The sequence below is a fragment of the Corynebacterium sp. c8Ua_99 genome (genome assembly GCF_039907185.1).
Classification (GTDB): Bacteria; Actinomycetota; Actinomycetes; order Mycobacteriales; family Mycobacteriaceae; genus Corynebacterium; species Corynebacterium jeikeium_D.
On record NZ_JASBOG010000006.1, the window covers coordinates 1 to 57671 of the forward strand.

The 57671-nt window shown below is 59.5% G+C and carries 49 protein-coding genes and 1 pseudogene (1 of these 50 running past the window's edge); 17 read left to right on the top strand and 33 right to left on the bottom strand.

Features of this window, described 5'->3' with window-relative positions:
- Window positions 1–63 precede the first annotated feature (63 nt).
- On the bottom strand, window positions 64–1473 hold the full coding sequence (locus QKE19_RS04760; RefSeq protein WP_038627803.1) for an NAD(P)H-quinone dehydrogenase: 1410 nt from the start codon (window positions 1471–1473) through the stop codon (window positions 64–66).
- A gap of 75 nt (window positions 1474–1548) precedes the next feature.
- Complete coding sequence (locus QKE19_RS04765) at window positions 1549–2775, bottom strand: M20 family metallopeptidase (protein ID WP_016422154.1); 1227 nt, start codon at window positions 2773–2775, stop codon at window positions 1549–1551.
- A gap of 196 nt (window positions 2776–2971) precedes the next feature.
- On the opposite strand from QKE19_RS04765, the gene QKE19_RS04770 reads away from it, so the two are divergent.
- Window positions 2972–3655 carry a hypothetical protein gene (locus tag QKE19_RS04770; protein ID WP_347890492.1) on the top strand — a complete coding sequence of 228 codons (684 nt, stop codon included), beginning with the start codon at window positions 2972–2974 and terminating at the stop codon, window positions 3653–3655.
- Window positions 3656–3664: 9 nt separating this feature from the next.
- On the opposite strand, the gene upp is transcribed toward QKE19_RS04770, so the two are convergent.
- Window positions 3665–4300: a uracil phosphoribosyltransferase gene (upp, locus tag QKE19_RS04775; protein WP_016422152.1), complete on the bottom strand. Its 636-nt coding sequence runs from the start codon at window positions 4298–4300 to the stop codon at window positions 3665–3667.
- Between the two features lie 347 nt (window positions 4301–4647).
- Between upp and QKE19_RS04780 the strand changes: the two genes are divergently transcribed.
- The 3 genes from QKE19_RS04780 (at window position 4648) to QKE19_RS04790 (ending at window position 7385) form a co-directional block, all read left to right on the top strand.
- On the top strand, window positions 4648–4968 hold the full coding sequence (locus QKE19_RS04780; RefSeq protein WP_016422151.1) for a hypothetical protein: 321 nt from the start codon (window positions 4648–4650) through the stop codon (window positions 4966–4968).
- A 128-nt stretch (window positions 4969–5096) separates the two neighbouring features.
- Window positions 5097–6011 carry a C40 family peptidase gene (locus tag QKE19_RS04785; protein WP_224783752.1) on the top strand — a complete coding sequence of 305 codons (915 nt, stop codon included), beginning with the start codon at window positions 5097–5099 and terminating at the stop codon, window positions 6009–6011.
- A 132-nt stretch (window positions 6012–6143) separates the two neighbouring features.
- Entirely contained in the window at window positions 6144–7385 is a 1242-nt protein-coding gene (locus tag QKE19_RS04790; protein WP_038627792.1) for a hypothetical protein, read from the top strand.
- A 30-nt stretch (window positions 7386–7415) separates the two neighbouring features.
- Here the strand turns inward: QKE19_RS04790 and QKE19_RS04795 are convergent, their stop codons facing one another.
- Entirely contained in the window at window positions 7416–8645 is a 1230-nt protein-coding gene (locus QKE19_RS04795; RefSeq protein ID WP_038627790.1) for an adenosine deaminase, read from the bottom strand.
- Window positions 8646–8801: 156 nt separating this feature from the next.
- Between QKE19_RS04795 and QKE19_RS04800 the strand changes: the two genes are divergently transcribed.
- Window positions 8802–10052, top strand: a complete 1251-nt coding sequence (locus tag QKE19_RS04800) for a D-alanyl-D-alanine carboxypeptidase family protein (RefSeq protein ID WP_347890493.1) — start codon at window positions 8802–8804, stop codon at window positions 10050–10052.
- On the opposite strand, the gene QKE19_RS04805 is transcribed toward QKE19_RS04800, so the two are convergent.
- The 3 genes from QKE19_RS04805 to QKE19_RS04815 form a co-directional block, all read right to left on the bottom strand.
- Window positions 10053–11078 (bottom strand): YhjD/YihY/BrkB family envelope integrity protein, encoded by a 1026-nt coding sequence (locus QKE19_RS04805; RefSeq protein WP_016422146.1) that lies wholly within the window; start codon window positions 11076–11078, stop codon window positions 10053–10055.
- Window positions 11079–11140: 62 nt separating this feature from the next.
- Window positions 11141–12196, bottom strand: a complete 1056-nt coding sequence (gene trpS / locus QKE19_RS04810; protein ID WP_049171954.1) for a tryptophan--tRNA ligase — start codon at window positions 12194–12196, stop codon at window positions 11141–11143.
- A gap of 96 nt (window positions 12197–12292) precedes the next feature.
- A complete protein-coding gene (locus QKE19_RS04815) occupies window positions 12293–12724 on the bottom strand; it encodes a hypothetical protein (RefSeq protein WP_016422144.1) in 432 nt (143 codons plus the stop codon).
- Between the two features lie 190 nt (window positions 12725–12914).
- On the opposite strand from QKE19_RS04815, the gene QKE19_RS04820 reads away from it, so the two are divergent.
- On the top strand, window positions 12915–15602 hold the full coding sequence (locus QKE19_RS04820) for a DUF6541 family protein (RefSeq protein WP_347890495.1): 2688 nt from the start codon (window positions 12915–12917) through the stop codon (window positions 15600–15602).
- A 28-nt stretch (window positions 15603–15630) separates the two neighbouring features.
- Here QKE19_RS04820 and QKE19_RS04825 read toward each other — a convergent pair whose 3' ends face one another.
- Both QKE19_RS04825 and QKE19_RS04830 read right to left on the bottom strand, forming a co-directional pair.
- A complete protein-coding gene (locus QKE19_RS04825) occupies window positions 15631–16587 on the bottom strand; it encodes an exodeoxyribonuclease III (RefSeq protein ID WP_049171950.1) in 957 nt (318 codons plus the stop codon).
- A gap of 43 nt (window positions 16588–16630) precedes the next feature.
- Window positions 16631–17941, bottom strand: a complete 1311-nt coding sequence (locus QKE19_RS04830) for an MFS transporter (RefSeq protein WP_016422141.1) — start codon at window positions 17939–17941, stop codon at window positions 16631–16633.
- Window positions 17942–18338: 397 nt separating this feature from the next.
- Between QKE19_RS04830 and QKE19_RS04835 the strand changes: the two genes are divergently transcribed.
- From QKE19_RS04835 to QKE19_RS04850, 4 genes are all read left to right on the top strand, one after another.
- The gene (locus QKE19_RS04835) at window positions 18339–19328 is read left to right on the top strand and encodes a molecular chaperone DnaJ (protein ID WP_347890496.1); all 990 of its coding nucleotides are present in this window, start codon (window positions 18339–18341) and stop codon (window positions 19326–19328) included.
- A 265-nt stretch (window positions 19329–19593) separates the two neighbouring features.
- On the top strand, window positions 19594–21816 hold the full coding sequence (locus tag QKE19_RS04840) for an NADP-dependent isocitrate dehydrogenase (protein WP_048731557.1): 2223 nt from the start codon (window positions 19594–19596) through the stop codon (window positions 21814–21816).
- Window positions 21817–22437: 621 nt separating this feature from the next.
- Window positions 22438–23760, top strand: coding sequence for an O-acetylhomoserine/O-acetylserine sulfhydrylase (locus QKE19_RS04845; protein WP_016422138.1), 1323 nt, complete (start codon window positions 22438–22440; stop codon window positions 23758–23760).
- A 45-nt stretch (window positions 23761–23805) separates the two neighbouring features.
- Window positions 23806–24942 (top strand): homoserine O-acetyltransferase, encoded by a 1137-nt coding sequence (locus QKE19_RS04850; protein WP_101687765.1) that lies wholly within the window; start codon window positions 23806–23808, stop codon window positions 24940–24942.
- Between the two features lie 6 nt (window positions 24943–24948).
- Here the strand turns inward: QKE19_RS04850 and QKE19_RS04855 are convergent, their stop codons facing one another.
- From QKE19_RS04855 to QKE19_RS04875, 5 genes are all read right to left on the bottom strand, one after another.
- Window positions 24949–25317, bottom strand: coding sequence for a DUF3017 domain-containing protein (locus QKE19_RS04855; RefSeq protein ID WP_005510063.1), 369 nt, complete (start codon window positions 25315–25317; stop codon window positions 24949–24951).
- A 20-nt stretch (window positions 25318–25337) separates the two neighbouring features.
- The gene (locus QKE19_RS04860; protein WP_005510041.1) at window positions 25338–26195 is read right to left on the bottom strand and encodes a bifunctional methylenetetrahydrofolate dehydrogenase/methenyltetrahydrofolate cyclohydrolase; all 858 of its coding nucleotides are present in this window, start codon (window positions 26193–26195) and stop codon (window positions 25338–25340) included.
- Window positions 26196–26262: 67 nt separating this feature from the next.
- Window positions 26263–26802: a tRNA (cytidine(34)-2'-O)-methyltransferase gene (locus QKE19_RS04865; protein WP_049190330.1), complete on the bottom strand. Its 540-nt coding sequence runs from the start codon at window positions 26800–26802 to the stop codon at window positions 26263–26265.
- A gap of 31 nt (window positions 26803–26833) precedes the next feature.
- Window positions 26834–28798, bottom strand: coding sequence for an alpha/beta fold hydrolase (locus tag QKE19_RS04870; protein WP_048731546.1), 1965 nt, complete (start codon window positions 28796–28798; stop codon window positions 26834–26836).
- 18 nt (window positions 28799–28816) lie between these two features.
- Window positions 28817–32056, bottom strand: a complete 3240-nt coding sequence (locus QKE19_RS04875; RefSeq protein WP_070606907.1) for an error-prone DNA polymerase — start codon at window positions 32054–32056, stop codon at window positions 28817–28819.
- Window positions 32057–32303: 247 nt separating this feature from the next.
- Between QKE19_RS04875 and QKE19_RS04880 the strand changes: the two genes are divergently transcribed.
- From QKE19_RS04880 to QKE19_RS04890, 3 genes are all read left to right on the top strand, one after another.
- Window positions 32304–33170 carry a MetQ/NlpA family ABC transporter substrate-binding protein gene (locus tag QKE19_RS04880; protein ID WP_070855853.1) on the top strand — a complete coding sequence of 289 codons (867 nt, stop codon included), beginning with the start codon at window positions 32304–32306 and terminating at the stop codon, window positions 33168–33170.
- Window positions 33171–33234: 64 nt separating this feature from the next.
- Complete coding sequence (locus tag QKE19_RS04885; RefSeq protein WP_049169931.1) at window positions 33235–34284, top strand: methionine ABC transporter ATP-binding protein; 1050 nt, start codon at window positions 33235–33237, stop codon at window positions 34282–34284.
- Between the two features lie 65 nt (window positions 34285–34349).
- Window positions 34350–34982: a methionine ABC transporter permease gene (locus QKE19_RS04890; RefSeq protein WP_224433327.1), complete on the top strand. Its 633-nt coding sequence runs from the start codon at window positions 34350–34352 to the stop codon at window positions 34980–34982.
- A 24-nt stretch (window positions 34983–35006) separates the two neighbouring features.
- Here QKE19_RS04890 and QKE19_RS04895 read toward each other — a convergent pair whose 3' ends face one another.
- The gene (locus QKE19_RS04895) at window positions 35007–35918 is read right to left on the bottom strand and encodes a sucrase ferredoxin (RefSeq protein WP_016422128.1); all 912 of its coding nucleotides are present in this window, start codon (window positions 35916–35918) and stop codon (window positions 35007–35009) included.
- A 164-nt stretch (window positions 35919–36082) separates the two neighbouring features.
- On the opposite strand from QKE19_RS04895, the gene QKE19_RS04900 reads away from it, so the two are divergent.
- Complete coding sequence (locus QKE19_RS04900; protein WP_016422127.1) at window positions 36083–36763, top strand: hypothetical protein; 681 nt, start codon at window positions 36083–36085, stop codon at window positions 36761–36763.
- A gap of 23 nt (window positions 36764–36786) precedes the next feature.
- Here the strand turns inward: QKE19_RS04900 and QKE19_RS04905 are convergent, their stop codons facing one another.
- The 4 genes and pseudogenes from QKE19_RS04905 to QKE19_RS04920 form a co-directional block, all read right to left on the bottom strand.
- Complete coding sequence (locus QKE19_RS04905) at window positions 36787–37518, bottom strand: hypothetical protein (RefSeq protein ID WP_246821095.1); 732 nt, start codon at window positions 37516–37518, stop codon at window positions 36787–36789.
- 477 nt (window positions 37519–37995) lie between these two features.
- Window positions 37996–38523 (bottom strand): annotated as a pseudogene (locus tag QKE19_RS04910) (hypothetical protein); the annotation flags it as partial.
- A complete protein-coding gene (locus tag QKE19_RS04915) occupies window positions 38451–39146 on the bottom strand; it encodes a hypothetical protein (protein ID WP_070429889.1) in 696 nt (231 codons plus the stop codon). The pseudogene QKE19_RS04910 and the gene QKE19_RS04915, both read right to left, overlap by 73 nt.
- Before the next feature lie 204 nt (window positions 39147–39350).
- Window positions 39351–39656 carry an antibiotic biosynthesis monooxygenase gene (locus QKE19_RS04920; protein ID WP_070549744.1) on the bottom strand — a complete coding sequence of 102 codons (306 nt, stop codon included), beginning with the start codon at window positions 39654–39656 and terminating at the stop codon, window positions 39351–39353.
- Between the two features lie 65 nt (window positions 39657–39721).
- Here QKE19_RS04920 and QKE19_RS04925 point away from each other — a divergent pair, with 65 nt between their 5' ends.
- Window positions 39722–40483 (top strand): hypothetical protein, encoded by a 762-nt coding sequence (locus QKE19_RS04925; RefSeq protein ID WP_016422123.1) that lies wholly within the window; start codon window positions 39722–39724, stop codon window positions 40481–40483.
- A 4-nt stretch (window positions 40484–40487) separates the two neighbouring features.
- Here the strand turns inward: QKE19_RS04925 and guaA are convergent, their stop codons facing one another.
- The 4 genes from guaA to guaB all read right to left on the bottom strand — a co-directional run bounded on the left by guaA (window position 40488) and on the right by guaB (window position 46672).
- Window positions 40488–42062: a glutamine-hydrolyzing GMP synthase gene (gene guaA, locus QKE19_RS04930; RefSeq protein ID WP_347890500.1), complete on the bottom strand. Its 1575-nt coding sequence runs from the start codon at window positions 42060–42062 to the stop codon at window positions 40488–40490.
- Between the two features lie 13 nt (window positions 42063–42075).
- Window positions 42076–43824: a GMC family oxidoreductase gene (locus QKE19_RS04935; protein WP_347890501.1), complete on the bottom strand. Its 1749-nt coding sequence runs from the start codon at window positions 43822–43824 to the stop codon at window positions 42076–42078.
- Window positions 43825–43943: 119 nt separating this feature from the next.
- Window positions 43944–45092 (bottom strand): GuaB3 family IMP dehydrogenase-related protein, encoded by a 1149-nt coding sequence (locus QKE19_RS04940; protein ID WP_016422120.1) that lies wholly within the window; start codon window positions 45090–45092, stop codon window positions 43944–43946.
- A gap of 50 nt (window positions 45093–45142) precedes the next feature.
- Window positions 45143–46672, bottom strand: coding sequence for an IMP dehydrogenase (guaB, locus tag QKE19_RS04945; protein ID WP_016422119.1), 1530 nt, complete (start codon window positions 46670–46672; stop codon window positions 45143–45145).
- A 263-nt stretch (window positions 46673–46935) separates the two neighbouring features.
- Here guaB and QKE19_RS04950 point away from each other — a divergent pair, with 263 nt between their 5' ends.
- Together QKE19_RS04950 and QKE19_RS04955 are read left to right on the top strand one after the other, a co-directional pair.
- Window positions 46936–47304: a DUF5319 domain-containing protein gene (locus tag QKE19_RS04950; RefSeq protein WP_038629374.1), complete on the top strand. Its 369-nt coding sequence runs from the start codon at window positions 46936–46938 to the stop codon at window positions 47302–47304.
- Between the two features lie 137 nt (window positions 47305–47441).
- Window positions 47442–47765, top strand: coding sequence for a WhiB family transcriptional regulator (locus QKE19_RS04955; protein WP_016422117.1), 324 nt, complete (start codon window positions 47442–47444; stop codon window positions 47763–47765).
- Window positions 47766–47884: 119 nt separating this feature from the next.
- Here QKE19_RS04955 and groL read toward each other — a convergent pair whose 3' ends face one another.
- From groL to QKE19_RS05005, 10 genes are all read right to left on the bottom strand, one after another.
- Window positions 47885–49489 (bottom strand): chaperonin GroEL, encoded by a 1605-nt coding sequence (gene groL / locus QKE19_RS04960; protein WP_070595940.1) that lies wholly within the window; start codon window positions 49487–49489, stop codon window positions 47885–47887.
- A 19-nt stretch (window positions 49490–49508) separates the two neighbouring features.
- Window positions 49509–49808 (bottom strand): co-chaperone GroES, encoded by a 300-nt coding sequence (groES, locus tag QKE19_RS04965; protein ID WP_005510054.1) that lies wholly within the window; start codon window positions 49806–49808, stop codon window positions 49509–49511.
- Between the two features lie 156 nt (window positions 49809–49964).
- Window positions 49965–50609 carry a hypothetical protein gene (locus tag QKE19_RS04970; RefSeq protein WP_070595939.1) on the bottom strand — a complete coding sequence of 215 codons (645 nt, stop codon included), beginning with the start codon at window positions 50607–50609 and terminating at the stop codon, window positions 49965–49967.
- A 103-nt stretch (window positions 50610–50712) separates the two neighbouring features.
- Complete coding sequence (tsaD, locus tag QKE19_RS04975; protein WP_070438201.1) at window positions 50713–51792, bottom strand: tRNA (adenosine(37)-N6)-threonylcarbamoyltransferase complex transferase subunit TsaD; 1080 nt, start codon at window positions 51790–51792, stop codon at window positions 50713–50715.
- 58 nt (window positions 51793–51850) lie between these two features.
- Complete coding sequence (locus tag QKE19_RS04980) at window positions 51851–52279, bottom strand: hypothetical protein (RefSeq protein ID WP_042388422.1); 429 nt, start codon at window positions 52277–52279, stop codon at window positions 51851–51853.
- A gap of 55 nt (window positions 52280–52334) precedes the next feature.
- Complete coding sequence (locus QKE19_RS04985; RefSeq protein ID WP_347890503.1) at window positions 52335–54071, bottom strand: pyruvate dehydrogenase; 1737 nt, start codon at window positions 54069–54071, stop codon at window positions 52335–52337.
- Between the two features lie 38 nt (window positions 54072–54109).
- A complete protein-coding gene (gene rimI / locus QKE19_RS04990; protein ID WP_150960779.1) occupies window positions 54110–54589 on the bottom strand; it encodes a ribosomal protein S18-alanine N-acetyltransferase in 480 nt (159 codons plus the stop codon).
- Entirely contained in the window at window positions 54586–55236 is a 651-nt protein-coding gene (gene tsaB, locus QKE19_RS04995) for a tRNA (adenosine(37)-N6)-threonylcarbamoyltransferase complex dimerization subunit type 1 TsaB (protein WP_049169958.1), read from the bottom strand. Before tsaB ends, rimI begins: the two co-directional genes overlap by 4 nt.
- 30 nt (window positions 55237–55266) lie before the next feature.
- Complete coding sequence (locus QKE19_RS05000) at window positions 55267–56880, bottom strand: bifunctional alanine racemase/tRNA (adenosine(37)-N6)-threonylcarbamoyltransferase complex ATPase subunit type 1 TsaE (protein ID WP_016422109.1); 1614 nt, start codon at window positions 56878–56880, stop codon at window positions 55267–55269.
- A protein-coding gene (locus tag QKE19_RS05005) for a bifunctional ADP-dependent NAD(P)H-hydrate dehydratase/NAD(P)H-hydrate epimerase (RefSeq protein WP_016422108.1) crosses the window boundary here: on the bottom strand, window positions 56877–57671 show its 3' portion. 876 nt of this gene lie beyond the right edge of the window; the window shows 795 of its 1671 coding nt (coding positions 877–1671); its start codon lies off the right edge, out of view — the gene reads right to left on this strand; the stop codon is at window positions 56877–56879. Before QKE19_RS05005 ends, QKE19_RS05000 begins: the two co-directional genes overlap by 4 nt.

Here is a 57671-nt window from a genome sequence, read left to right on the forward strand (position 1 = left end):
TCGGGGCTCGGCTTGTTTTAATTACGAGTGCGGCCGGTCATGTTGCCAGTCGCGATACCAGCATTAGTCCAGATCGTCGTGTGCCATCAGCTGACGAGCAGCCTCAGTAATCGAGCCAGACAGCGACGGGTAGACAGAGAAGGAGCTTGCCAGGTCATCGACGGTGAGCTGGTTGGAGACACACACAGCAATTGGCAGAATCAGCTCCGAGGCGGTCGGAGCGACCACCACACCACCGATAATCATGCCGGAATTCTTACGGCAGAACAGCTTGACGAAGCCGTGGCGCAGCGAGCGCATCTTCGCACGCGGGTTACCTGCCAGCGGGAAAACCTCAACACGAGCGGAGACCTCACCGGACTCAATCTGAGCCTGGGAGACACCAACAGTCGCAATCTCCGGGCGGGTGAACACTGCCGAGGAAACGGTGCGCAGGCGAATTGGCGAAACACCTTCACCGAGGGCGTGGTACATCGCAATACGACCTTGCATAGCTGCAACGGAAGCCAGCGGGAACAAGTCGGTGCAGTCACCGGCAGCGTAGATACCCGGCACGTTGGTGCGGGAAACACGGTCAACGTGAATGTGGCCAGACGGGGTCATTTTCACACCACTTGCGTCCAGACCCATATCCGCAGTGTTCGGAATCGATCCGACGGTCATCAACGCGTGGGAGCCGAAGACCTCACGGCCGTCGGAAGTGACGACGCGAACGCCGCCGTCCTCAGTGCGTTCGACAAGATCACAGCGGGCGTTCTTCACAACGTCCACACCGCGCTCCAGCAGGACCTCCTCCAGGGCATCTGCAGCGTCAGCATCCTCGTGCGGCAGGATACGGTCACGCGAAGCGACCATGGTGACCTTCACACCCAACTCGGTGAACGAGGATACGAACTCAGCACCGGTAACACCAGAACCGACCACAATGAGGTGCTCCGGCAGCTCCTCCAGTTCGTAAACCTGACGCCAGGTCAAAATACGGTCACCATCAGGAATTGCACCCGGCAGAATACGTGGGGACGCACCGGTGCAGACCAGCACCAGGTCGGCTTCAAGAGTGACCTCGCCGCCCTCGAGCAAGTCAACGGTGACGTAGTGAGTTACACGGCCCGGGTCGTGGTCATCGAGACGACCACGGCCCTGCAGCATCTTGATGCCCTCACGCTCCATCTGCGCGCGAACATCGTCGGACTGCTGCTGTGCCAGGCGCTTAACGCGCTCGTTGACCGCAGTGAAGTCGATTTTGCGCTGGGAGAAGTCCGGACGCAGACCCATCTCGTCCGCACGGCGCATATCGGTACGAACGCCCGTCGCCGCGATGAAGGCCTTAGAGGGAACGCAATCCCACAGGACGGAAGAACCGCCCATCCCGGCATCCTCAACCACAGTGACTTCAGCACCGTACTTGGCACCAACCAGCGCTGCTTCGTAGCCGGCTGGGCCGCCGCCAATGATTACGATCCTCTGTGCCACAAATCCTCCAAAGTTGCCGTGGATATCACAATGTAATTACCGCGGGAGGCATTTTCCCCGCTTTGCCCCCATAGTCTAACGGACAGTCATGGTTGACTGCGCGCCGTCCTCGTAGCGAGCAACAATGCCAGCGAAGAGTTTCACACCAACGCCCAGGCAACGCTCGTCCACGATTAGGTCATCTCGGTGCAAATCGTGCTTGTCTCCGCGACCGGACCAGCAGCCCAAGCGGGCCATCGCGCCCGGGACGTGCTCGAGATACCAACCGAAATCCTCGCCACCGGACGACTGTGGGGCCTGAATGACAGCATTCTCGTCCACTCGTCGCACTGCTTCCGCAATCAGGGCGGTGCAGTATTCGTCGTTAAGCACAGGCGGCACGCCACGCTCGTAATTGATGGTGCACTCGGCGCCGGTCGGAGCGAGGACTTGTTCAATGAGTTCGCGGACCAGTGGATCGATGTCGCGCCAGGTCTTGATGTCCGCGGTGCGCAGGGTGCCGCTGACGCTGCCTTCCGACGGAATCGCGTTGTGCGCATACCCGGAGTGCACGGAACCGAACGTGAGCACGGTGCCGGTGCGCGGGTCGACGCGTCGCGACAGTAATCCGGGCAAATCGACAATCAATTTGCCCAGTGCATAGACAACATCGGCTGTCATCTGCGGACGGGAGGTATGCCCGCCCGGGCCATGCACCTGAATCTCCAGCGTGTCGGCCGCAGAGGTGATGGCACCTGTTCGAACGCCGACGTGACCTACGCGCAGCTTCGGCTCACAATGGACGGCAAAAATACGCTCAACGCCATTGAGCGCACCGGCAGCGATAACCTCGGGTGCACCGCCAACCATGACCTCCTCGGCGGGTTGGAAAATGAAACGCAGCGGCGTCGGCAACGTGTGCTTTTCGTGGTACTCAGCCATAGCCAGTGCCGTCGCGAGCGTGATCGCGGTGTGGAAATCATGCCCGCAGGCATGCATGACGCCGTCATTGGTGCTGGCAAACTCCAGCCCCGTGCTCTCTGTAATTGGAAGCGCGTCGATATCACCGCGGAAAGCGAGACGTCCCGGGAGTTCACCTCCGGCTTCGCTACCGGCGAGTTCGTCTTCACCAATGTCGACCATCAGGCCGGTGTTGGGAAACAGCACTGGTTTCAGCCCTGCAGCACGCAGCTTCTCCTCCACAAAAGCCGTGGTGGCGTGCTCCATGTGAGATAGCTCTGGGTGCGCATGAAGATGCCGCCGCCACTCGAGAATCTCGTTCGCGTGCTCGGCCCACCAGTGCTTAATAAACTCCTCAATCACAACTCTCCAGTGTAAGCGCTCCATCGACAGGCCGTAACAAGAGGCCTACCGACGACTGCGCCAGCGACAGCAGTGGCCGGCAAGCGCTTGAATGTCAGCGCCAGACGTACGCATGACCAGGAGTCACTTCTTTAACTTTGGCCTCTTCAATTATCAGATGTTTCACATTTTGAGGAAGTCTGCGATGATAATAGGCATGTCCGGCAATGGCACACCTAAGTCTCTCAGCATCCCCATCATCATCGTGGCCACCGCACTCGTGGTCGTCATCGGCATCGCCATCGGCCTGTCGCTGAACAATAGTGATGAGCCCCAGCGTCCGGAGGTCCCCTCCTCCTCGCAGCCGACGTCGCCCAGTTCGACACCGCCGTCCTCGACGAGTTCGACTTCTACGAGCAAGACGACCACCACGACCACAACTACGTCGAAGTCCTCCGAGACGTCGTCAAGCACGCCGAGCACTTCGACATCGTCCTCGTCGTCGACGCCGAGCACCACGTCTTCGCCATCCACGACGACGAGCTCAGAGCCGACATCAGCTCCGGAGGGGCAGGACTTCGGCACTGGCCGCTCCGACCTAGACGGCCTGGGCTTCGTGGGCAGCTCCGCACGCTGCGACAACGGTGACCGCGCCTTTGCTGTTATCGCCACTGAACAGGGAATTAAGGCTGCTGCTTGTGAGACGCGCTCCGGCGAGAAGTACTACCGCTCGGATACACCACAGGGTTCCGGATCGATGGACATCATCGTCGATGAGGGCGACCGCGTTGTTGCACAAAACGGCTCGTACAAGTACCAGATGTCCCCCGACGGAGTTCTTGTGACCAAGGACAACGAGGTCGTCAAGAAGTACGCGGCAGAAGCCTGGGGAACTGCCTAAGAGATCAATTTAAAGATCAATGTTGCGGGGACCGTAGAGGCGGTCGCCCGCATCTCCCAACCCCGGCACGATGTAGGCATCCTCGTTAAGATCCGGGTCCACCACTGTGGTGACAAGACGCACCGGGAAACCGGATTCCTTCAAGGCGTCGACACCCTGCTGTGCGGAAATGATGCACACGGCCGTGATGTTGTCCGCGCCGCGATCCACCAACAGCTTCAGGGCATGCAGCAGTGAACCGCCGGTTGCCAGCATTGGGTCGACCAGGAAGACAGTGCGCCCGGACAGATCCTCCGGTAGCGCCTCGAGGTACGGCACCGGCTCATGGGTTTCCTCATTACGAGCCAAGCCAATAAAGCCCACCTGCGCATCCGGAATCATCGACAGCGACGGATCAATCATGCCAAGACCCGCACGAATGACGGGAACAATAATCGGCGGATCCTGCAGACGGTAACCCGGCGCGGTAGTGATTGGGGTCTGAACATCGAAGTTATCGACGGGCAGCTCCCGGCTTGCCTCGTAAATCAGCATTGCGCCCAGATCGGCGAGTGCCGCACGGAAGCCCGCGTTATCAGTGCGCGCGTCGCGCAGAATGGTCAAACGTGACTGTGCCAAGGGATGGTTGACAACGGTAATCTCCATGCCTTCCAAAATACATTGCTTTGCTTTTGCTGCTCTGGTGCCGGCAAAAGCAAATTTCTGAAAACGCGTTCCCCAAAAAATATGGAACCGAATCGGCCTTTTTCGCGCCTAACAATACGAGGGCTATTTACTGCGCCCTATTTGCACAAGTCCGCCTACTACCAAACCACTTGCCACTCAGTCGCCGTCCGAACCCCGCTAGCCGTTCTGCCACAGCACTGAGTGTTGAACCACACGCGAATTTCCTAGAGAGGCCGTCAACATTGTCCCGTCCATCACCACACAGTTCCCACAGCCAATCTTTTCTCTCTCCGACCACTAGCGGGAATGACTCAGTCTTTACGCTGGTGCCAGAGCTGATTTCTGCCGATGCCACGCGCCTTGACGCGTTGTCGCAGCAGGTCAGCGGCGCTGACTTGGGCATCAGCGCACTGCTCTCGCTTGGCGACGTCCCGTTTGCTGGGCCCTTCTGTCACGCTGCAGCCACTGCTCTACAGCACCAACACGAGCATGTAGCTGAGCTGAATGAGTACGGCACCAGCGCTGCTCGTGCACTGAACGCTCTTGTCTCTGCGGTGTCCACTGCTGAAGATGCCGGCGCATATGCGCTGCAGTCCATCTCACCGAAAATGGGAGCCGTTGCAACTCGCGGAATGGGCGGTGCGTGATGCTTCCCACCAATCTACTTACGGAGGTCCCCACCGCGATTGCACAACAGCTAAGTCCTGCCATCGCACCCGCACTGGCAGGACTTGCTGGGGCCGCAATACCCGCCGCGAGTACCGCCTGGCGCTCAGTGGCAGATTCCGTTGACCGCAACTGGGGCGATGGTGCTGGTTCCGGAGCAGGGGCCGCGGGAACAAGTCTCAAACGGGCTGCAAATGCGGCAGCCGACTTGGAAACTCGCGCCGGAACCATTGACAGTGACATTGCCAAGGGGCTGGCCGCAGTAATGTCAGCGGCCACTGATTTGGCCCGGATTGCCATGGATTTTGTCACTTCCGCCATGGGCTCGTTGACTGCGACGGCTGCGGGGCCCGCTGGTCTCGCCGCGACCGGCGCCAGCCTAGCCTCAGCGGCCAGTTCCGCGATCTCCCAGGCCATTGCGCGGCTCATGAAACTCGAGCAAGAACTGCGACCTCTGGTGCAGTCGCTGATACAGCAAGCGAGTACCGCGGTGGACACCCCTACCCCACCTCACTCGGCACAGTTGGAGGCCCCAGGTATCACTCAAGCCGCCCTCGCTTCTACGTCTACGAACACCCCAGGTTCGGCTAGCGCTACCGACGCTGCAGATGGTTCGGAGGCGTCGTCCGATTCGGGCAGCGCGCCGGTACCTGCGGATGCTGGAGCTGGCGCGCCCACACCAGAGGCCCAAGCTGCGGTGAAGGCTGCACTCAGTGCCGTCGGAACGCCCTATGGTTGGGGCGGAAATACTCCGGGGCAGGCGCTCGATTGTTCAGGCTTAACGCACTGGGCCTACGGGCAAGCTGGTGTTGATATTCCCCGCACGGCAGAAGCACAGGCCGTCGGCAGACAGGTGAGCCAGGATGAACTGCTACCTGGCGATCTTGCAGTGTGGGACGGCCATGTCGCCATGGTTATCGGTGACGGAAAGATGGTCGAAGCGGGCGATCCGGTGCAGGTAAACCCCGTGCGTACGACCAACATCGGCATGCCGTTTAAGGGGTTCTACCGTCCGACCGGATAGTGCGGTGGGTATCTGCGTCGTAAAACTTCTAAGATAGGAATACGCAAACTTGCCACCCGTGGGGGCGCTGCAGGTATGACAATTTTTGAGTTTTAATAATCACCGACAAGCAGAAGGGCTGCGACGAAAACTATGGCCAGGAAAGGCATCGTTCCTATCGAACTCGAGCTGACCTCGGGCACCTTTTACACGTTGTGGGCTCCAAGCTGGCGTGAGGGTGGCTCCGAGTGGCAGGCTCTGCTCGGCCGCGGTGATGACATCTATTTGTTCTCATCGGCGGCAAAGCTCCTGGCTTTCCTACAGTCGGATGCTCCTCACGACTTCACGCAGCACCCCAGCTGGCGCAACTTCAACCAGCAGCTACCGGGAGCTGCCATCGCGGCGCCACGCCACCGCTATGACCTGATTGGGCTGCCAGAAATTTTGGCTGGCCGGGCCGACTACGACCATGTTTCGCGCGCAGACCGCATTCTTGCCATCACTCGCTCGATTGGTGCGATCGCGGATCTCAATCCGATCAACCAGATGTTCGCCTCTCACTCTGTCCTGGCTGCCACACAAAATGGTGCTGATCACTTCCAGGGCGGTGGCGCCGCTCAGTGGTCAGCTATCGGCAGTGTCATCTTGACCAACTGGGACAATTGCATTGACGCTATCGACGCCATCGGCGCAAATACTCCGAACATCGATGAAGAGTCTGAAACCACTGCTGCAGTCGCACTAAAGGAAGCAGAGGCCGCGGAGCGTGAGCGTCGTGAAGCAGCGGAGAAGAAGCGCGAAGAGGAAAAGAAGGCCGCAGAGGAGACCGCCGGCGATCCGTACGATCAGACGGTGTGGGCCAACGCTGGCATCGACCCGATCAAGATCTCCATCGCTGGCCGCACGCTCTACACCTTGCGTTGTTACATGGGGCGTCGCCCGCTATTCCTGGGCAGCGCCGGTGAGATTCACACGTTCTCGCAGCCACGCACGATGGTACGTTGGCTGCTGGAGAACAAGCATCACGACATGTCGGCGCTGACGACGTGGGATGAAATCATCACTGCAGCCAACGCAGGTGAGCTAGAGGCCGTGGTGCACGAGGACAATGAGTACTCGTTTACCGGTCTGGCCGAGGATATTGAAAAGGGCCCGAACGCCGTGGACACCGCCCAGCTCGCCCGCGCGTACGAGCTACTCGCAGATGCCGCTGACTGGGCTGGTGACGATGCCGTGAACGAGGTACTGGCGGGCAATCAGCAGCTGCAGTGGCTGCTGAACTTCCTGCTGGACACCGGAGAGCTGTCCGAGCCAGTTCCGCCTTACGACGATGAGGCCAAGGGCTGGAGGCAGCTGGAGAAGGACTTGGCCGCTCGGTTTACGACCAAGATCTAGCTCCCACCCAGCAAAGCTGGCCGGCGCTGGCTAGTCCAGCGTCAGGTTCAGCTCGTCTTCGGCACCGAAACCCGCACCGTTGACATCAGTTTCGATGTCCTCGTCGCTGTTGTCGATAAGCTGCAGGTAAGCGGGGTAAATAATGGTGTCCATGATGTGTTCGCGGGTCGGCAGATCCACGAATGCATTGTTTAGCGCATTCGAGGTCAGTTCGAACAGCTCGCTGTAGCCGTAGCCGAAGTTCTCCACCAGCTCCATGCACTCCCTGGTCATGGAAGTCGCACCAATCAGACGGTTATCCGTGTTGACGGTGCAGGCGAAACTCATATCGTCGAGAAGCGAGAACGGGTGATCCGCAACGCTGTCACAGACACCCGTCTGAACGTTGGAGGTCGGGCAGATTTCCAGCGGAATCTGGCGGTCACGAATAGCGGAGGCAACCTCCTGACATTCGATGCCCTCGAGGGAAGCACCGAAGTCCTCGTAGATGCGCACACCGTGCCCCAGGCGGCGAGCACCTTGCACGACAGCGTCCTGCAACGAATCCACACCGGCGTCTTCACCTGCGTGAATGGTGACCGGAATGAGGTTCTCCCGCAGCATAGTGAATGCTTCGGCGTGGTTAGCCGGCGGGAAGCCGTTTTCCGGTCCAGCGATGTCAAAACCGACAACGTACCCGTCGGAGTTCTTCCCGTAGTTGTCGATGACCAGCTGTGCGACTTCCTTGGAATTGTTATTCTGGCGCATCGCACAGACCAACAGACGTGCGGTGATGTGCTTTCCCTCAGCGGCGGCATGGGCTTCACCCTGCGCCAGGCCTTCGACCAGAGCGTCGATAACAGCCTGCATATCCAGGCCCTTTTCCAGATGGTTTTCCGGAGCGAGGCGCAGCTCAGCGTAGACAACGTTGTCGGCAGCCAAATCCTCGACGGCCTCACGCGCCACGCGCGTCAGCGACTCAGCGGTCTGCATGACGGCGCAGGTGTGCGCGAAGGCAGTCAGGTAGCTCGGCAACGAGCCAGAGTTGCCGGTGTCAATGAACCACTTCTCCAGTTCATCCACGTCGGTGGTGGGCAGCTGATCGGTGTAACCGCAGTCCGCGGCCAGGTCGATAACGGTCTGCGGGCGCAGGCCGCCATCAAGGTGATCGTGAAGCAGTACCTTGGGCAGGCTGGCGACAACCTTGCGCATCTCATCGAGATTCGATGCCGAAGACTGTGTGTCCAGAGACTGAGCATCACTGTGCAAAGAATTAGTCATAATGGCCAGACTATCGGTACTGCGCCCTCCGCTTCTACTTCACTGCCGCGGAATCGTATTTCTGCTTTGCACAAAGGCTTTCCCTCCCCCGTTTTCCCCCATCCACACACGAGAAATACGTCATTCCGAGTGACGTTTTACTACCCTTATTTCATCATGTTTCCCTCTCGCCGCTACTCGTCTGCCGTTACGCTGCTAGCCACCAGCGCTTTGCTTCTGCCGAGCACTGCCCCCGCAGCCATGGCGCAGAGCACCTCGCTTACCGACGACACTCCGATTGTCGGCCCCGCACCTGACATCCGTGACACGGAGGGCTGCCCCTACAAGACCCTCCCACCAGCACCAGTGGACTCCTCGGAGGTTCCGGCTCCCGGCGAAACATCTCCCCCTCCACTTCCGGTTCCCCAAAAACCGACTGGAGGTAGCAAAATGTCCGCCTGCGGCATTGTCAGCGGTGAGGGGTTTGACGTCCCGAAAGACCTCTCCGCCTCTGCATGGACGGTGTTCGATTTGAAATCCGGCGATGTCCTTGCGGCGAAGGACCCGCACGGCCGCTACCGTCCGGCATCGATTATTAAGGTGTTGCTGGCGATGGAGGCGCTCGAGGATTTGAAACTCGACACCTCGGTTAAAGCGACATTCGAGGACGCGAACATGGAGGGCTCTCGTGTCGGCATCGTCGAGGACGTGAACTACTCGGTAGAAACGCTCCTGACTGGCCTGTTGCTCAACTCCGGCAACGACACCGGCCACGCGTTGGCCCGCGAACTTGGTGGCATGGATAAGACCACCGAAAAGGTCAACGCCCTGGCAAAGAAATTGGGGGCGACGGATACGCGAGTGGTCAACCCGACTGGTCTCGATGCCCCGGGCCAGATGACGTCGGCATACGACATGTCACTGTTCTTCCAGCACGCATTCAACAATGAGACCTATCGCAAACTCTCGGCCACCCGCCTGGCCACCATCCCCGGAGACAAAGCTCTCGAGGTCGATGACTTCGAAATCGCCAACGACAATCAGCTGATTGCCCAGGACTATCCCGGCGCGCTTGGAGGCAAAACCGGTTTTACCGACGATGCCCGTCACACCTTCGCTGGGGTGGCTGAGCGCGACGGCCGTCGTCTCGGCGTCATCATCCTCGACGCCACTGTGGAGGATTCACCGCGCCCCTGGGAGCAGGCAGCATCGCTTCTCGACGCCGGCTTCGCGGCCCCGCAGGACAGCTCTGTCGGTGTCCTCGAAGCGGAAGCGACTGAGAATACGTTGGTAGAAAAATTGCCCGATATCCTGGACAACGAGTCAACAGGAACCGGGCTAAAAATTACTGTCAGCGCTGCCATCGTAGGTGTCATCGCATTGATTGCGATGGTCACCTACCGCTTCGGCAGACGCGATCGCGGCTAATTATTTCGAACCGAGCAGGCGGTTCAATCCGGACGGGTTGGCCGCTTCCGCACGGACGTTAATGACAGCAGGAGCAGGTGCATCCAGCTCCTCGTCGGCAAGCGCTTCTTCGGTCGTCGCCGTCCAGGCGGTGGCGTACATAGTGATGCGCCAGATGAGGTAGAAAACGACCATCAAACCGATGACCGGACCGAAAACTGCACCGGCCGGGTTCGACAGGGCGTTGGAGAAGAAAACGCTACCGAGCTGCTTGACAACCTCAAGGCCAATCGCACCGATAATCGCACCCTTTGCCGCAGAGCGGAACGGGGCGCCCCCGCGCGGCAGGAAAGCGAGCATCCAGAAGAACAGCAGCCAGTTGGCAACGAGACCAATGGCGATGGCAATCAATCCCGCAATAATTGTGATTCCCGGGACATGAGCCAGACCAATCTTGTCCAGCAGGGACTGGGTCAGTCCGGAAGAGCCGGCTGCGGTGACAGCGAAGGTCAGCAGGATCATAACCAGCATGCCCAGCAGACGCAGCAGGTCGCGAACCTTTCCCACCACGAAGTTGCTAGCGCCCAGCGGGCGCTTCCACAGCTGTGTCACTGCGTTGGAGAGGTTGCCCATCCAACCAAGACCCGACCACAGGGTGGCAATGAAACCGACGGTGAAGACGCCACCTGCCTGATCGATCGCGCCTTCGATAATTGCGTTGATGGTGTCGCCCATCGACCCATCGATGGAGTCGGTGATAGCGGACTGGATTTGCTCAAGCAGCTGCTCATTGCCACGCAGCACAAGCGCGAGGATGGCAAATGCCGTCATGATTAGGGGGAAAATCGACAGCACGGAGAAGTACGTGACAGCGGCGGCAAAAAAGTTACCGCCCTGCTCGGAGTAGCGCTCCTGCATCCGCATAACGTGATCGAACCACGCCCACTTTTCGCGGAGGCGGTCGATTGCGCTCGGTTCATCGGCGTGTACACGCTCGATGCCATAGCGGTCCGTTCTCTTCGGATCTTTTTGAGTAGAGGTTGCCATGTCCCCTACCTTAACGTGCCAGCTTTCGGTACGGAGACTGAAGCGCAGAGTCTACAGCTGAATTAACGGTTGGCGGCCTTCAGGAACCCGACTCGCTCGTACACATCTGCAAGTGTCTTGGCGGCAACTTCACGGGCACGGTCAGCGCCTTCGGCCAGGATCCGTTCCAACTCACCACGATCGGCCATGAGCTCCTCATAGCGTGCACGCAGTGGCGTGGTGAATGCCTCCAGCGCATCTGCGGTATCAGCCTTCAGCTGGCCGTAGCCAGCGCCTTCGTAGCCGGCAACGAGCTCGTCGACAGGCTTGTCGGTCAACGCCGACTGAATGACCAGCAGGTTGGAAACGCCCGGCTTGTTCTCACGGTCGAAGCGGATCTCTCCGTCATTGTCGGTAACGGCCGAGCGAATGCGCTTGGCGGAGACCTTCGGGTCGTCCAAGAGGTTAATAATGCCCTTCGGATTTGCACCCGACTTGCTCATCTTCGAGGTCGGATCCTGCAAGTCGTAAATTTTCGCGGAGCCTTCCATGATGTGTGGATCCGGCACCACGAAGGTCTTCTTGTAGCGGGAGTTGAAGCGCTGCGCCAGGTTACGCGTCAGTTCGAGGTGCTGGCGCTGATCCTCCCCCACCGGCACCAGCTGTGGGCGGTAGAGCAAGATGTCGGCAGCCATCAACATGGGGTACGCGAACAAACCAGCGGAGGTATGTTCCGCGCCCTGACGAGAGGACTTGTCCTTGAACTGCGTCATACGGCTGGCTTCACCAAAGCCAGTCAAGCAGGTCAACACCCATCCGAGCTCCGCGTGCTCGGGCACATGCGACTGCACGAAGAGCACCGACTTCTCCGGATCAATACCGAGTGCAATCAGCTGTGCGGCACCTGCGATAGTGCGCTGACGCAGCTCCTTCGGATTCTGCTCGACAGTGATGGCGTGCAGGTCTGGAATGAAGTAGTAAGCGTCGAAGTCATCCTGCAGATTAATCCAGTTCTTCAATGCACCCAGGTAGTTGCCCAGGTGGTAGGAATCTGCGGTCGGCTGAATGCCGGACAGAACGCGCTGCTTACGAGCACTCGGTGCAGGATTAGTTGCCTCAGGACCCTTGCTTTCACTCATAGCCAATAAGTCTAGCGCGAGGCCCGCAGTTGAGAGTCGACGACGTACCCGTTTCGACAACACCACGGGCTTTTGCAGGAAACCGACTGCCAAAAGCTAGCCCCGACGCCCCTCGTCCCCCTGCTCCACAAGCATTCGATCGGATAGCAATTTGACGGTGCGCGCCGCAGCGGCTGGCGATTCCTCGGGGTACAGTGCGCGCACCAACGTGATCGCTGGGCGAATGCCGTGTTCAGAGAGAACACGGCGAACACGCTCACGCTCCCCCTGGGTCAACTCGAGCGGGGCTACGGGTGGCCTACGGGTGTAGGACACGACCATCACGGCTCCCAGCAGAACAATGAGTCCGAGGGAAATCCACAGTGGCCACGCGTAGGCAAAAGACAGCACGATAAACGCAACAATGACACCGGAAGTCACGACCACTGGGACATTGACAGCAGTGCCAGGGTCGTTCTGCAGACTCCGTGCGATGGCTTCCAAATCGGCCATCTGGTGCCGCTTGTTATCGCTCTCGCCGTTTTTCACTGGGGATGTCCTCTCCTTTCCTGGTCCGCACCGAGCTCGCTTCAAGTCCCGCGCAGATTCGCGCTTGGGTTTTACAGCGGCTGAAGTCCCATCAGTCCTTCTTCAAATCTTAGGCGCTCGCGTCCCAAGTGCCGAACTAACCCACAGGTATTATTGGACTAATTCAATTCTCTTATCCGTCAGGAGTCCCATGCTCGCTGCCATTGCGGTTGCCGTCTTCATCCTGCTGGTCCCAGGCGCAGTTCTCGGTTGGGCCAGTGGGCTACGTCCCACGCTCGCGTTGGCATCTGCCGGCCCATTAATGCTGGGTGTGACCGGTTTTTCCGCATGGTTGTCTCACGCGCTCGGGCTGGATTACACCTGGCTCTTCGTGGCCGGCATGTGGGCATGGTTCTGTGCTATTGGCTATCTGGTGCGCAGATTCGTCCCCCGAGCAACGCCCGAAGACGGCTTCGATTCCGGCGTTGTCACCGCGATGATTGTCGTCGGAGTTACGGTAGTCGGCTCGATGCGCGCCATGCTCGTGCTTAACGACGTCCCTGGCGGCCCCGGCGCTATCCGCGAAGCCTGGGACATGCTCTGGCATACCAACTTCCTCCGGTTCATTGACGAGCATGCAATAGCCTCGCCCACCGCGGCCGGTGACCTGATGAATCAGGAGACCGGGGCCGAAATGTTCTACCCCACCGGCTGGCATGCCATGGCGGGGCTGCTGCCCGGCTCGGTCTTCCTCGATTCCAACGTGTTTGCGTTCTTGGCCCCGGCGCTGCTTGTTCCCGCAGCAACTGCGGTGCTAGCCCGCACCGCAGTTGGTCCTAAGTGGGCGGCCTATGCCGGTCCCGCAGCTGCCGTCGCGACGCTGATGCTTCCGGAGATTTGGGTGGCCCTTTGGCGCACCTCCTCCATGCCGTATCTGCTCGCGGTGGCCGCTTTGCCGATTGCTGCGGCTTTGACCATGCGGGGCTATATTGTCCCCGCTGCGCTTGCCCTGGTCAGCACGTTTATCACCCACCCGGCCGGCGCAATTGCTGCCGTGCTCTTTGTTGGCTTGTGGTTGATTACCCAACCGAGCGTCAGTGGCCTAGTTCGCACGCTAATTATCGGCGCGCTCGCCCTGGTGATGACTCTCCCGGCAGCTTTGTCCGCGAGGGGGCAAGGCGAATCCGTTGCGGGCTTTACCGGCCAAATTGAGATTTCCCGCTCCGAATCACTGTGGCGAACTCTGATTGGGTTTTCCCGCTATGCTGACGAGCCCATCTTTTCCCGGACTGTTCTGGTTCTTGTGCTCATCGGCCTGGTGGTGGCGCTTGTCTCTCGCCTGCCAGACAGCCCATGGGCTCCGTGGCCGGCACTGGTTTTCGGGCTGCTCTTTGTGGTGTCCGATAGTGCGCAGTCCCGTTGGTCTGAGCCGTTCGGCACCTATCTGAAGTTTATTGGCACTTTCTTCTACGACATGCCGTACCGCATGCAGGCGGTTATGGGAATTCTGCGCGCAGTGCTGGTCGGCTACGCAGTCGCGGCTGCCGTTGTCGGGATTGTGGCTGCGGCGCAGTGGATCGTCGCAAAGCGAGATCAGCCGACCAAGTCGTGGAATCCTGCGCTGGCGATGGGGCTCGTAGCGGCACTGGCGATTGTGCCTGCGACCTGGGCGAGTGGGCCTGCTCAGCGCGAGGCAATTCGCCAGAGTTTCGGAAGCACGTTTGTGACCGCTGCGGACATGGAAGCTATTGATTGGCTGTCCGCACAGCCGCATGCGTTTGAGGGGCATATTCTCAATGACCGTCGTGACGGTTCTGCGTGGATGTATGCCATCGCCGGACTGCCGACCCTGTTCCGCCATTTCTCCTTCTCCGACAAAACTGCCGAGGCGAGCAACAAGCTGCCGATAAACGTTGACCTGCTGGGCTCACATCCAGAGTTCGATGCCATGGCGAAGAAATTGGGAGTGCACTACATCATTAGTTCCCCGCCGGGTGTGAACACGGATGGCACGGAGGCGCTGTCGATGCGTTCCTGGGCATGGCACGCGCCGGGGCTCACGCCTGTGTATCACGACAGTTCGGTGATGATTTTCGCGGTCAACAAGATGTTTTCACCTGAAGAGTTGCACGCTGTTGTCAACAGTTCCCCACACCGCCCGGCGCGCCCCAATCCGCTGTGGATGCCTCCGCGCCAGCCAATCGTCCCCTCCCCCGACGAGGCTGTCGATCCGCTCGCCGGCGCGCGCATCACCGTCGACTCTCGCCGCGAGGCCATCGAGGCTATCAACGCCGACCTGCCTCGCGCGCTGCGTTTGAGTGGGGATACTTCCGCTCACATCGACAGCATCGTGCAACGCGCCAGCGACAAGCTCCGTCAGCGCGGCGCAATCGTTGGCGCGCATTCGCTTGCCGACGACACGGCGAGCGCAGCCACCGTAATCGTCGGTCGCTCATCAGAGGGCCAGGCTCTTTCTGGGGATAACATCGGCGATCGTGGCTTTTCGGTATCCGCTGTGGTGAAGTCTCTCGAACCTGAGGACGATGCTCCTGCCGATTGGCAGTTGGCGGCGGGTGTGCGCGACGGAATGGTTTACCGAGGTTTCAATCCGCACAGCAGTTACAGCACAAACGGGGTGCCAACCGAGTTTCGCACCGGCCTGGCGCCGGCAGTGGCGGTGAACCAGAGTTCGCGGCCGCATGCGCCGACAATTGCGCTATCGCTGGGAGCGGTGGGCGCTGAAAAACTCACCCGCGATTTGGCCGACCCCGCTATGCAGGACAAATGGGCCGACGCCATCGTTGACGGCATCGCCTCCATGTTGCGGCAGAACCGGCATCTCGTAACCGCTCCCGAGCCGGAGTTGATCCCAGAGTTCGCTGACCTCAGAGCACACTAGTCCGCTCGGGGTTAGGCGTATGCCGGGTTTAGGCGTACTCCACGATCACCGGCGCGTGGTCCGTCCAGCGAAGGTCGTAGGCGGCAGGCTTATCCACTACCGAGCTGACAGCACGCTTGAGCATTGGTTCGGTTACCGCCTGGTAGTCGATCCGCCAGCCGGCATCGGTATCGAACGCCTTACCGCGGTAGGTCCACCAGGACCAAGGACCGTCGGCCTCTGGGTGCAGACGGCGAGTGACATCAAACCACACCGGATCTGCATTGAGCTTCGGGGCCTCCCACACAGAACCATCGGAGAAGGCACCGGATTCCAGCTCCTTTTCGCTGGCCTGAACCTGCGAATCCTGGGGAACCTCATCGGGCCAGCAGCCGAAGACCGAGTCCATCCAGGCACGCTCCTGCGGTAGGAAACCGCTCTTGCGGCGGTTGGTCTTCCAGTTCTTCAAATCCTGTTCGCGGTGGCAGATGTTCCAGTCGCCGCCGATGACTGCGTGGTGACCGTCGCGCCCCTTGGCACCCAGTTCCGCCAGGTAGTCGGAGAAGGCATCGAGGAAGCGGTACTTCTCATCCTGCTTCTCGCTCAGGGCAGCACCAGAGGGCAGGTAGAGGCTGGCAATCTGGACATCCACATCCAGGCCGGTGTCCGCTGCCGGGGCAATACCACTGATAAACCGACCGGATTCTTCGAACTCCTCGGAGCCGATGCCCACCTGGACGTCGTTAAGCGGAAAGCGCGAGAGAATGCCCACGCCGGCGCGCCCCTTGGCACCCAGGTTTTCAGCGCCGACCCAATGCCATCCGGCATCGAAAGCGGGCGCGAGGGCCTTGCGTGCCTGGTCGTCGGTGGCGCGGACTTCCTGCAGCAAAACGACATCGGAACTGGTGTGCTTCAGCCACTCCAGCAATCCCAGATTGGTTTCGCTGCGCTCCTTGACGGCGGCGCGGATGCCGTTGACATTGATTGTCGCGATTGTAAGGCTCATGCCCTCATACGTTACCTATGCGTGCACTACGCCTTGAAGACCCCTAGCGCAGTTCGATGCGCTCGGCCTTCTTCGCCTGTGAGCGGCGGTAAAGAACAATGGTCGGCAGAGCGATGAAGATAGCCAACATCGCCAACGTCGCGCCGCCCAAAGCCGGTGCGCGGTAGCCATAACCGGACGCAATGACCCAACCACCGAGCGCCGCTCCAAAGGCGTTGGCCATGTTCAATGCGGCCTGGTTGAGAGCTGCCGCCAGCGTCTGTGCGCGACCGGCGACATCCATCAGACGGGTCTGCAGATTTGGCACCAATACCGATCCCAGCAGACCGATAAGGAGGAAGTTGATCGTGCCCAGCACAGCATTCTGTGAGGTGAAGTAGAAGACGCTGAGCATGATTACCATCAGCACCAGCGCAACCATGATGCCCCACTCCCCGATGCGGTCGGAGAGCCAGCCACCGATGTAAGTACCGACAACCATGCCGATGCCGTAGGCCATCAGCACAATCCAGATGTGGTTTTCGCTCATGCCCGCTTCGCGAGTCATAGTCCAGGTGATGTAGGTGTAAACCGCGAACATGCCGCCGAAACCAACGGTGCCGATTGCGACGGTCAGCAGCACCTGCGGTGTCACCAGAGCCGAGAGCTCATCCATCGGACGTGTCTTCGGCATGCGGTTCATATGCGGCACGGCGAACCACAGCGAAACAAATGCAATCAGCCCGATGACCGCGACAAACGCGAAGGCGCTGCGCCAACCGTAAATCTGTCCCAGCACCTGCGCGGCCGGCACACCAATCACAGTCGCCACCGACAACCCCACGCCCGACAGAGCCACCATCTTGCCGCGCTGTCCCGGCTTAGCCAGGGAGGCAGCCACCAGCGCCGCCACCGAGAAATACGCGCCGTGCGGCAGACCGGCGATGAAGCGCGAGACCATGACCGCTTCGAAAGAGCCCAGTGTGCCTGCCCAAACCGTGGCACCATTGCCGATGGTAAATGCCGCCATCAGCAGCAGGAGCATGCGCCTGCGCGGAATCGAGCCGGTCAGCACGGTAATTAGGGGTGCGCCCACGACAACACCGAGTGCGTACATCGAAATCATGCGCCCTGCGGCATCCTCATCACGTCCGAAGGCATCAGCGATGTAAGGCAGCAGGCCCATGGCCACAAACTCGGTAACGCCGATGCCGAATGCACCGACCGACAGAGCCACAATCACCAAGATTCGGCGTAGATCAGAGATGTCGTCCTGCACCGGAACAGGACGGCGATGCGAGCTAAACGCTCCCGCACGACGCGCACGCGGTTTGTGGTCGTCGTTGTGGGTTGTTACTTCGCTTGACGACGTCATTGCGACCGTCTCCTTTTCTCTTCTTACGCCAGTTGGTGGACTCTCAGTTCCCCTCGACTTTCGACCCAAGACGGGCTCGCAAAACCGTGAGGGGAGCCGCAAGGGAAAAATGAGACTCTACTCCGCAACACAAAAATTTCGCTATTTAATCCGCCTGTTCCCCGGGTATTTGTGCGCGGAATAACATCTGCGGCCATTAGTGGAAGTCGCTCACTCAAGTTCTTCCCAATGCATTTTGTAATCGGCATTGTTTGCCGAGGACTACGAATTCCCTTCGAGCGCCACGGACTTCCTACCCATCGAGCGCTCCGGGTCTTCGATGCTGCCGTAATAGCTACCAGGTAAATTGTTTTAAAAGATATTTCGAACTGCAATACCGATAGGATCTTGATCCACTATGGGCGACCGCTATAACCTCTACGAGTCTCTGACGCTGGATAGCGCAGCCAGCACCGAAGAGCTCCATGCAAATCTTTCTAATCAACTCTCCGAACTGCGAGATGCTGGCGTCTCGGAGTACTCCGGCGAGTTCCAGGAGAAGCTCACTGCGCTGCAAGTGCTTGGCGATGAGGGACGTCGTCGCGAATACGACGCTTTGCTGGCCGATGAGAACGCCACCATCACCATTGCGACGCTGCGCGGGCTGGCAAATCGCCCGGTACCCACTGCGCAGGAATCCTCGTTCCAGACGCAAACCCAGCAAGCACAGTGGTCCGCCCCCACTCAAACCAGTCCTGCGACAGTAACCACCACGGTGACCACGGATGTACCACCGCTGCCTGCAAACGCCACACTGCCGAACATGTGGCAGCGCATGCCACTCATCCCCCGAATCACTACCGGCTTGGTCGGTTTTTCAACTCTGATTGGCATCATCGCAGTTCTGTACGCAATCACGCTCGGCATCCAGGGCGCCAACGATCTCGGCAGCCTAGAGTCATCGTTGGGTGATTCTTGGGATGACATCGGCTACATTATGGGCGCTGCAGCCGCCCTCGTTCTTGTTCCAGTCCTCTTACTGATGGGAATGATGCCTGTCACCTTGACCGCATACTGGATTCACTCCATCCTCCGCGGTGAAGACTCGACGGCACCAATCTTTTTCTGCGTCACCGTGGCACCACTGGCGTTGGCTATGACCATCATCCCCCTCCTGTTCTTGAGCTCCTGGGTGGATGTAGTCCTCTTCCTCGCAGGTGCCATGCTGATCGCGGCTTGCGTTCTTATGTTCCTCAAGGACATGCGCGCATGGTTCCGCGGCCAGAAACTGGTCAGGACTACCCAGTCGGCCCCGGGGCAGGGCTATGCTCCGCAGTACCCACAGTCTCAGAACACTCAGGGCTACCAGTTCGGCCAGAACAATCCTCCGAACAATACACAGAACTAAATAGGCTGCCCTGAACAACCGCGCCGGCGTGCACGACACCCCAGCGCGGTTTTTCGTATTTGAAGGGTTTGAGCGCGGGGGCCGTCGTAAAGCGAAAAATGGAATGAAAAGCGGCGAATAAGCGACAAATAATTGCGCATTTCGTGACTTACCTCACATAATTGCGTTATTCATATCACTATCACTGTTTTTGCGCTATGCCCCGACACAACCCAAGATTCAAAACTGGGTTATCGTGGAACAAAACAGATAGGAGACATGAATTATGGCGACAATTATTTGGACCCGTACTGACGAAGCCCCTCTGCTGGCGAGCTACTCGCTGAAGCCAATCGTGGAGGCATTTGCAAGCCAGGCTGGTGTCAATGTTGAAACCCGCGACATCTCCCTCGCAGGCCGCATTCTGGCTCAGTTCCCGGAGCGTCTTTCGGACGAACAGAAGGTAGAGGATGCGCTGGCAGCCCTGGGCAAGCTGGTCAAGGAGCCGGACGCCAACATCATCAAGCTGCCGAATATCTCTGCATCCGTCCCGCAGATTAAGCGCGCTGTCGCAGAGCTGCAGGAAAAGGGCTATGACATTCCGAAGTACAAGTCGCAGCCGGAAGGCGACGAGGAGACCGCCGACCGCGCCAAGTTCGACAAGGTCAAGGGCTCTGCCGTTAACCCGGTACTGCGTGAGGGCAACTCCGACCGCCGCGCTCCGGAGCCGGTGAAGAACTACGCCCGCAAGCACCCGCACCGCATGGGCGCTTGGTCTGCAGACTCCAAGACCAACGTCGCCACCATGGCCTCCAACGACTTCCGCCACAACGAGAAGTCCGTTGTCATGCCGGAAGATGACAAGCTGACCTACCAGCTCGAGGCTAACGACGGCCAGATCATCACCCTGAAGAAGGACATGCCGGTCCTCAAGGGCGAGATTATTGACGGCACGGGCATGAACGTCCACATCCTGGATAACTTCCTGCGCGCTCAGATTCGTCGCGCACAGCGCGAGAACATCCTGTTCTCCGTCCACTTGAAGGCCACCATGATGAAGGTCTCCGACCCGCTGATCTTCGGCGAGGTTGTCAAGGCCTTCCTGCCATCTGTTTTCCCGAAGTTCGAGTCCAAGCTGGCTGCCGCCAACCTGACTCCGGACAACGGCCTGGGCGCCATGCTCGATGGTCTACACAAGCTTGACGACGCTACTGCGGCGGCCGTCAAGTCCGCTATCGAGAAGGACCTGAAGGAAGGTCCGGCCCTTTACATGGTCAACTCCGATAAGGGCATCACCAACCTCCACGTTCCGTCTGACGTCATCGTTGACGCTTCCATGCCGGCCCTGATCCGCAACGGCGGCAAGGGCTGGGGTCCGGATGGTGAGGAGCGCGACACCCTCGCAGTCATCCCGGACTCCTCCTACGCAGGCGTCTACCAGGCTGTTATCGAGGACTGCCGCGCCAATGGCGCTTTCGACCCGGCCACCATGGGCTCTGTCCCGAACGTCGGCCTGATGGCTCAGAAGGCTGAGGAGTACGGCTCCCACGACAAGACTTTCCAGATTCCGGTTGACGGTGTCCTGCAGGTCATCAACTCCGCTGGCGAGGTTCTGATTGAGCACCACGTCGCCGAGGGTGACATCTGGCGCTCCTGCCAGACCAAGGACGCCCCAATCCGCGACTGGGTGAAGCTGGCCGTTAACCGCGCTCGTATCACTGGCGACCCTGCAGTGTTCTGGCTGGACCCGCAGCGTGCGCACGACAACAACCTGATCAGCAAGGTCAACGAGTACCTGGCAGACCACGACACCGAGGGTCTGGATATCCGCATCATGGATCCGGTGTCCGCTACCAAATTCTCCCTCGAGCGCATCCGCCGCGGCGAGAACACCATTTCCGTAACCGGTAACGTTCTGCGTGACTACCTCACCGACCTGTTCCCGATCATGGAGCTGGGCACCTCCGCCAAGATGCTGTCGGTCGTGCCGCTGATGGCCGGGGGCGGCCTGTTCGAGACCGGCGCAGGCGGTTCCGCACCGAAGCACGTCCAGCAGGTTCAGGAAGAAAACCACCTGCGCTGGGACTCCCTGGGTGAGTTCCTGGCACTGGCCGAGTCCCTGCGCTACGCCGCTGAGCATGACGACGACCCACGTCCGCGCGTCCTGGCTGAGGCCCTGGATAAGGCAACCGCTACCCTGCTCGACGAGGGCAAGTCGCCGTCCCGCAAGGCTGGCGAAATCGACAACCGCGGCTCCCACTTCTACCTGGCTCTCTACTGGGCACAGGAGCTGGCCAAGCAGGACGAGAACTCCGAGCTGAAGGAAGCTTTCGCCCCGGTTGCTAAGGCTCTCACGGAGAAGGAAGAGTCCATCGCCAAGACCCTGATTGATGCTCAGGGTTCCCCAGCTGATCTGGGTGGCTACTTCCTGCCGGACGATGAGAAGACCTCCGCAGTTATGCGTCCGTCCGCTGAGTTCAACGAGATCATCGACGGCCTGAAGAAGTAGGACTAGCTGCTTGCTCCTGGCTGGCCTAGTTGGCCCAGGCTGGCCTAGGCCGACCGCCGGTTTCGGGCGATAGCCCCTCGCTCATGTTGCATTTGATGCACATGGCGCGAGGGGCTTTTTCTATGCCCTGACTTCCTTAACGGTCTTGACAGTATCCAGTGCTTTTCGGCGCTTTACGGTACCCTTCACCCATACTCAGTCCCCTGTTTGGCTCACCTCGACACTCGGCACCGCAGTGCCTCACCCCATGAGTTACTGACTACCTTTATGACACTTTTGTCCAAAAAATTGCCTTCAAACTGTCATAAAGGTAGTCACTAACTCCTTCGGCAAACCGCCACCCGTCGAACACCACTCGCCACGCACCACCCACGCCCCCCATACACAGCAGCCTCCACACACACCTAGCCACAGCTCCCTACACACCCCACCCCCCACAACTGGCCACGCCCCAGAGCCAATCAAACCAATCCGTACTAAGCGGGCTATAGCACTCTCGACACAGATACACACACCCTCTTACCTTGGGTTTTTCCAAAACTTTGCAATAGACAGCTTGGTTCACTATTGTTTGTAAGCAACGTTTTGAACAATCTCAAAAACCGCAAGGAAGTATCTGAAATGACCACCAAGTACGACAACAGCAACGCCGCCAACTGGGGCCTGTCCACTCGCGCTATTCACGCCGGCTTCGCTCCCGACGCACAGACCTCCGCGCGCAACCTGCCGATTTACAACACCTCCTCCTACGTCTTCGATTCCGCTGAGCACGCTGCCAACCGCTTCAACCTCTCGGATGCAGGCCCGATTTACTCCCGCCTGACCAACCCGACTGTGGATGCCGTCGAGCAGCGCATCGCCAGCCTCGAAGGCGGCGTCGCTGCCGTACTGTTCTCCTCCGGCCAGGCAGCTGAGACCGCTGCTGTCCTCACCCTGGCTCGTGCAGGCGACCACTTCGTCGTTTCGCCACGCCTCTACGGCGGTACTGAGACCCTGTTCAAGGTCACCCTGCCGCGCCTTGGCATCGACTGCACTTTCGTCGAGAACCCGGATGACCCGGAGTCCTGGCAGGCAGCAGTTCAGGACAACACCGTCGGTTTCTACGGTGAGTCCATTGCCAACCCGCAGATCGATGTCCTCGATATCCCGGCCATCGCCGAGGTTGCACACCGCAACAACGTTCCGCTGATCGTCGACAACACGGTTCCGACCCCGGCCCTGCTGCGCCCACTCGAGCACGGTGCTGACGTCGTGGTTTCCTCCACCACCAAGTTCCTCACCGGTAACGGCTCCTCCCTCGGCGGTGTCATCGTCGACGGCGGCAAGTTCGACTGGACTCAGACCCGCAACGGCCGCTCCATCTTCCCGAACTTCACCGAGGCCGACGAGGCTTACCACGGCCTGAAGTTCGCTGACCTGGGCGCCCCGGCCTTCGCTCTGCGCGCTCGCGCTGGCATTCTCCGCGACACCGGTGCTGCCCCGGCTCCGTTCAATGCGTGGGTTCTGGCTCAGGGCCTCGACACCCTGGCTCTGCGCATCGAGCGCCACAATGAAAATGCCAAGGCAGTCGCTGAGTTCCTCGAGAACCACCCGCTGGTCGCCAAGGTCAACTACGCTGGCCTGCCGAGCTCCCCGTGGTACGAGACCCTGAACAAGCTGGGCCTTTCCGGTGCCAGCGGCGTGCTTTCCTTCGACCTGAAGGATGCCGACACCGCCAAGGCTTGGAAGTTCATTGACGCTCTGAAGCTGCACTCCAACGTCGCCAACATCGGTGATGTCCGCTCGCTGGTTGTCCACCCGGCCACCACCACTCACTCCCAGTCCGATGAGGAGGGTCTGACCCGCGCCGGCATTTCCCAGGCCACCGTGCGTCTCTCCGTCGGTATCGAGAACATCGATGACATCATCGCCGATCTCGAGAGCGGCTTCGCAGCACTCGCGTAGACCGTTTGTACACAGACACAGAACGGACTAAGTAGTCTATAAGGCATGAGCTTTTCCCCATCTACCCCGGCCGCCCTCCCACCCGAGGGCGAGCCGGGGCGTGTCTTTATCGGCGATGTCACAACCGAGGCTGGCGCGGTCATCCCCGACGTCACTGTCGAGTTCGAACGCTGGGGTCGGCTTAACGACGACTGCTCGAATGTCATCCTTCTCGAGCACGCTCTAACCGGCGACGCACACGCTTCCGGCCCCTCGGATGAGTACCACCCGACTGCGGGTTGGTGGAACGGGATGATTGGCTCTGCCCGCGCACTGGATACCGATGAGTACTGCATTATCTGCACCAACGTCATAGGTGGCTGTCGCGGTACAACCGGCCCCTCCAGCCCACATCCGGACGACGGCAAACCCTGGGGCTCTCGCTTTCCCGCAATCTCCGTGCGCGACACGGTGACGGTGGAGCACCTGGCGCTGCAAGAACTGGGAATTTCCCGCCTCCAAGCTGTCATTGGCGGCTCGTTGGGTGGGGCCCGCGCGCTTGAGTGGTCACTGATGCACCCGGATTTCGTCGGCAAGGCATTGGTGATGTGTGTCGGCGCACGTGCGTCTGCTTGGCAGATTGGTATTCAGTCTGCGCAGATTCAATTCATTGAGTCCGATCCCGATTGGCATGGCGGCGACTACTACGACCGCGGTGTGACTCCGGCCCGAGGTTTGGGGTTTGCACGCAGGGTCGCGCATTTGACGTACCGTGGCGAGCTGGAGATGGATGATCGCTTTGGCGCGGCAGCGCAGCCCGGTGAGGATCCGCTGGGCGCGATGCGCACGGAAGATCGCTTCCAGGTAGAAAGCTACTTGGATCACCAAGCGGAGAAGCTTGCCCAGCGTTTCGATGCAGGCTCGTATGTTGTGCTCACCGATACCTTGAATCGGCACAATATTGGCCGTGATCGCGGTGGCCTCAATGAAGCGCTGCACTCGTCAACCGTGCCGACCATGGTTGCCGGTGTGGACACGGACATTCTCTACCCCTTCCACCAGCAGGAGCACCTCGCCCGCAATCTGGGCAACTGCTTGGGGCTAGAAAAGATTGAATCCGCCGTGGGGCACGACGGATTCTTGACGGAGTTCGAACGAGTGGATTCGATTGTGCGTAATTTCCTCACTCGCGATGTCAGTTAGTGTCAGCTAGCTTCCCAGCGCATCCACGCTGACTGCAAGGAATACGATTCCCATCCCGATTATGGAGCAAAACCAAAGGTCAAAGGCCCGGGATCGCACAGAGAACACACCTAGAATGCTGTCCGGCAGGTACTGCCTAGCCACACCGAGCAGCATCATTGTGCTTCCCAGCATGAATGTGGCGCGTCGCCACCGCTCCAGCCCCAGAAACACAACGAAGGCGGACATGCCGAAAAAGAGCGCGCCGTAAATCGTATACTGCACCCACATTGGCCACGATGCCCCCGGAGGCGGGGTCTTCGGGCTGTGCGGGTTCAGCATTGGATCCGGCAGATCTTCCCGCCGGGCACGCTGCGCAATTTCCCTTTTCGACACGAGTTGTTCCTCCTGGCTGACTAGGCCAGGCCAGCGAGCTTTTCAGCGCGCTCGACGACATTGCGTACGAGGAAAGCGCGAGTCAGTGGGCCGACACCACCTGGGTTCGGGGATACGTAACCGGCAATGTCCCAGACGTCATCAGCAACGTCACCGGCCAGCTTGCCGTCGACACGCGAAACTCCCACGTCGAGTACAGCAGCTCCAGGCTTGACCATGTCTGCAGTAAGCATATGAGCGACACCAGCAGCGGCGATAATGACATCAGCCTGACGGGTTTCAGCGGCCAAGTCCTTGGTGCCGGTGTGACATAGCGTCACGGTGGAGTTCTCGCTGCGGCGAGTGAGCATCAAGCCGATTGGGCGACCAACGGTGACACCGCGGCCGATAACAACAACCTTGGCACCGTTGAGCTCGACGCCGAAGCGTCGCAGCAGGTGGATACAGCCGTTTGGGGTACACGGCAGTGGTGCTGGCTCGTTGAGGACCAGCTTGCCCAGGTTTACCGGGTGGAGGCCATCGGCGTCTTTCTCCGGATCGATGAGCCCCAGAATACGGTTTTCATCCAGGTGCTTCGGCAGTGGCAACTGAACAATGTAGCCTGTGCACTCCGGGCTTTCATTCAGCTCGGTGATTACTGCCTCAAGTTCTTCCTGCGTGGTGTCAGCCGGAAGGTCACGGCGGATAGAGGCGATACCAATCTGCTCACAGTCGCGATGCTTCATCTTGACGTAAGAGTGGCTGCCCGGATCATCACCAACCAACACGGTGGCCAGCCCCGGGGTGTAGCCGGCTTCCTTCAAACGCTCAACGCGCTTTTCCAGGTCTTCAAAGATTTCGTCTCGGTAGAGTTTGCCATCAAGCTTTGTCGCTGCCATGGCATTTATCTTAGGCACAGGAGCGAATAATGCCCAGAAATGCCCCGTAACAGCCCTCGCCTTGACCCTATTTACCGCCCATAAAGCCCTGCTGACGCCAGACTTCATAAGCAGCCACTGCTGCGGCGTTGGAAAGATTCATGCTGCGACGAGCTGGCAGCATCGGAATTCGGATTAATTGTGTAATTCGCGGATCATCGAGCACTGACTGTTCCAACCCGGTTGGCTCCGGGCCAAAGAGCAGTACATCGGTATTCGTGTACTCAATATCGGTGTGCCACGTGTCAGCGTGAGCGGTGAAAGCAAAGATGCGGCACCCTTGGCTGGCAAAGGTCTCCAATGCTTGATCGATGGAGTCATGAATACGCACATCGGCCAGGTCATGGTAATCCAGCCCGGCGCGACGCAGATTTTTGTCATCGAAGTTGAACCCCAGTGGCTTGGCCAGATGCAGCATAGCTCCAGAGCCCGCACACATGCGGATAGCGTTTCCGGTGTTCGGCGGGATGACAGGCCGGTCAAAAAGCACGTGGCAGGTGTGGCTCGTAATCCAGTCTGTGGAGTTCGTTGGCTCGGCGTTCGTTGGCTCGGTCGTGGCGCTATTCATTTCTTCCGTCAGTTCTTTTCCGCTGCTTCTTTTACTGCTCGTTGTTGGTTTCTGCTGCCGCTGTCGTGGCAGGCGCCGCATCGCACACACCGTGCTCGGTGAAAAACGCGATGATGGTCTCACCGATTAGCGCTCGGCTCCTCGGCTTCGAGAACTTATGGCCCTCTCCCTCGACCACTAGAAAATCGGTGGGCACGCCGTATGCGTCCATGGCGTTGCGCATCTGACCGGACTCTCGCGGAGGCACGTTGGTATCCCACTCGCCGTGGATAAAGAGAGTTGGAACCTTCATTTCCTCCGCACGGTGCAGCGGCGAGATATCGCGCAGAAGCTCAGCATCCTGGTACGGGTAGCCGTATCGGGGGAACGCGGCCTGCGCCAACCAGGGCTCGGTGGATTGGTAGTAGGTTTCAAAACTTGTCATTCCGCAGGCATCGACGATGGCCGCAAACTGATCCGGATACCATGCCGAGGCCAACAACGACATGAAGCCACCGTAGGATCGCCCGCCCAGAGCAATGCGTTCTGGGTCCGCCAACCCGGCATCAACGAGGAAGGCACGCGCCGCTGCGATATCCGCAATAGCGGCAAAGCGTCCATAGCGGTCACCTGCGTGCTCGAATGACCTACCGGACCCCGAGGAACCGCGCACGTTAGGAGTGAACACCACGAAGCCCGCCTCCACAATGCTGGCTAGAACATCGTGGTGGATGGGTTTCGCCTGCAGCTCTGGTCCGCCGTGGATGTGGATAAAAGCCGGCGGTAGTGCGTTTCCGGAAACGTCATTAGAACTATTGCGCACCGACTCCGGAAGGTAGAGCCAACCAGACAGTTCCAACCCATCGCGGGAGACAAAGTAGACCAGCTCTGGGGCCGGCATAGTCTCCAGATTCTTCTCTTCCAGAGCCAAAATCCGTTCGGTGCGATCCATGTCCAATGGCTCAATGACACCACCGATATTGCGCAGAATCTCCACCGTTGGCGCAAGGCCTGGCCCTTCTACTGTCAGGGAGATCAGCTCACCGTCACCGGAGATTGACAGCTCACGCGCAACCATGCCCGGCAATTCCACATTGCGGCGCACCATCACCCGCATGTCGTCAGTCTGCGGGTGAAGGCCAAGGGTAAGCACCTCAAGCGTGCTGACCCCACCGCTGTTCCACAGCACAGCCGCAGTGGAGGAATCCTCACTGATGACAAATTCTTCGACGTCTTGATCCGGATTGCCAATGAACTCCTCGACATCAACTTCGATGCCGATCTTCATATCCAAAATCTCCGCTGCGGTCGATTCCGCTGTGCGCGGCTCAGTAGTGCTGATACCGCTATCGGGAGTAATACCCAGGCGCAGGATGCGACGCTGTTCCGCGCCATGATCTGAGAGTACGAATGCGGTCAGCTTCTCCTGCCCCGGATGCGCCAATAAGACACCGGCATCTGTGGTGGAGCCGGGATCGGACGGCAACAGCGGCTGCCACTGCTGCCCCGGCCCGACCAGCAGTAGCTCACGGTGGCCTCGCGGCCCCACCCGCACGAGGCCAAACCCGCCTTCAGCCGCTACCAGCTGGCTGTCAGTGCGTTTATCAATGACCTCATACTTTGAGTTCGTCGGGTTGACCAAACGCGCATAGTTAATGCCCTGGGCATCGACCGCGTTCATCGCTAGGAGATCGTTATCCCATTCCACCAGTGTGGCGCGCATATCCGCATCCATACGCAGGGGGCGGGCACCGTCGACCTCCGGATCGGTGGATACCAGCCAGGTCTGCAGTCGCTCCGTACCGTACGGAGAGACCTCGCAGGCGATCCACTTTCCATCCGGGGAGTGCAGCACCCTGGTAACCGGGCCTTCCACCGGCAGTTTCACGGGGCGCTCCGCCCCTAGCCCCTCCGGAGTAATCTCCTGCTGTACCGCACGCGGGTAGCCGCTATCGCGGACAATAAAGGCGATTGCACTCCCATCCGGTGCTAACGAGGATTCATAGGTCTGGCGCATGACAATCCATTCTAGTAGTCAGCGAAAATCTCTACTTCGACCTGCCACCACTGGCTGCCCCAGAGCCTCGGACATATCCACCAAACGATCGGCCACGATTGTCACCGCACCAGAGGCTGTCTGCGCGATACCGCGCACCACCATCGCCCGCGAATTCACCGCTACCGGCCGAAATCGATTCCACAGCCCCGGCGTACACAGCACATTCACCAGCCCAGTTTCGTCCTCCATTCCCAAAAATGTCACTCCGCCAGCGGTCCCCGGACGTTGCCTATGCGTCACGACTCCCGCCACTTCTACTCGTGTTCCATCGGGCACTGTTTTCAGTTCCGCCGCAGGCACCACTCCACGTTCCTGCAGGTCTGCCCGCAACGCGGCCACCGGGTACTGCCCCGGGGTCACTCCCGTTGCCGTCAAATCGGCAGCTGCCAGCTCAAACTCCGTCATGCCGGGCAACGCAGGTGCGTCGGCAAGCGTGAGCCCCGGCAGCATGCCCTCACTTTCCGTCGCCGCCACGCCCGCCGCCCACAGTGCTTGACGACGGTCAATCCCCAGCGACCCAAGTGCTCCTGCGCGCGCCAGTGCTTCCATGTGCCCAACACCCAGCCGAGCTCTGCGGGCGACATCTGCTGCGTTGACAAATGGCCGCGCTGCGACGATACGTTCCGCCACGTCATTGCCCACACCGGCAATGGCGCCGAGCCCCAACCGAATACGCCCATCGATGACGCTGGCTTCCACGCCTGAAACCGAGATATCCGGACCATCGCAGCCGATACCGTGCCGGCGAGCATCGGCAATCAACGACTGCGGAGAGTAAAACCCCATGGGCTGGGCACGGAGCAATGCGACACAGAACTCCGCCGGATAGTGGTACTTAAACCAAGCCGAGAAATACACCAAGGAGGCAAACGACTGCGCGTGTGATTCCGGGAAACCGTAGGCGGCAAAGGCCACTATCTTGTTCCACAGTTGTTCCCCAATATCCGCATCAATGCCACTGGTGCGCTCCAGCCCAGCCAGAAAACGGGCATGGAGCGCTTCCATTTTGGCCACTGAGCGCTTCGACCCCATAGCGCGGCGCAGCGAGTCCGCTTCCGCCCCGCTGAAATCCGCCGCATCGACGGCCATTTGCATCAGCTGCTCTTGAAATAGCGGAATGCCCAGTGTCTTCCCGAGAGACTTCTCCAACACCGGATGCTCATAGGTCACCGGTTCGAGTCCATTTCGGCGGCGAATGTAGGGGTGCACGCTACCGCCTTGAATGGGGCCTGGGCGAATGAGTGCCACCTCCACCACCAGATCAAAGAACTCCCTCGGCTTCAGTCGGGGCAAGGTGGCCAGCTGCGCGCGCGATTCCACCTGAAACACGCCCACCGCGTCCGCGCGTGCCAACATCTCGTAAACCTCCGGTTCAGCGACATCTATTTCCCACAGGTTCACTCGGCGCCCATGCTGTTCATAGACCAAGTCAATGCAATGGTGGATGGCCTCCAGCATTCCGAGGCCAAGCAGGTCGAACTTCACCAGTCCCGCTGCCGCACAGTCATCCTTATCCCACTGCACTACTGAGCGCCCCTCCATGCGTGCCCATTCCACTGGCACGACATCCGCAATCGGCCGATCACAAATCACCATTCCGCCAGAGTGAATGCCTAAATGACGAGGCTGCCCACGAAGCTGCTCCGCCAGTTTTCGCACCGGCTCCGGCGGACACGCTTCCCGGTCTCTGACCCACGCATCGATAACGCCCGGCGAGTATCCCAACACCCGCGCCGCATCGCGCAATGCGCCGCGCCGCCGGTAGGTAATGACATTGGCTACCTGCGCGGCATTGTCACGACCATACTTTTCATAGACGTATTGGATAACCTCTTCCCTACGACCAGACTCGATGTCTACATCAATATCCGGCGGACCATCCCGTTCTGGCGACAAAAACCTCTCGAACAACAGCCCGGCACTAATGGGGTCAACATTGGTGATCCCCAGCGCAAAACACACCACCGAGTTAGCGGCCGAACCGCGCCCCTGCGCCAGAATTCCCGCCCGGCGACAGAACTCACAGATGTCGTGCACGATGAGGAAGTAGCCCGGAAAGCCCAACTCTCGAATCACAGTCAGCTCATGTTCTAACTGCGCCCACGCCCGCGCTTGCACGGAGCCGTCCCCAGCTCCATCGACCGGACCATACCGCCGCCGTGCCCCCGCACGGGCAATTTCCCGCAGCCAGGAGTCCTCATCGTGGCCCTCTGGCACTTCCCAGCGAGGCAACTCAGGCGCAATGAGGTCAAGCGTAAAAGCACACTCACCTGCAATGTCCTGTGTTGACCGCAGCACCTGCACCCCCAGATACCGTGTTGCCGCCGCTAGCTCCTCCCACGAACGCAACCAAGCTCCGCCTGCCGGCTCCAGTCGTGACTCGAACCCGCCTAAGTCCTCTCTCACAGCAAGAGCCTGTTTAGCCCCAGCCAACCGGCTTGTCGCAGGCGAAGCTGACGTCGCAGCAGAGGAAACCACCTCCCGCAGGCCATACTTCACAGCTGCGGCTGAAATAGCTTCCGCGTCATCGGCCGCCTGCGCGGTGGGGCTCACGCGGTGTTCGAGTGCCACATTCTCCGCACCGAAGGCCGCAATAAGTTCTTCCAGGTCGCCGAGCCAGTTAACGTCGGCAAGCACCTGCCAGAAACCACCTGCAGCCTCCCCCAACTTTGGCAGTGGAGGATAGCGGACGACGGACTTCTCCCCTGCCGACATATGCGCATCACACAGCGCGTGGCTCAGGCGCCGATAGCCCTCGGGCCCCCGCCCCAGCACCGTGAGGGGCCGCTGCGGAAGCCCCAGCTCCGCGCCGATGATTGTGGCAATACCAGCCTCCGCTGCAGCCTCGGCAAAACGAGCGATTCCATAGAAACCATCGCGATCTGTCAGCCCCAACACGTTTAACCCCAAACGCACAGCCTCGGACACCAATTCTTCCGGATCCGATGCGCCATGCAGGAACGAATAACTCGAACGACAGTGCAATTCCGCCTTAATATCCGCAGGCGTAAATGACATGCCACCTCTGCCACCAGCGCCGCTTTCCGGAGCTTCAAAAGCCCCAACGATGGAATCTGACAGCTGTCCCCGCCAGCCGTTGAAGCTACCATTAGGCTGTAGTTTTCCTGAAAATTTACCCGATAGAATACGCTCAATCCGCGACCAGCTCAGTGGCCGACCGGACTGCTCCGACTGTCCGTCCGAGATGTTTTCCATGCCACGAACATTAACCCACACCGCGGACTGCATTCAAACGTACTTTCGACTGGCATCTGCATTAAACGTCACCCCCGGGACGCATCCGTAAGTCACATCTCAGCCACGCTCGACTGTTTAGGCTGAAGTTGAATTTTCAGCACTACCTGGGCAAGTGCTAGCCTTAACCCCAGAATTAAAGACAGCTTGGTCTAGTTCTGCCTTAAAACTTCAGCTAACAAATCCCATTAAATAAGGAGACCCCTCGATGAACCTCAAGCGTTTTTCCGCCGGTGTACTCACTGTCGCATTCGCCGCAACCGGCCTTACTGCCTGCGGCAGCTCGGATGATGCCATTCGCATCGGCACCACGGATGCCAGCAAGAAGGCCTGGACCGTTTTCGAGCAGAAGGCTTCTGAACAGGGCATTGACCTGGATGTTCAGAACTTCTCCGACTACCAGACCCCGAACCGCGCACTCGATGAGGGCCAGCTCGACGTCAACCTCTTCCAGCACATCAAGTTCCTGGCTGAGTACAACGTCGGCGCTAAGTCGGACCTGACTCCGATTGGTTCGAGCGAGATTGTCCCGCTGGCTCTGTTCTGGAAGGACCACAAGTCGGTTGATGAGCTGAAGAAGGGCACCGAGGTCGTTATCCCGAACGACCCTTCCAACCAGGGGCGCGCTATTAACGTGCTGGCTCAGGCTGGCCTGCTAAAGCTGAAGCAGGATGACCTGCTGACTCCGTCCCCGGCCGACATCGATAAGGAAGCTTCCACAGTCACGGTCCTGCCAGTGGATGCCGCTCAGACCCCGGCCGCTTACGGCGAGGGCAAGCCTGCCATTATTAATAACTCCTTCCTGGACCGCGCCGGCATCGACCCGAATACCGCCATCTTCCAGGATGACCCGAACTCCACGGAGGCAGAGCCGTACATCAACGTCTTTGTCACCAAGGCTGAAAATGCTGACGACCCGAAGTACGCGGAGCTCTCCAAGATCTGGCACTCCAAGGAGGTCCAGGACGCAGTCGCAGAGGACTCCAAGGGCACCTCGGTTCCGGTTGACCGTTCGGCTAAGGAGCTGCAGGACATTTTGGACCGCGTCGAAGAGCAGCAGCGCGAGCAGAACTAACGCCACTGCCACTTAAGTACCGCCCAACACCAGGGAACACAGACCAAGGGGCACTGATTCATTCGTGACCAACAGGGGAACGAAGCTCGAATTCCGCGAGCTGAACAAGCAATTCGGCGACGTCACCGCGCTCGCCGACATCAACCTAACCGTTGAACCCGGCGAAATCCTCGGCGTCATCGGTTATTCCGGCGCCGGTAAATCAACGCTCATCCGTATGATTAACGGCCTGGAAAAGCCAACCTCCGGGCAGGTTTTGCTAGATGACACCGACATCGTCGGCATCTCCGAGCGCCAGCTACGGGGCTTGCGCCGCAATATCGGCATGATTTTCCAGCACTTCAACCTCTTCCATTCGCGCAACGCGATTCGCAACGTTGAATACCCGCTGGAACTGGCCGGCATGCCGAAGGCCAAGCGCCGCGCTCGCGCCCAGGAGCTGCTGGAGTTCGTCGGTCTCGGCGACAAGGCGGAGTCCTTCCCCGAGCAGCTCTCGGGTGGGCAGAAGCAGCGTGTCGGCATCGCCCGTGCGCTCGCCACCGAACCGACGCTCTTGCTTGCCGACGAAGCCACCTCGGCACTCGACCCGGAAACTACTTCCGGCGTCCTGGATCTGCTGCGTCGCATCAATCGCGAAATGGGTGTCACTATCGTGCTGATCACCCATGATATGTCGGTTGTACGCGGTATCGCTGACCGCATGGCCATCATGGAAAATGGTCACATCGTCGAAACCGGTACGGTCCACGAGGTTTTTGCCAACCCCAAGACTGAGGTTGGCCGCCGCTTCGCCACCACCGCACTGCGCGATGTTCCAATTGGCCGTGAACGCGATTCGGTGAATCAGTCTGCCGAGAGCGCAGCAGCTCGCCTGGTCACCATCACTATCAATGACGGTGTTGACCTCGGTGCCCTAGCACAGGCCACTAGTGCCCACGGTGTCGCCGCCTCGGTGGCACACGGCGCGGTCGCCAATGTGCAGGCGAAGTCCTACGGCCGCCTTACTTTGCGATTGACTCCGCTGACAGGCAATTCCGCCTCGGATTCCTCTGATTTCGATGCCGCCATTGCTGCTATTTCCGAACTGACACAGGTAGAGGAGCTTGCATCATGATCGGTCTCTTAAACTCTCTGCCATCGGTGAGTGGCAAGGACACCAACTGGGATAGCCTCGGCCCGATGCTGGGCGAGGCATTCGGCCAGACGCTCTACATGGTCTGTGTCGCCATGCTGATTGGCGGTGTCGCAGGTCTGGCAATCGGCGTGCTGCTCTACACCACCCGCGATGGTGGCGTACTGCGCAACAAGTTTGTCTACCAGGTCCTCAATGTCCTGATTAACTTTGTCCGCCCAATCCCGTTCATCATCCTGGTTACGGCCATCGGCCCACTGACAAAGAACGTGGTCGGCACCACGATCGGCACCGAAGCCGCAGTGTTCGTCATGTCGATTGCCGCCACCTTCGCCATCGCGCGCCTGGTGGAGCAAAACTTGATGTCCATCGACCCCGGCGTGATTGAGGCCGCCCGTGCGATGGGCGCAAGTCCGTGGCGCATCATCCGGACGGTCGTCGTGCCGGAGGCACTGGGCCCGCTGGTACTGGGCTACACCTTCGCCTTCATCGCCGTGGTCGACATGTCAGCTATGGCCGGCTACATCGGCGGTGGCGGACTGGGCAACTTCGCAATCACCTACGGTTACCAGGCATTCGACTGGAACGTCACCCTGGTGACAACCCTGGTCATCATCTTCATCGTCCAGTTGGCGCAGATCTTCGGCAACTGGCTCTCCAAGAAGATTATGCGCAGGTAGCCGCGCACATTAGCTAGCCACTAGCTAGCGGCGGGTTACCTCGACCGCAGCCCAGCCCTTCTTTGGCCCTGGAGCATCACCGCAGGAAGACACAACGCCTTCCGTGGTGATTTTCTCCAGGGCCACTTCATATTCCACGACCTTGTCGCGGTCGCTGGGGCCGTCGTAAAGCGCGACGACTGCAGTCGTGCCGTCGACGTCAACGCGTGCGACATCGTCTACGCCCCACGCATCTGCTTGACGACGCACAGCCAACTCGGCCGCCTGCCCCTGCGGGGTGTAGATACCACGGCCGCGGCAGCCCTCTGCATGCACGATGCCCTGCTGAGCGTCTTCGATGACCCCCTTGGCATCCATCGCACTCAGACGTCCAAAGCTGTAATTCCATGGCAACAGCACGCTGGCCGGCGCAAAGCGGTGCCCCTTAGAGTGCGAGGTTTCCCAAACAACCTCTGGGTAGAGATTGTGCATCGCAGCAGCGAGCGGGCGACCTTTAATCGCACAGCAACGATCGCGCTTACCGTGCGTACAGATGAGAAACAGTGGATGGTCCAGACGAGTGGCCCCCTCGGTGGGCTGGCCAAGGCGGATATCCAGAGTCATCAGGTCTTCAACATCGGCAACCATGCGATGTTCGAGAAAAACCTCAGAGCCATCCACTGATTCACAATGCGCGATATAGACGTTAACGCCATCACACGGCTGCTGGCCGATTCGGCCTGGCTTTCGAATCAGCTGCAACGCGCCGCCGCGTTCAGACAACCAGGCCTCTACCTGACCGGTGATCTCTGCTCCCCATACCCCGCCGTCAAAAATATCGTGCGACCAACCGAGTTGGTGCTCCAACGCAATAAAGAGCTTTCCGGTCTTCGCAGTACCGGGAAGCGGCTCAGTCATCCGAGCGGAACAGGTGGTATCAAATTTGGCCTGGCTCATACGCCTAAGCGTAATTGAGTGCCCCCTGCGATTGGGTCTTAGGTCGCAGCGTTCACCCCTGTTTTATTACTATTGTGCAACACTTTGACAACAAATACTTCTGACCTCGACTTTTGTAGTTCAGCTTGTTGAAATTCCGTAACTGCGCACATACCGTCAGACGTATGAATACGAAATCGCTGGATGTTTCGCGCACCCGTACCCGTATCGCGGCATCCCTGTGCCTCGCATTGGGCCTGGCTCTCGGCGCTTGCTCCTCTGACTCATCCTCAGACTCGGCTGCTGCAGTGTCTATGAAGACTGACTCAACCGCTGGCACCTCCGATTTGTCAAGCAGCTCTAGCAGCTCCACTAGCTCATCTGCGGCGGCGCAAACCACCATGGATGACGATGCTGCTCCGGAGGGCGATTTCAATAGTTCCTCCTCAGAAGCTGCCCCTTCCGATGGCGCTTACTTGGGTATTGAAGATGTCCGTGTCGGTTCCCACGACGGTTACGACCGCATTGTCTTTGAACTCATGGGCGAGGGCACTCCGGGATATTTCGTCCGTTACGAGGATGTGCCGACCCAACAGGGCTCCGGCAAACCGATTTCGGTCGACGGCACAGCCAAGCTGGTAATCGACTTGCGGGGCATGGGTTACCCCTTTGATTTCCAGATGGAGGACTTCCCCTCTGACCCGGTCAAGCCGACATCGACGTCCGTCATTAAGGAAGTCGTTGGCGGCGGAACCTTCGAGGGACAGACTCAGTATGTCGTCGGGCTCAAGGGCGATAAGACCCCATTCAAGGTTTTCTCGTTGAGCAATCCGAACCGCCTGGTTATTGACTTCCAATCGAAGTAATCGGGTTGCCCCGAGCTACGCCTCTACGCGTAAGCCCCCTCGATTCTCCATGCGCCGGCATGCCCTATGAGCAACCAGGCGGCGATGGTACCGTCATTCGCCATCGCACGGATTTGTATTCTTGCCGCTCGACGAGCCTCATCGGGCACCCACCAGCGCTCATCAATCGGCCAGGGCCCAGCCCACGATGACACGCGGTACGTTGTCACTCCATGCCGCACCAGAGATGGTTCCGCCGTCATGGTCGCTCGCCCAGTTACACCCACGATCTGCCCATTGGCATCGAGCACTTCCACCTCAGCATTAGCAGTCGCGGGAATAGTTGCCGGATTGGGAGCAAGAACGGCTCCCGGCCACGGCTGATTATTTTCCGCGGTTTTTGTGCTTTTGGGTTTTTCTCCGAAAGCGACAAATCCCACTCTTTCCCCTGGGCCACGCCCGCCCTGCATGATTGGTTGCTGTACTGCCTCTGACCCCAGTAACCCCTGCACACGCTCGGCAGCCCGGCGCGCTTTGGCTCGCGCATCATCGCTGCCGTGCCACAGATCCTGTTTTACAGTACCGGCGGCGACCACATCCAGTGGCTCTAACTGCAGCTCTACAATTCCGCGGCTGTCATCTCCATCATTTTCCTCAGCGCCGTCAACAGTTCCAGCAACAGTGCCGCTGCCTCCTCGTGGCTGCTGCCGATTCCTGTTATTCAGCCAGCCATCCAGCTGCCACCGAACCCTGTCAGCCGTAGTCTGTTCTGCCAATGGCTCAGTGCAGCGCCATACTCTGCGCACCTCTGAGCCGTCACTAAATTGCGCCACCACCGCTAAGCGGTAACACGAATACCCATGGTTAAAAAGTTTTTCATGCAGTTGCCCAGCTAGAAAGCGCGCGACGAATGAGGCCTCATCCACTCTCCGGAGTGGACTTTCCCAAGACTGGTAACTCACAGCCAGTCCGGGCGGCAAAGATCGCGGCGCCACCAACCGCACTTCCCCACGGCAGGCCAAATCGTGCCATCTAGCCCCCTGCGCCCCAAACCTGTTGGCTATATCCCGCTTCGGTAACGCAGCGACATCCCCCAATGTGCGCAGGCCGAGTTCCTGCCACGACTTCGCAAGCTCTGCGGGCATCTCCAGTGCACTTTCCGCCCTCAGCTCCACCAGAGAGATTCCCTGCCGAAATCTTTTGCCTTCATCCTCCCCGGGAGCTACCAGCACTCCCCTGCGCGCTGCCAAAATAGCTGTCACAATATCGTCCGCGAGCCCCAAGTTGCAGTCCACGCCCGGTACCGCAGCGGCATCAAGCAGCTTTTCCAAGGCCACATCCTGTCCGCCGTAATAACGCATTACCCCTCGCGCTGCCACAACCGCCAAGCCTGGCCGTAGAGCTTCAACCCCAGCTGCCACCGCCTCCAACCGTTGCAGCACGGACTCGAATTCCGCAGCGTCGCGCACCGCACTTTCCTCGACAACATCCAGCTCCGGGCACAACGCTTCCGCATGCCGACGACTTTGCCCGCGCCGTACCCCTGCACGGCGCGCACTCGGAGAACAAACAGCTACTCCGCTATCACCCACAATCGCAACTGGACTGAGCGGATTAGCCTGTGACGTCACAGATGCTAGATGCGCTGCCTGCACTGGCCAATCAGGAAGCCAGAGCGCCACCACACGGTTCGATTGCGCCGCTACCACTAGGACCTCCTCTGTGCGGGAAAGGCGACCACATTGTTCTGTTCCACCTGTTCCCCCACCCGCCAACGGCACTGCCTCCGCGGAAACCGCGTCCCCGACACACTGACTTGGTAATCCACTGCTCGAATCCGGCCATAACCAGTACCAAGCCCGGAAACACCAGCAACAGAGCTGGAAATTTCCGACTCAGCGCCCGGCCACTGCTGCCCGACAAAAACCAGAGCACAACCACTCGTGCGCAGTCGTGCCTGCAGCGGACGTGCCTTCGACGGCGGCGGAGTGCGCGCCAACGAAGCCACCACCAAGTCAACGCCGTCCGCCAACAGCCCAATTACTTCAAGTGGCTGCATTCCAGGATCTGGTACACAGACAATGTTCGATAGCTTCCCGCCCAACTCCACTACGGAGAGCAACCCCTGTTCAGCGAGTCCAACTAGCGCAACATGACCTGTCTTCGTAACTTCCGCGATTAGGCCTGCCAATACCGCACCGGGCTGTTCAATGACACTGACAGCCCCTTTTCGCACTGCTCCCGCCAACGTATTTTCCAACGCCTCCGGCACCGGCAGAGCCTCACCGAGCCCAAAGGTTGCACCAGTTGCAGTCCCACCAGACTGGGCTGCCATCGCCTGCCGCAATGCCGCAATAGTCTGTTCCCTAGACTGCCCCGCAGCAATATTGACCGCCGTTGTCACTTCTTATTCCACCTCATCCCACTGCTATCCCACTGCCATCTCACTGCCCTGCCCACCACGAACACTGCTCGAATATTCTTTCCCAACAAGCGGATTAAACACTACCCTAAATAGCACGTACGTTCGATATTAATGTGCGAAGAAAAGCGCCGCACACCACCGCGCGACGCTCTAACCTCAGCCGAGTACTACATTTCGTACTACTTAGGCCTTCACATCGAGAACTACATCGAATTCGAGCAAATCAGCCGACGACGACACCGGCTTGCGCTTTTCGCCCTCATGCGAAGCCTTGAAGGCACGGCCCTCACGCCACCCCTGGTAGGCCTCCTCGCTCTCCCACTCGGTAAAGACAAAGTAGCGGCTCTCTCCTGCAGTTGGACGCAGCAGCTGGAAACCAATGAAGCCCGGCACATCGCTCATCTTTGAAGAGTTTGCGGAAAAGCGACGTTCGAGCTCTTCTCCCGAACCCTCAGGAACGGTAATAGCGTTAATTTTTACAATGCTCATGGTCATAACACTAGCCACACAACTCTCAACAATCTATAGTTCCATCGCTACTAAAATTAAGAAGTATGACAGATTCCAGCCGGCACCAACACTCTTCAGGCTCTTACCAAGACGGGGCCGAACGCACGACAAAATTTATCAATAGTCCCGTGCGCCTGGGGACGGCAATTGGCGTCACCACCGCAGTGATCGCACTGCTCGCATTGCTTAAAGCCCACATCATCGGCTCCATTGGCTGGTGGATCATGATAGCGCTTTTACTGGTACTCATCGGCACCACACTTTTCGTGCGCCAGGCAAAAACACCCACCAAAGAAACTCGGCCCTCCTACTTCGCAGAGCCGATGCGTGAGTCACCAAACGACATCTCGTGGAATAGCAGTATAAGCGTGCTGCTCATCTTCCCCGGAGCATGGATCATTGCCGCCGTCGCCGAACGAATTTCCTCTACACCGGTCGCCTGCATAATGACCCTAGTTCTGTCCGCCATCACCGCTACCTGCGCAATCCTGCCGCGGCAATTCGGATTCCTCCCTCTCGCCGCGCATCTTCCTGACAATTTCGCCCAGCGCTGCCCCTACCCCGCCGACTCACCAGAGGCCCGCATCCTCACAGTCCTCTTCATCGCACGTCTACGCGACGGCTACGTCTTCTTCACCGACCAGCTCCCCTATTTCGCCATGCTTGACGACGATACCGTGAGCGCAGCTCTCCACACCCTAGCCGCCGATAAGCGCATCACCATCGCCAAGAACAATTCGGCCCTGACGGAAAAGGGCCGTGCCCGCGAGTTTGCACAACTCACAGACACGGCCCTTGCCAACTAGTGGCTTACTCCCACTCAATGGTTCCCGGTGGCTTGGAAGTCACATCCAGGACCACGCGGTTGACCTCAGGCACCTCGTTGGTGATACGAGTGGAGATTTTCTCCAAAGTGTCGTACGGAACGCGGGTCCAGTCAGCGGTCATCGCATCCTCAGAGGAAACCGGGCGCAGCACGATTGGGTGGCCATAAGTACGACCATCGCCCTGGACACCGACCGAGCGGACGTCGGCAAGCAGGACGACCGGGCACTGCCAGACAACCTCGTCCATACCTGCGGCCGTCATTTCCTCGCGTGCAATGGCGTCGGCGCGACGGAGGGTATCCAGACGCTCCTCATCGACAGCGCCGATGATGCGGATACCAAGACCCGGGCCCGGGAACGGCTGGCGAGCGACGATTTCTTCCGGCAGCCCCAGTTCGCGGCCGACCGCACGGACCTCGTCCTTGAACAGCAGGCGCAGCGGCTCAACGAGGGTGAACTCAACGTCATCCGGCAGACCGCCGACGTTGTGGTGGCTCTTAATGTTGGCGGTACCAGAACCGCCACCGGACTCAACCACATCCGGGTACAGGGTGCCCTGGACCAGGAAGTCCACGGTCTCGCCCTCCGGAGCGCCCTCCAGCGCCTGTGCGACAGCGCGCTCGAAGGAGCGGATGAACTCACGGCCGATGGTCTTACGTTTGGTCTCCGGATCGGTGATACCAGCCAGAGCATCCAGGAAGACCCTGGAATCGTCGACGGTAATCAGCTTCGCACCAGTGGCGGCAACGAAATCCTTCTCAACCTGCTCGCGCTCGCCCTGGCGCAGCAGCCCATGGTCGACGAAGACACAGGTCAGACGGTCACCAATAGCGCGTTGCACAAGCGCGGCGGCAACTGCGGAGTCAACGCCGCCAGACAGACCGCAAATTGCGCGACCGGTCTCACCGACCTGATTACGGACCTGCTCAATCAGCTCTTCCGCGATGTTAGCGGCAGTCCAGTCCGGCTCCAGGCCAGCAATCTCATACAGGAACTTCTCCAGAACCTGCTGACCATACGGCGAGTGGTTGACCTCCGGGTGGTACTGCACACCGGCCATGCGCTTTTCCAAGCACTCGAAAGCCGCTACCGGAGCACCCTTGGTGGACGCCGTAACGGTGAAGCCCTCCGGTGCCTTAGACACCGCGTCACCGTGGCTCATCCACACCTCGTGTGCCTCCGGCACACCAGTGTGAGCGACACCGCCACCGTCGACGACGTTCAGCTGCGTGCGGCCGTACTCACGGTCACCGGTAGCAGCGATCGTGCCGCCGAGCACCTCAGTCATCGCCTGGAAGCCGTAGCAAATACCAAACACCGGAATGCCCAGCTCAAGCCACTCTGGGTTGAGCTTCGGGGCACCTTCGGCGTAGGCACTGGACGGGCCGCCGGACAGCACCAGCGCAGCCGGGTTCTTGGCCTTAATTTCTTCGGTCGTCGCATCATGCGAGACCACTTCGGAATAAATTTTTGCCTCGCGCACACGTCGCGCGATGAGCTGCGCATACTGCGCACCGAAGTCCACGACGAGGACGGGCTTAGTCACCTGTTCAGACACGCCCTAAAGCTTATCAAGACTTACGGACTGCAGGCATACCCAGGTTCAGTGCAGCCGGAGCATCTTCCGGCACAGCCGGGTTCACCGGAGCAATCGGATCCAGTCGCACGTAGGACTCACCCTGCGCCGGACGCTGATCTTCCTCGCCCTTGTTCGGCCACAGCGACGTCGCACGCTCCGCATTCGCGGAAATCGACAGTGACGGGTTCACTCCCGGGTTGGCTGCCATCGCCGAACCGTCGTGAATCGAGAGCGTCGGGTAACCCCACACACGCAAGTACGGATCAACGACGCCGTTTTCGGGCGAATCCGAAATCGTCGCGCCGCCAATGAAGTGAGCTGTCAAAGGAATGTTTGCCAACTCACCGATAGTGCCGCCAGCCAGCACGCGACCATTCCGACCACGTGCACTGAGCTTGTCCGCCGCACGTTGCGTAGCTTCGTTACCCGACGGAATCCACGTCGGATTCGGCTCCCCCTCGCCCTGCTTACTCATCAGGAAACGCACCGGCCCAATCTTCTGCAGGTACGTCGTAATCGAGTTGTCGCGATTCTGCATCACCAGAGAAATCACGGTGCGCTGCGACCACTTACGCAGATTCACGAGCTGCGTCAGGTAGTTAGGATGCTTTACGACGGTTCCCACAGCCTGCAACCATCGCGGAGTCCGACGACCTCCTTCGGTCATAATCATCTGCAGCATTGCGATGGCATTAGAACCCTTGCCATAGCGCACTGGCTCGATATGGGTGTCCTCATCTGGGAAGAATGACGAAGTGATGGCTACACCGTTAGAGAAGTCATTTTCCGGGTCCACCTTCGTACCCATCGCGCCCAAAATAGCCTCGGAGTTAGTGCGGGTCAGCTTGCCCAAAGACTTCGGCAGCAGCGGCAAGTGCCCATCGGTCTGCTGGCGATGCAGCAAATTCTGGGTGCCCCATGCACCGGCGGCGAGAATGACGCGCTTAGCGCTAAACTGCTGCTTGCCCTTAGCTACCCAACGACCAGTGCGCTCAGTGTCAATAACCCAGGAGCCATCAGCCTGAGGATGCAGACCGGTAACGGTAGTGCGGTCAAAGACCTGCGCACCAAACTTCTCCGCCAAGTAGAGGTAGTTCTTAACCAGGGTGTTCTTAGCATTGTGACGGCAACCAGTCATGCACTCACCACATTCCGTACAAGCAGTACGGTCCGGGCCAATCCCCCCGAAGTAAGGATCGGAAACTGTTTGCCCCGGCGCACCCTGACCACCGGTCTTGGCGCCAAAGAACACACCCACCGGAGTCGAGCGGAAAGTATGGCCCACACCCATATCTTCGGCTACCTCACGCATGACGACGTCGGCAGGCGTGTCGGATGGGTTGGTGACCACCCCGAGCATGCGAGATGCATTGTCATAGTGCGGAGTGAGTTCTGACTCCCAGTCGGTAATGTGCCCCCACTGACGGTGCTGGAAGTACTCGGTGCCCGGCTTATACAGAGTGTTTGCGTAGTTAAGAGAACCACCGCCGACGCCGGCACCAGCGAGAATCATGACATCTTTCAACATGTGCACACGCTGGACACCAAAGAGTCCCAGCTTAGGAGCCCACAGGTACTTGTGAAGCCGCCAGCTGGTCTTGGCAAAGTCTTTATCTTCGAACCGTCGACCAGCTTCGAGAACTGCCACTCGGTAGCCCTTTTCAGTCAACCGCAAAGCAGAAACAGAACCACCGAAACCGGAACCGACGATTACAACATCGAAATCACGTTGTTTACTCATGGGAAAAGCCACCTTCTCTAAGGGCGTAACGCTAATGCGCGGAACTCATGTTCCTAACCCTAAGCGGAGGTGGCTTTTCAGTAAGGTAGTTTTGCGAAAAAACTATCCGATTACTTTAATTAAAAACCCTTTGGACGTACCGACAGCTCAACGCGGTGGAAGGACTTCAGGTTGGTAAAGCCGCACTTGGCCATTGCGCGACGCAGGCCACCGGCGAGATTGCGGTCACCGAACGGCGAAGCGGAAGGGCCAAACAGAGCCTCTTCCAGGCTGACCAATTCCTTCTCATCGTCGACGACCGGCCACACCGCACCGCGCGGGTACTTCGGATGTGCCGCAACAGACGGCCAGGCGTAGCCCTGCCCCGGAGCTTCGTGGACGGTTGCCAGCACACTGGACAGTGCCACAGCATCCGCACCGCAGGCGATTGCCTTGGCAATGTCACCGACGGTATCAATGCCGCCATCGGCAATGATGTGGACGTAACGCCCCTCGGTCTCATCGAGGTAGTCCTTACGGGCAGCTGCAGCATCCGCAATAGCGGTAGCCATTGGCACATCGATACCGAGCGCATCCGGGGACGTCGTAAAGCCCGTACCGACAATCACACCAGCGGCACCTGAACGCATCAGATGCAGCGCAGTCTGGTAGTCGACAACGCCACCGGCGATAACTGGAACGTCCAGGCTGCCGATGAAGTCCTTGAGGTTTAGTGGTTCACCCTGAGCCGTGACATGCTCTGCGGAAATCAGCGTGCCCTGGATAACCAACAAGTCGATGCCGGCCTTGATAGCCAGCGGAGCCAGCTCACGGGCATGCTGCGGGGAGACACGAACTGCAGTGATCGCGCCGGTTGCGCGAATCTCCTTGATGCGCTCAACCAACAGGTCAGTATCAATTGGAGCAGAGTGCAGTTCCTGCAGCTTGCGGTTCACTGCCTCGGATTCACGCTTGGTGGCGGCATTCTTTGCCAACTCCACCAGCTCGGCGATCTTGTCCTGCGCATCGGCGTGACGGGCCCAGATACCCTCGGCGTTGAGAACCGCCAAACCGCCCAGACGAGCAAACTCAGCGACGGATTCCGGGCTGGCGATGGCATCTGTCGGATGCATCATCATCGGGAGTTCGAAATCGTAGGCGTCAATTCGCCAGGAGGTATCGACGTCCTTGGACGACCGGGTACGACGAGTGGGAACGAGTGCAATATCGTCCAACTCGTAGGTCCGGCGTGCCTCGCGGCCAATACCGATTTCAACGATGTCGCGCATGAGCTTTCCTCACATGCCCTTTCCGTGGAATTTAACTCGACTAAGCCAGTTTAGCGCTGGTAGTAGTTCGGCGCTTCGACAGTCATCTGGATATCGTGCGGGTGCGACTCGCGCAGGCCTGCAGCGGTGATCTGGACGAACTGTGCGTCGTGCAGCTGCTCGACGGTAGCGGAACCGGTGTAGCCCATAGCTGCGCGCAGACCACCGACCAGCTGGTGAACGATGGAGTCGATGCTGCCGCGGAACGGAACACGACCCTCAATGCCTTCCGGAACCAGCTTCTCTTCGCTCTTGACATCAGCCTGGAAGTAGCGGTCCTTGGAGTAGGATCGCTTCTCACCGGTCAGGCCACGGCCCTGCATAGCACCCAGCGAGCCCATGCCACGGTACATCTTGTACTGCTTGCCGTTGACGAAGGTGACCTCACCCGGAGCCTCAGCGGTACCGGCCAGCATCGAACCGAGCATGACGGAGGATGCACCGGCTGCCAGAGCCTTGGCGATGTCGCCGGAGAACTGCATACCGCCATCGGCGATAATCGGAACGCCAGCCTTCTTAGCTGCGACAGAGGCTTCCATGATGGCGGTGATCTGCGGGGCGCCCACACCTGCGACAACGCGAGTGGTGCAAATCGAGCCTGGGCCGATACCGACCTTGATGGCATCTGCACCCGCGTCAATCATGGCCTGTGCAGCGCCACGGGTAGCCAGGTTGCCACCGATAATCTGGATGTTCTCGCCGAATTCCTTCTTAACGCGGGAGACCATCTCAAGTACACCTGAGTTGTGGGCGTGAGCGGTATCAACAACGAGCACGTCTACGCCTGCGTCAGCCAATGCGTGCGCGCGCTTCCAGGAATCCTCGCCGGTACCGATGCCAGCACCGACCAGCAGACGGCCGGAACCATCCTTGGAAGCATTCGGGTACTGATCCTTCTTGACGAAGTCCTTGACGGTAATCAGACCAGTCAGGCGGCCTTCGCCATCGACGATCGGCAGCTTCTCCACCTTGTGAGCGCGCAGCAGGTTCAGCGCCGCATCGCCAGACACACCCTGCTCAGCCACGACCAGCGGCATCGGGGTCATGATTTCGGAAACCTTGCGGTTCAGGTCTGCCTCAAAACGCATGTCGCGGTTGGTGCAGATACCGACCAGCTTGCCGTCCTTATCGACGACCGGCAGGCCCGAGATGCGGTAACGAGCGCACTTGGCATCTACTTCGGCGATGGTGTCATCCGGGGAACATGTCACCGGGTCGGACACCATGCCAGCCTCAGAGCGCTTCACAATCTCGACCTGCTGAGCCTGCTCCTCGATAGACAGGTTGCGGTGCAGGATACCCATACCGCCCTGGCGGGCCATGGCAACTGCCATACGAGCCTCGGTGACGGTGTCCATAGCAGCGGACACAACCGGAATGTTCAGACGCAGCTCACGAGTGAGCTGCGTCGAAGTATCAACGCCGGAGGGGATAACGTCCGAAGCATCCGGCAACAGCAGGACGTCATCGAATGTAAGGCCGACTAGTGGAATCTTGTTGGGATTGTCTCCGCCGAGGCTAATTCCCGTGGGGTTGGTCATGGACTCCTCCTGCTCCACCCTTGCCGACATCCGGCCAGGGGCGCTATCGCTTCGTGGTTGCCAAACGTTATATACAGGGTAGTCCTTCAGTGATGAAACGCGACAATTAGGCGGAGCGACAGGTGCCCGACAAGGGTTAGCCGAAAGCTAGCTGAGGGTTATTCCAAGGTGAACTAAACCCCAACTAAGTGCATCGCCAATCGACAGGATTGCCGTACAGAGCTGTTACGGTAGTGGTTGTGAACCACAACTTTTTCTCATCCATGCCGCGGGATCCGTTCGAAGGAGATCCCAATGACCCGGCAAGCTTTCTCGAGCCGGATGAGCCGTTTGCTCCACTGACAGACCAGGAACGTCGAGAGGTTCTTGAAGATCTGGCCGCAGTTCGCCTATTCCGTACCGCTTTGAGCCCAGAGGGATTACTGGGCGTCTGTATGTTGTGTGAGGACTGCGGTGACGAGCACTTTTACAACTGGGAGGTTTTGGAAAACCACTACCTGATGCTCCTGTCTGGACAGGCATCTCCGGTTCACGAGCCACAATTCGATCCAGACCCCTCCCGTTACGCCCCATGGGACTACTGCGCAGGCTTTGTCGACGGTTTGCGTTCTCGACGACCTGGCCGTTTCTAAAAATTTGGTAAGAGTTTGACGGAATTGTTTGCGTAGTATCCCGGCTGGCCTCCTTAGGTTTACCAACCGTTCATTGTTGGTCTCCACACTTGAGCTCACTGCTTCAAGAAAGCTCAATGAAGGAGACATCAATTCCGATGACGTACATCGACCACTTGCCCGGGCCCAATGCGGATTTGTGGGATTGGCAGCTGCACGGCTCGTGCCGCGGGCAGGACTCCGCGACCTTCTTCCACCCGGAAGGCGAGCGCGGACGCGCACGCAGCCTGCGTGAAGCCCGTGCGAAGGCTATCTGCCGTTCTTGCCCTGTTCTTATGCAGTGCCGTAGTCACGCACTCAAGGTTGGTGAGCCATACGGTGTCTGGGGCGGTCTCAGCGAATCTGAACGAAATGAAATCCTTCGAGCTAAGCCGGCTGCACGTGAACGCGAACTTGAACGCGTTCTAGTCACTGCCATGTAGTCCCTCTCCTCTCTCGGACTCCAGCCGGTTCACATAAAAACCAAAATGCTCCCCACCCTCAGATTGAAAGGTGGGGAGCATTTTACGTGCCAAAGGCCCGGGCACTAGCTCACTTGCGATTAGTGAGCGTGATCGTGCTCTGGTTCCTCTTCCGGCTTATCCACAACGGAAGCCTCAGTGGTCAGCAGCATACGCGCCACGGAGGTTGCGTTGACGACTGCGGAGTGAGTGACCTTGACCGGGTCAATGACGCCGGACTCAATCAGGTTCTCGTAAGTGTCAGTAGCAGCGTTGTAGCCGTTGCCGTTCTCCAGCTCACCAATGTGGTAGACAACGACCGCACCGTCCTTACCAGCATTCTCAGCAATCCAGAAAGCCGGACGGGTCAGAGCCTTGGCAACTGCACGGACACCGACTGCCTCGTCGCCCTCGAACTCGTCAGCGAATGCCTCGAGTTCACGGGAGATCTGCACCAGTACGGAACCGCCGCCGGCGATGACACCTTCCTGAGCTGCCGCACGAGCAGCGTTAATGGCATCCTCGACACGCAGCTTGCGCTCGTTGACCTCGGTCTCGGTAGCAGCGCCGACCTTAATGACAGCCACACCGCCAGAGAGCTTCGCCAGACGCTCTTCCAGCTTCTCGCGATCCCAGTCAGAGTCAGTGCGCTCAATCTCGGCACGGATCTGGTTACGACGCTCTTCCACAGCCTCAGCGGTGCCAGCACCGTCAACTAGGACGGTCTCGTCCTTGGTAATGGTGATGCGGCGTGCGTTACCCAGCACCTCAAGTCCAACGTCCTTCAGCTGCATGCCAGTGTCAGCCGTAACGACGGTTGCACCGGTGACAACTGCCAGGTCATCCATGAACGCCTTACGACGGTCACCGAAGTACGGTGCCTTCACTGCGGCAACCTTCAAGGTCTTGCGCATAGCGTTGATGACCAGCGCGGACAGAGCCTCGCCCTCGATATCCTCAGCCATGATCAGAGTCGGCTTGCCGGACTCGGCAATCTTCTCCAGAATCGGCAGGAACTCCGGCAGGGAGGAAATCTTCTCGCGGACCAGCAGCACCTGTGCACCGTCGAGAATTGCCTGCTGAGCCTCAACGTCGGTAATGAAGTACGGCGAGAGGAAGCCCTTGTTGAAGGACACGCCCTCGGTCACGGACAGCTCGGTGGCAATCGACTGCGACTCCTCCACAGAGACGACGCCGTCCTTGCCAACCTTGTCCATGGCACCTGCAACCAGGTCACCAATTTCAGTGTCGCGCGAGGAAACGGTTGCCACCTGTGCGATGGCAGCAGAGCTGCTGACCGAGGTGGCGCGCTGCTTCAGCAGCTCAACCGCCTTGTCGGATGCAGCGTGAATACCGCGGTTCAGCGAAATCGGGTTTGCGCCGGCTGCAACGTTGCGCAGACCCTCGTGGACCAGCGCCTGTGCCAGCAGCGTGGCCGTAGTAGTGCCGTCACCGGCAACGTCATTGGTCTTGACCGCAACGGACTTAACCAACTGCGCGCCGAGGTTCTCAAACGGATCCTCAACGTCGATGTCGCGGGCGATGGTCACACCATCATTGGTGACCAGCGGACCGCCGAAGGCCTTGTCCAGGACAACGTTGCGACCCTTCGGGCCAAGCGTGACCTTGACTGCGTCGGCAAGCGTGTCCACACCGCGCTTGAGGCCTTCGCGAGCCTCTTCGTTAAAAGCAATAAGCTTCGCCATGTGTGGGTACGTCCTCCCTTTAGTTCTCGATAACAGCCAGGATGTCGCGCTGCGACAGCAGCAGGTACTCTTCGCCCTGGTACTTCAGCTCAGTGCCGCCGTACTTGGAGAAGATGACGATGTCACCCTCCTTGACGTCCATAGGAATGCGGTCATCGTCATCGGCCCAACGACCCGGACCAACTGCGATAACGGTAGCCTCCTGCGGCTTCTCCTTAGCGGAGTCCGGGATAACCAGGCCAGATGCCGTGGTGGTCTCTGCTTCGTTGATCTGGACGAGGACGCGATCCTCCAGCGGCTTGATGTTGACGTTCGCCACGATGAATTCCTCCATACATGCGGTGATGTGATGTTCTTGTGCCGGTTGGTCTGCCGTGCACAGCCGTCGTCGCGGGTGAACAACTGTGTGTCAAACAACCTTCGTTAGCACTCTACCCCTGCAAGTGCTAACACTCAACAATAGTGAGCGCTAATGCTAATTGGTCAGCTTGTCGGGGTTACACGCCATACGACCGAACGCAGTAACCGTCATTCCGTGTTCCTTGATGTACTCATCGCTAAAGCACGGACCACCAGAACCGGTTGTGTAGTTACTGTCTGGCTCCCTCCTTTGCCAGGCACCTTCGTCCCATTGGTAAACCGCCAGTCCACCACTGTTTGCGCGCCCACCCAGCGCCCACCATCCGTCACAGGCGACGATCGTAAAGTTTTCCTCCGTAGTCGGGAACGCCGACGCCTCGCAATCCCCACTAATCGGATAATCGGGCGCAGCCGTACTCGTGGTTTCCCTCGTCTTGGTTTTCTCCGGCGACTTCACCTTCACGGTCTCCGTCGCAGTCGCAGTAACAGTGAGCTTCGGCGCTACTTCATCCTTGGCACCTGCACCAAACCATTGCTCACCTCGACCACTCACAACTAGGTAAAGCACCACTGCTACAGCGACGATCACCACAAGCAGCAGAGCGATGACTGCCCATAGCACTCCCCCAGCACGACCGCGCTGATGTTCAACTTGCGGTGCTTGCGGTACTTGCAGTTCGCCCTGCGGCGCAAACAGCTCAGTCTGATTATGCGAATTATCGGATGGCTGAAGTTCCCACTCGCTGTAGTCTTTACTCATTTTTGGGCAAGCGCTTTCCTGTAATTGTCCTGCGATCCATGGCACAGAAACAAGTCAAAGTCAGTTAACGAAACTTAACATGGATCCGAGGGGCAATCACTGCTTATTGCATTACAGGATCTTCCACTGGCATCGATGGGTCGGTCGGGCAGGCGTAGCCAGAGGGCTTGACCCCCGCGGCAATGAGGTAGGCGGCAGCTGCGCCAATCATGACACCGTTGTCGGTGCACAACTTAATCGGTGGCACGTGCAGCGTAATTCCCGCCGAGGTAGCTCGCGCCGCTGCGAGTTCACGCAACCTCGAGTTCGCAGCCACACCACCACCGAGCAGCAGCGTAGTGGCCCCCACATCCTGAGCTGCGCGAACGGCCTTCTTGGTCAATACATCGCAGACCGCCTCCTGGAAGGAAGCACAGACGTCCTCTACGGAGTATTCACGACCCTCCTTCTCTGCCGCCTCGACATAGCGGGCCACGGCGGTTTTCAAGCCGGAGAAGGAGAAGTCATGGCGCGCATCCTGCTGGCGCATCATGGCGCGAGGAAACGCGATGGCCTTGCGATTTCCCTGCTTAGCCAACTTATCGATAATCGGGCCGCCCGGGTAACCCAACCCAAGCAACCTCGAAACCTTGTCGTATGCCTCTCCGGCTGCGTCGTCAAGCGTCGATCCGAGCTCCTCCATCGGACGACCAACCCCCTGTACGCGCAGCAGCTGCGTGTGCCCGCCGGAAACTAGCAGCGCCACTGCGTTGGATAGATCTGCGCCATCGAGAGCTCCGACAGCAACGTGGCCACCAAGGTGATTAATGCCGTAGAAAGGCACACCCCAGGCGGCGGCATAAGCCTTCGCGCCTGCCGAACCGACCAGCAGCGCACCGGCGAGACCGGGTCCCACGGTAGCGGCGACGGCATCTGGGATAAAAGTATCGATACCGAGCTTGGCAGCTGCTTGCGCGCGCGCCTCGGAGACTACTGGCTGCAGGGCTTCCAAATGAGCGCGGGAAGCAATCTCCGGAACCACACCGCCGAAGCGGGCGTGCTGTTCCATGGAGGATGCGACGACGTCGGCAAGCACTTCCACCTCGGGAATGGCGGGGGTGCTGGTGTCGGTGTCGTCGTAGCGCACACGCATCACTGCAGCGCCAGTCTCATCGCAGGAACTCTCGATTGCCAGCAGGGTCAACTCGGTCATAGCAGTCATGGTACTAGCGCACCACCGGGTCACTTACCAGCGACCGAGTTTAAATTTCGAGGCGACCGAGGTTCCGCACAGCGGCACGCCAGAGAGCGTATTCCTCTGGGTAGTCATCGCGGTAGTGGCGCACGGCGCGCATACCGTGCTTAATACGCTCGATTTCCTCGTCGCCGATATCCTTGCCCTCGGCGTCGACAAATACGACCGTTCCGCAAATTGCGGTGGTGGGGTCGGTAAAGAAAGCCGAGTTGCCCGTAGCAGCCTCATTGCGGCCGAGGGACGCGACCGGATTCGGTTCAGCGCCCTCAGCCTTGGCCGTCGGGTTGTAGAGAGCGGCGTAATCGGCGCCGTCTTCCTGAAACGCCACCGAAACACGGTCGGAGGAAACTCCGCCGAGGAATGTAGCAGCGGCCTCCAACTCAAATTCGACGATGCGATGCGTCAGGTCAGGGTTCACCAGAAAACCTTTAATCATGGAAACAGAGGTACCGCACCGCACCCACTCCCGCATCTCGAGAGCGCTACCCCCACTATGGCCGCGGGATGTTGCGGAGGTTCGACCGTGCCATGTTGATCATCTGACCAACGCCGCCGCCGAAGACGGTGCGAGTAGCGGCCTTGGAGAATCCCATCAGCATGTCCCAGGTGATGTTTGCCGGGATGGACAGGGCATTCGGGTCGGTGATCATATCCACCAGCACCGGGCCGTCGTATGCCAGCGCCTCTTGAATCAGGCGAGGCGCATCGGCCGGATCTTCAATTCGGATGGCCTTGATACCCAACGACTCTGCGACTCCGGCGTAGTCCACTGCGTCGTGGTCGGTCTCGTGCTCCGGCAGCCCCTGAACCAGCATTTCCAGCTTGACCATGCCGAGCGAGGAGTTGTTGAACACAAACATCTTGATGGGCAGCTGCTCCTGCTTCACGGTGATGAGCTCACCGAGCAGCATTGACAGGCCACCGTCACCGTTGAAGGTAATGACCTGACGGTCCCGGTCAGCAGCCTGCACACCAATGGCCTGCGAAAGTGCATTGGCCATAGTGCCGTGACGGAAAGAACCAATCTGCTCTCGCTTGCCATTCGGCGTGACGTAGCGTGCAGCCCAGACATTGCCCATACCGGTATCGACGGTGAAGACGGCATCGTCATCGGCGTACTTATCAATCAGGTCGGCCACATACTCCGGGTGAATCGGGCGCATGTTCTCAACGTCGTGGGTGTATGCCTCGATGACGTGGCTGAGCAGGCGCTCGTGGTTCCGCAGCTGCTTGTCCAGGAAGGAACGGTTGGTCTTTTCATCCAGGTGCGGCAGGATGGTTTCAATTGTGGCAGCCACATCGCCGACGACTGGGTACTTCACCGTGGTACGACGACCGATGGCACGACCATCGATATCGACCTGTGCGACGTTCTTAGTCGGCAGGAAGTCGTTGTACGGGAAGTCAGTACCGAGCAGAATCAACAGATCAGCATCGTTGGAGGCATCGTGGCAGGCGCCGTAGCCCAGCAGGCCGGACATACCGACGTCATAGGGGTTGTCGTACTGGATGTACATCTTGCCACCCAGCGCATGTCCCACCGGCGACTTAATCTTCTCCGCAAGCTTGAGCACCTGTTCGCGGGCGTCCTTCACACCTGCGCCACAGAAAAGCGTGACGGTTTTAGCCTCGTTGATTGCGTCGGCAAGCGCGGCGGCCTGGCCGGCGTCAGGGAATACGACTGGGCGACCACTGCTGATAGTGGAGGTGACGAACTCATCATTTTCCACCTCATGCGTTGTAATGTCGCCCGGCAGAACCAGCACGGAAACACCGTGGCCAGTCATGGTCGACTGGATAGCGTGATGCAAAACGACGCCACCCTGCTCAGCGGAGTTGACCATCTCGCAGTAACCGGAGCACTCGTTGAAGATGAACTCCGGATGGGTCTCCTGGAAGAAGTTCGAGCCAATCTGTCGGGAAGGAATGTGCGATGCCAGCGCCAGCACCTTTGCGCCGTTGCGGTGGGAGTCATACAGGCCCTGGATGAGGTGGGTATTACCCGGGCCGCAGGAGGCCGCACACACTGCTAATTCGCCGGTGACCAGGGACTCCGCGCCGGCGGCGAAGGCGGCAGCCTCTTCGTTGCGAACGTGCACCCACTCAATGGAGGACTCGCGCACAGCGTCGACAATGGGGTTCAAACTATCTCCAACGAGTCCGAAGATTCGCTTGACACCCTGCTTCTCTAGGGTTTCTACGAGCTGTTTTGCAAAGGTTTTAGCCATGTGCCCGGTCTAACGCAGATTAGTCAATACGTCAACATCTAGCTGGCCGACTCAGGCCGACACATCGTGTACGCATCCGCCCCAGAGCCCGGATAATAGTTCTTTCGCAGCCCCATATTTTCGAAGCCATAGCGCCGATACATGGCGATTGCGGGTTCGTTATCTGTGCGAACTTCCAAAAACACCGGGCCCGGATCCTCCGCCACAGCTGCCATCAGCGCGTCCATCAGCTGCGCCCCAAAGCCCCGGCGCTGCCACTTCTTCCCCACCCCGATGGTGTGAATCTCGTATTCGGCGGCCCCCGCAGGCCCCAGCTTGGTAATCCCCGCATAGCCGCACAGTTCTTCGTCCCCGTCCGCCTCTGCGATCAGCCCGATGTAGAAATTGTTCGGCGCGGCCAGCTCTGCCATAAAGGCCGATTCCGGCCAGGGATCGTCGCCGGCAAACAGCTCCGCCTCAATCGCCGCACACGCCTTGGCCTCAGGAGGTCCGAGACGCACTAGCTTGACGACGCTCATCTCATAGCCTTCGGGACAACGGCATCCGGACGGCGCAAGTACAGCGGCACCAGTGGGCCCGGCGCGGAGTCAAAGTCGACCGCTTCAACCATGGCTGTCGGAGTGGGAAAGACTTGTTCGGCAGCAACCTCAAGCCCGGCAATTTGCTCGATGTGGCTGAGACTGCCGCGGGCCTGGCTCGGCGCGAAGTCGGCGGCTTCTGCTGCAAGTTCTTCCTTGAGCAGCTCCATGACGTCGGCTGGCTTGGCCACTCCCGGGCCGAAAACTCGCTGGCCATCGCGGTAGGCGGCGAAGTACACCTCGCGGCGGCGGGCATCGGTGACGACCAGTTCATCGCCAACGCCACCCGCGAGCGCATCCAGGCTGCAGATGCCGTAGCAGGGAATTCCCAGAGCGTCGGCGAAGGAGGCTGCGGTGGCCATACCAACGCGCAAGCCCGTAAACGGCCCCGGCCCACAGCCGACAACCACGGCATCTAGCTCGGTTGCCGCCACCCCACTGTCAGTGAGGCACTGCTGAATCAGCGGCACCAGCACCTCGTTGTGCGCACGGGCATCCAGGTGCAGCTTTTCGGCCACGGTTTCACCATCGCGGACAATTCCCGCGGTGACCTGTGGAGTCGATGTGTCAACGGCCAAAATGTTCATACTCAGTAACCTACTTGAACCGACTTGGAGCTACTTGCTCCACTTCCAGGTGACGACGCGGGCATCGTCGTCACGCGAACGATCGATACTCACCTGTAGATAGCGCTCGGAGAGCACCTCGGCGAGCCCCATTCCCCACTCGGCGACCACGACGCTGTCCTCGAGGTCGGTATCCAAATCGAGCGAGTCCAGCGCATCGAAGGCCTCGCCATCGGAGCCGGGGCCCTCTTCGCCAAAGAGTCGATAGGCGTCGACGTGGATGAGGGTGACGCCGTCGGTTGCAAGCGGACGGTGCTCGCGGGCGATGGTGAACGTCGGCGACGTCACGCGACCGCGCACGTTCATGCCACGGGCGATGCCCTGCGTGAGGGTCGTTTTGCCCGCGCCGAGTGGGCCATCGAGAATCACCAGATCCCCAGCTGCCAACTCCCGGCCAATCTCCTCGCCGAGGTCACGCATGTCCTCTGCGGTTGGCGCGAGCCGGCTGCGCACCCACTTTCGCTCGCTACGCCCCTTCGGTGCGGTGAGGATTTCGTAGTTAATGGTGCCGGATGCCTCCGCGAGGTCATCGAGACCGGGCTCCCCCAGTGTGGGATCACCGACGATAACCGCAGTGTCGCCGGCCTCGACTTCGGTGTCGGGCCCCAGGTCGACGACGAATTGATCCATACACACGCGCCCTACCTGCGGATAGCGCGTGCCATTGATGCTGACCTCGAAATGCCCGGAGGCCGAGCGCATCATACCGTCGGCGTAGCCACAGGGCACGATGCCGATGGTGGTATCGCGGTCAGCTGTCCACGTCTGTCCGTAGGACACCGACTGCCCCGCCGGCAGCTTCTTGACCAATATGACCGACGCTTCCCACCTCATCGCCGGACGCAATCCATGGGTGATCCCCACAATTGGCTCGCCACCATAAATCGCCAGCCCTGGACGCACCATATCGAAGGCCAGGTCAGGACGTGACAACGATGCCGGCGAATTCGCCGCATGGTTAATCAGCTCGTCCAGCCCCGCCTCACGCAGTGCCGCAATCGCAGCACAGAAATTCTGTGCCTGCTTATCGACGCTCTCGTGGCCCGGCTCATCCGCGCACGCAAAGTGCGTGAAAGCACCGGTGACGTTCAGAGCACCGGTCTTGTGCAGCTCAACCAGCTGAGCGACCGCATGCTCAAAGTCCCCATTGGCCATAGAGAATCCCGAGCGCCCCAAGCCCGTATCGACCATCACCGTCACACGTGGTGTCACCGACAGCGCCCGCCCGGCATTGGCCACGGCCAGCGCATGAACCATCGACGGCAGACCGAGGTCAATATCTGCAGCCACAGCTCGCTGCACCAACGAGGTGGCCGCTGCGTCCCAGATCCAGGCAAGGATGGGGATGGCGTGGCCGTCGTCAAGCGTGGCGCGGAGTTCCTCGCGGAGGGAGAGCGCCTCGTCGATTGTTGCGACACCGAGCTGCGTTGCCCCGCCGGCCAGCGCGGCACGCGCGGTCTGCAGCGCACCCTGCGAGTAGCCGTCCGCCTTGACGACGGCCATGAATTCCGACACCCCTGCGATGGCCTTGACGGTCTTCACATTGTGGGTGATCGCGTCGAGATTAACGGTATGGGTCAGGATGGCTGGTGCCGAGGAAGTCATAGCCGTATTTTGCCACTGCTGCCTTCGTTGGTGAACCATGCGGTGGCATCTCGGATGGATTCGGCGATGTCCTGGGCGCTGCAGGGTGCTGGTCCGAACTCTGTCTGCGCGGCCAAAAATGCGGCGCGCGCATGAATAATTGCTGGTAGATAGAGGGCTTCGCCACGCGCTACCCAGGCGCCGAGGAGCCCGGACAGTACATCGCCAGAGCCCGGCGTGGCTGCCCAGGAGCTACCCGCGTCAATCACGACTGTGCGCTGCGTTGTCGGATTGACCATCACAGTGCGGCGTCCCTTGAGCAACACTTCGGAGGAGAACTGCTCGGCAAGTTCACGCGCATCTGCGATGGGGTTAGTGACCTCGTGCCCGGTCAGGCGCTCGAATTCACCGGCGTGCGGCGTGAGAACAGTGCGCAGGTTGCGCTCCTGGCCGCGCTCACGAACGAGCTGTCGGATGTCCTCATGCTTCGACAGCAGTGTCAGTGCGTCAGCGTCGATGACCACTGGTTTGTCAGTGGCCAGAATGTCTCGCAGTTCCTCGGCGGCTTTCTCATCAGTGCCCCGACCGGGACCGACGACCCAGGCATCGACGCGTACCTCTTTGCGATCCACCGAGTCCTGCTGCGTAATGACCGTCGGCAAGGCTGCGGTGATGCGGTTACGTGCGGCCGCGTCGCCGACATAGATGACCGCGGGACTGGTCGCATGCACGGCAGCGGTGACGCACAGCTGACCTGCGCCGGGATACGCCTCGCTACCGGCGGCGATTCCTGTAACTCCAGTGGAGTACTT

What these genes read in the sequence shown, in the direction of transcription:
- QKE19_RS04770 (WP_347890492.1), top strand. Translation starts at nt 2,972, where the DNA reads ATGTCCGGCAATGGCACACCTAAGTCTCTCAGCATCCCCATCATCATC.
- upp (WP_016422152.1), bottom strand. Translation starts at nt 4,300, where the DNA reads ATGGAGATTACCGTTGTCAACCATCCCTTGGCACAGTCACGTTTGACC.
- QKE19_RS04790 (WP_038627792.1), top strand. Translation starts at nt 6,144, where the DNA reads ATGGCCAGGAAAGGCATCGTTCCTATCGAACTCGAGCTGACCTCGGGC.
- QKE19_RS04795 (WP_038627790.1), bottom strand. Translation starts at nt 8,645, where the DNA reads ATGACTAATTCTTTGCACAGTGATGCTCAGTCTCTGGACACACAGTCT.
- QKE19_RS04800 (WP_347890493.1), top strand. Translation starts at nt 8,802, where the DNA reads ATGTTTCCCTCTCGCCGCTACTCGTCTGCCGTTACGCTGCTAGCCACC.
- QKE19_RS04805 (WP_016422146.1), bottom strand. Translation starts at nt 11,078, where the DNA reads ATGGCAACCTCTACTCAAAAAGATCCGAAGAGAACGGACCGCTATGGC.
- trpS (WP_049171954.1), bottom strand. Translation starts at nt 12,196, where the DNA reads ATGAGTGAAAGCAAGGGTCCTGAGGCAACTAATCCTGCACCGAGTGCT.
- QKE19_RS04820 (WP_347890495.1), top strand. Translation starts at nt 12,915, where the DNA reads ATGCTCGCTGCCATTGCGGTTGCCGTCTTCATCCTGCTGGTCCCAGGC.
- QKE19_RS04825 (WP_049171950.1), bottom strand. Translation starts at nt 16,587, where the DNA reads ATGAGCCTTACAATCGCGACAATCAATGTCAACGGCATCCGCGCCGCC.
- QKE19_RS04830 (WP_016422141.1), bottom strand. Translation starts at nt 17,941, where the DNA reads ATGACGTCGTCAAGCGAAGTAACAACCCACAACGACGACCACAAACCG.
- QKE19_RS04835 (WP_347890496.1), top strand. Translation starts at nt 18,339, where the DNA reads ATGGGCGACCGCTATAACCTCTACGAGTCTCTGACGCTGGATAGCGCA.
- QKE19_RS04840 (WP_048731557.1), top strand. Translation starts at nt 19,594, where the DNA reads ATGGCGACAATTATTTGGACCCGTACTGACGAAGCCCCTCTGCTGGCG.
- QKE19_RS04845 (WP_016422138.1), top strand. Translation starts at nt 22,438, where the DNA reads ATGACCACCAAGTACGACAACAGCAACGCCGCCAACTGGGGCCTGTCC.
- QKE19_RS04850 (WP_101687765.1), top strand. Translation starts at nt 23,806, where the DNA reads ATGAGCTTTTCCCCATCTACCCCGGCCGCCCTCCCACCCGAGGGCGAG.
- QKE19_RS04860 (WP_005510041.1), bottom strand. Translation starts at nt 26,195, where the DNA reads ATGGCAGCGACAAAGCTTGATGGCAAACTCTACCGAGACGAAATCTTT.
- QKE19_RS04865 (WP_049190330.1), bottom strand. Translation starts at nt 26,802, where the DNA reads ATGAATAGCGCCACGACCGAGCCAACGAACGCCGAGCCAACGAACTCC.
- QKE19_RS04870 (WP_048731546.1), bottom strand. Translation starts at nt 28,798, where the DNA reads ATGCGCCAGACCTATGAATCCTCGTTAGCACCGGATGGGAGTGCAATC.
- QKE19_RS04875 (WP_070606907.1), bottom strand. Translation starts at nt 32,056, where the DNA reads ATGGAAAACATCTCGGACGGACAGTCGGAGCAGTCCGGTCGGCCACTG.
- QKE19_RS04880 (WP_070855853.1), top strand. Translation starts at nt 32,304, where the DNA reads ATGAACCTCAAGCGTTTTTCCGCCGGTGTACTCACTGTCGCATTCGCC.
- QKE19_RS04890 (WP_224433327.1), top strand. Translation starts at nt 34,350, where the DNA reads ATGCTGGGCGAGGCATTCGGCCAGACGCTCTACATGGTCTGTGTCGCC.
- QKE19_RS04895 (WP_016422128.1), bottom strand. Translation starts at nt 35,918, where the DNA reads ATGAGCCAGGCCAAATTTGATACCACCTGTTCCGCTCGGATGACTGAG.
- QKE19_RS04900 (WP_016422127.1), top strand. Translation starts at nt 36,083, where the DNA reads ATGAATACGAAATCGCTGGATGTTTCGCGCACCCGTACCCGTATCGCG.
- QKE19_RS04920 (WP_070549744.1), bottom strand. Translation starts at nt 39,656, where the DNA reads ATGAGCATTGTAAAAATTAACGCTATTACCGTTCCTGAGGGTTCGGGA.
- QKE19_RS04925 (WP_016422123.1), top strand. Translation starts at nt 39,722, where the DNA reads ATGACAGATTCCAGCCGGCACCAACACTCTTCAGGCTCTTACCAAGAC.
- QKE19_RS04935 (WP_347890501.1), bottom strand. Translation starts at nt 43,824, where the DNA reads ATGAGTAAACAACGTGATTTCGATGTTGTAATCGTCGGTTCCGGTTTC.
- QKE19_RS04940 (WP_016422120.1), bottom strand. Translation starts at nt 45,092, where the DNA reads ATGCGCGACATCGTTGAAATCGGTATTGGCCGCGAGGCACGCCGGACC.
- guaB (WP_016422119.1), bottom strand. Translation starts at nt 46,672, where the DNA reads ATGACCAACCCCACGGGAATTAGCCTCGGCGGAGACAATCCCAACAAG.
- QKE19_RS04950 (WP_038629374.1), top strand. Translation starts at nt 46,936, where the DNA reads ATGCCGCGGGATCCGTTCGAAGGAGATCCCAATGACCCGGCAAGCTTT.
- QKE19_RS04955 (WP_016422117.1), top strand. Translation starts at nt 47,442, where the DNA reads ATGACGTACATCGACCACTTGCCCGGGCCCAATGCGGATTTGTGGGAT.
- groL (WP_070595940.1), bottom strand. Translation starts at nt 49,489, where the DNA reads ATGGCGAAGCTTATTGCTTTTAACGAAGAGGCTCGCGAAGGCCTCAAG.
- QKE19_RS04970 (WP_070595939.1), bottom strand. Translation starts at nt 50,609, where the DNA reads ATGAGTAAAGACTACAGCGAGTGGGAACTTCAGCCATCCGATAATTCG.
- QKE19_RS04980 (WP_042388422.1), bottom strand. Translation starts at nt 52,279, where the DNA reads ATGATTAAAGGTTTTCTGGTGAACCCTGACCTGACGCATCGCATCGTC.
- QKE19_RS04985 (WP_347890503.1), bottom strand. Translation starts at nt 54,071, where the DNA reads ATGGCTAAAACCTTTGCAAAACAGCTCGTAGAAACCCTAGAGAAGCAG.
- rimI (WP_150960779.1), bottom strand. Translation starts at nt 54,589, where the DNA reads ATGAGCGTCGTCAAGCTAGTGCGTCTCGGACCTCCTGAGGCCAAGGCG.
- tsaB (WP_049169958.1), bottom strand. Translation starts at nt 55,236, where the DNA reads ATGAACATTTTGGCCGTTGACACATCGACTCCACAGGTCACCGCGGGA.
- QKE19_RS05000 (WP_016422109.1), bottom strand. Translation starts at nt 56,880, where the DNA reads ATGACTTCCTCGGCACCAGCCATCCTGACCCATACCGTTAATCTCGAC.